General features: G+C 42.6%; 28 protein-coding genes, 1 tRNA gene and 3 pseudogenes. 20 read left to right on the top strand and 12 right to left on the bottom strand.

Annotated elements, in window-relative coordinates; genetic code table 11:
* Nucleotides 1–30: 30 nt before the first annotated feature.
* The 3 genes and pseudogenes from PUQ00_RS19450 to PUQ00_RS19440 all read right to left on the bottom strand — a co-directional run.
* Nucleotides 31–201, bottom strand: coding sequence for a hypothetical protein (locus tag PUQ00_RS19450; protein WP_300419626.1), 171 nt, complete (start codon nt 199–201; stop codon nt 31–33).
* A gap of 764 nt (nt 202–965) precedes the next feature.
* Nucleotides 966–2,492, bottom strand: a complete 1,527-nt coding sequence (gene bchB / locus PUQ00_RS19445) for a ferredoxin:protochlorophyllide reductase (ATP-dependent) subunit B (protein ID WP_300419624.1) — start codon at nt 2,490–2,492, stop codon at nt 966–968.
* Nucleotides 2,493–3,209: 717 nt separating this feature from the next.
* Nucleotides 3,210–3,413: pseudogene (locus PUQ00_RS19440) on the bottom strand (IS4 family transposase); the annotation flags it as partial.
* Between the two features lie 537 nt (nt 3,414–3,950).
* Here PUQ00_RS19440 and PUQ00_RS19435 point away from each other — a divergent pair.
* From PUQ00_RS19435 to PUQ00_RS19425, 3 genes are all read left to right on the top strand, one after another.
* On the top strand, nt 3,951–5,558 hold the full coding sequence (locus PUQ00_RS19435; RefSeq protein ID WP_300419622.1) for a GUN4 domain-containing protein: 1,608 nt from the start codon (nt 3,951–3,953) through the stop codon (nt 5,556–5,558).
* Nucleotides 5,559–6,012: 454 nt separating this feature from the next.
* A complete protein-coding gene (locus PUQ00_RS19430) occupies nt 6,013–6,177 on the top strand; it encodes a hypothetical protein (protein WP_300419621.1) in 165 nt (54 codons plus the stop codon).
* Nucleotides 6,152–6,334 (top strand): hypothetical protein, encoded by a 183-nt coding sequence (locus PUQ00_RS19425; protein ID WP_300419618.1) that lies wholly within the window; start codon nt 6,152–6,154, stop codon nt 6,332–6,334. The genes PUQ00_RS19430 and PUQ00_RS19425 overlap by 26 nt, the downstream gene beginning before the upstream one ends.
* Nucleotides 6,335–6,613: 279 nt before the next feature.
* Here PUQ00_RS19425 and PUQ00_RS19420 read toward each other — a convergent pair whose 3' ends face one another.
* The 5 genes from PUQ00_RS19420 to PUQ00_RS19400 form a co-directional block, all read right to left on the bottom strand.
* The gene (locus PUQ00_RS19420; RefSeq protein ID WP_300419616.1) at nt 6,614–7,828 is read right to left on the bottom strand and encodes an ATP phosphoribosyltransferase regulatory subunit; all 1,215 of its coding nucleotides are present in this window, start codon (nt 7,826–7,828) and stop codon (nt 6,614–6,616) included.
* On the bottom strand, nt 7,828–8,793 hold the full coding sequence (locus tag PUQ00_RS19415) for a J domain-containing protein (protein ID WP_300419613.1): 966 nt from the start codon (nt 8,791–8,793) through the stop codon (nt 7,828–7,830). The genes PUQ00_RS19420 and PUQ00_RS19415 overlap by 1 nt, the downstream gene beginning before the upstream one ends.
* A 169-nt stretch (nt 8,794–8,962) precedes the next feature.
* Nucleotides 8,963–9,775, bottom strand: a complete 813-nt coding sequence (locus PUQ00_RS19410; protein WP_300419611.1) for an inositol monophosphatase family protein — start codon at nt 9,773–9,775, stop codon at nt 8,963–8,965.
* A gap of 74 nt (nt 9,776–9,849) precedes the next feature.
* Complete coding sequence (locus PUQ00_RS19405; protein ID WP_300419608.1) at nt 9,850–10,395, bottom strand: thermonuclease family protein; 546 nt, start codon at nt 10,393–10,395, stop codon at nt 9,850–9,852.
* A gap of 76 nt (nt 10,396–10,471) precedes the next feature.
* Nucleotides 10,472–10,840, bottom strand: coding sequence for a 2Fe-2S iron-sulfur cluster-binding protein (locus PUQ00_RS19400; RefSeq protein WP_298918949.1), 369 nt, complete (start codon nt 10,838–10,840; stop codon nt 10,472–10,474).
* Between the two features lie 106 nt (nt 10,841–10,946).
* Here PUQ00_RS19400 and PUQ00_RS19395 point away from each other — a divergent pair.
* The 4 genes from PUQ00_RS19395 (at nt 10,947) to PUQ00_RS19380 (ending at nt 14,401) form a co-directional block, all read left to right on the top strand.
* A tRNA-Ser gene (locus PUQ00_RS19395) sits at nt 10,947–11,031 on the top strand.
* 327 nt (nt 11,032–11,358) lie between these two features.
* Complete coding sequence (locus tag PUQ00_RS19390; RefSeq protein WP_300419605.1) at nt 11,359–12,039, top strand: HEAT repeat domain-containing protein; 681 nt, start codon at nt 11,359–11,361, stop codon at nt 12,037–12,039.
* Between the two features lie 74 nt (nt 12,040–12,113).
* The gene (locus tag PUQ00_RS19385) at nt 12,114–12,680 is read left to right on the top strand and encodes a phycobiliprotein lyase (RefSeq protein WP_300419602.1); all 567 of its coding nucleotides are present in this window, start codon (nt 12,114–12,116) and stop codon (nt 12,678–12,680) included.
* Nucleotides 12,681–13,210: 530 nt separating this feature from the next.
* Nucleotides 13,211–14,401, top strand: a complete 1,191-nt coding sequence (locus tag PUQ00_RS19380; protein ID WP_300419636.1) for a family 10 glycosylhydrolase — start codon at nt 13,211–13,213, stop codon at nt 14,399–14,401.
* Nucleotides 14,402–14,625: 224 nt separating this feature from the next.
* Here the strand turns inward: PUQ00_RS19380 and PUQ00_RS19375 are convergent, their stop codons facing one another.
* A complete protein-coding gene (locus tag PUQ00_RS19375) occupies nt 14,626–16,146 on the bottom strand; it encodes a site-2 protease family protein (protein WP_300419634.1) in 1,521 nt (506 codons plus the stop codon).
* A gap of 193 nt (nt 16,147–16,339) precedes the next feature.
* On the opposite strand from PUQ00_RS19375, the gene PUQ00_RS19370 reads away from it, so the two are divergent.
* From PUQ00_RS19370 to PUQ00_RS19345, 6 genes and pseudogenes are all read left to right on the top strand, one after another.
* Complete coding sequence (locus PUQ00_RS19370) at nt 16,340–17,041, top strand: MBL fold metallo-hydrolase (RefSeq protein ID WP_300419599.1); 702 nt, start codon at nt 16,340–16,342, stop codon at nt 17,039–17,041.
* Nucleotides 17,042–17,426: 385 nt separating this feature from the next.
* On the top strand, nt 17,427–23,342 hold the full coding sequence (locus PUQ00_RS19365; RefSeq protein ID WP_300419597.1) for an AAA family ATPase: 5,916 nt from the start codon (nt 17,427–17,429) through the stop codon (nt 23,340–23,342).
* Nucleotides 23,343–23,416: 74 nt separating this feature from the next.
* Nucleotides 23,417–26,563 carry a serine/threonine-protein kinase PknK gene (locus tag PUQ00_RS19360; protein ID WP_300419594.1) on the top strand — a complete coding sequence of 1,049 codons (3,147 nt, stop codon included), beginning with the start codon at nt 23,417–23,419 and terminating at the stop codon, nt 26,561–26,563.
* Nucleotides 26,515–28,308, top strand: coding sequence for an ATP-binding protein (locus PUQ00_RS19355; RefSeq protein WP_300419592.1), 1,794 nt, complete (start codon nt 26,515–26,517; stop codon nt 28,306–28,308). The genes PUQ00_RS19360 and PUQ00_RS19355 overlap by 49 nt, the downstream gene beginning before the upstream one ends.
* A 57-nt stretch (nt 28,309–28,365) precedes the next feature.
* Nucleotides 28,366–28,638: pseudogene (locus tag PUQ00_RS19350) on the top strand (Uma2 family endonuclease); the annotation flags it as partial.
* A gap of 121 nt (nt 28,639–28,759) precedes the next feature.
* Nucleotides 28,760–29,209 (top strand): annotated as a pseudogene (locus tag PUQ00_RS19345) (Uma2 family endonuclease); the annotation flags it as partial.
* Between the two features lie 47 nt (nt 29,210–29,256).
* Here the strand turns inward: PUQ00_RS19345 and aroQ are convergent.
* Together aroQ and ctpA are read right to left on the bottom strand one after the other, a co-directional pair.
* Nucleotides 29,257–29,898 carry a gamma subclass chorismate mutase AroQ gene (gene aroQ / locus PUQ00_RS19340; protein ID WP_300419631.1) on the bottom strand — a complete coding sequence of 214 codons (642 nt, stop codon included), beginning with the start codon at nt 29,896–29,898 and terminating at the stop codon, nt 29,257–29,259.
* A 249-nt stretch (nt 29,899–30,147) separates the two neighbouring features.
* A complete protein-coding gene (ctpA, locus tag PUQ00_RS19335; protein ID WP_300419589.1) occupies nt 30,148–31,392 on the bottom strand; it encodes a carboxyl-terminal processing protease CtpA in 1,245 nt (414 codons plus the stop codon).
* Nucleotides 31,393–32,009: 617 nt separating this feature from the next.
* Between ctpA and petB the strand changes: the two genes are divergently transcribed.
* The 5 genes from petB (at nt 32,010) to PUQ00_RS19310 (ending at nt 36,700) form a co-directional block, all read left to right on the top strand.
* Nucleotides 32,010–32,657: a cytochrome b6 gene (gene petB / locus PUQ00_RS19330; protein ID WP_300419586.1), complete on the top strand. Its 648-nt coding sequence runs from the start codon at nt 32,010–32,012 to the stop codon at nt 32,655–32,657.
* Nucleotides 32,658–32,912: 255 nt separating this feature from the next.
* On the top strand, nt 32,913–33,395 hold the full coding sequence (petD, locus tag PUQ00_RS19325) for a cytochrome b6-f complex subunit IV (RefSeq protein ID WP_300419583.1): 483 nt from the start codon (nt 32,913–32,915) through the stop codon (nt 33,393–33,395).
* 563 nt (nt 33,396–33,958) lie between these two features.
* On the top strand, nt 33,959–34,402 hold the full coding sequence (locus PUQ00_RS19320) for an anti-sigma regulatory factor (protein ID WP_300419629.1): 444 nt from the start codon (nt 33,959–33,961) through the stop codon (nt 34,400–34,402).
* A gap of 665 nt (nt 34,403–35,067) precedes the next feature.
* A complete protein-coding gene (locus PUQ00_RS19315) occupies nt 35,068–36,270 on the top strand; it encodes a glycosyltransferase (protein ID WP_300419581.1) in 1,203 nt (400 codons plus the stop codon).
* Between the two features lie 58 nt (nt 36,271–36,328).
* Complete coding sequence (locus PUQ00_RS19310) at nt 36,329–36,700, top strand: hypothetical protein (protein ID WP_300419578.1); 372 nt, start codon at nt 36,329–36,331, stop codon at nt 36,698–36,700.
* A gap of 134 nt (nt 36,701–36,834) precedes the next feature.
* On the opposite strand, the gene PUQ00_RS19305 is transcribed toward PUQ00_RS19310, so the two are convergent.
* Nucleotides 36,835–37,266, bottom strand: a complete 432-nt coding sequence (locus PUQ00_RS19305; protein WP_300419575.1) for a hypothetical protein — start codon at nt 37,264–37,266, stop codon at nt 36,835–36,837.
* Between the two features lie 390 nt (nt 37,267–37,656).
* Here PUQ00_RS19305 and PUQ00_RS19300 point away from each other — a divergent pair, with 390 nt between their 5' ends.
* Both PUQ00_RS19300 and PUQ00_RS19295 read left to right on the top strand, forming a co-directional pair.
* Nucleotides 37,657–37,992 (top strand): hypothetical protein, encoded by a 336-nt coding sequence (locus PUQ00_RS19300; protein ID WP_300419573.1) that lies wholly within the window; start codon nt 37,657–37,659, stop codon nt 37,990–37,992.
* Between the two features lie 187 nt (nt 37,993–38,179).
* Nucleotides 38,180–40,321, top strand: coding sequence for a pentapeptide repeat-containing protein (locus PUQ00_RS19295; RefSeq protein WP_300419570.1), 2,142 nt, complete (start codon nt 38,180–38,182; stop codon nt 40,319–40,321).
* Nucleotides 40,322–40,553: the final 232 nt, after the last annotated feature.

Here is a 40,553-nt window from a genome sequence, read left to right as displayed (position 1 = left end):
AAACCTCTCCGTATTCTCTCTTAGTCTTGTTCAGAAATCAAATAGGAGTCCTATATGTTGCAGTCCTGCTTCCGCATTTCCCTTTTCTAAAAATATGATTTTGCCATCAGTTTGCTTGGCAATCCGCACAATTTTCTCAGGACTGTGGTTAACGCCAGCATCAAGGAGCGCCGCAAGTAATGCCGCTGTATCTTGATTCATATTTAATTTGGTTATTTTAAATAATAATTTATATAATTAATTTAATAATATTTCAGATTCAAGCTGCTTGTCAAGCCTTTTAGTTAATAAAAATGAGGGTAAAGATCCTCAACAAATCTTTACCCCTTAATCTTCTTAATCAACCTTCAAATCTACGCTTCAACCGACTCCTTCGCGACGCACAATACCTCAGCATTGATTTCTTTGAAACCGCGCTCGCGGGCAAATTTATTGATGATCCAATAGATTTATATTCTGTTCGTTCTTTACAGTTTGGGGACGTTGTAACAGCACGTTTTCCTCAACAAAACCCTTTAAATGTAGATTTTCCTCATTATTGTTCAGACCTGGTATTTTTTTCTATCCTGCTTAAAAGGTCAATAATTGCTATTAAAGCTGCTGTCAGAATATATATAATAATACAGGGAATAATCACATAAATTAAAGGTAAGAGAATAAATATATTAGTTCCACCAAAAAAACTTAAAGCTCGACCAAATATTGAAAATATTACAATAAAAAAAATGACTACAATAAAAAAGCCGAAAAACTGAAGTATCTTTAGTGTAGTAACTAATCTGGTGTACAGTCTCTTTTCGCTCAATATGCTGGATAATTGATTGTTGCTCATAAATACACCATTTTTAATAAATTAGTTTGTGGAAGAAAATTTATTTCATAAGAAGCAGAAGAGTGTTCTTTCAAAGAAACACTCTTCTATGGAATTCTAGCTATCAGTTTTTTAGCTGATAACTAAATTCTCATTAAGCCCCGACAGCTTCCTTCGCGGCGTACAATACTTCAGCATTGATTTCCTTGAAACCGCGATCGCGGGCAAATTTCTCAGTATTACGCTTCACTTTCCCGCGAACAAATCCCGGAATTTTATTCAATTCCGCTTGACCATCTTTTGTCCAATTCAAATCAGAATCAGCAGAAATTCCCCTAGTAATAACTTCTTTGGTATCGTGACCACCGAAGATTTCTAACAGGTGATCTTCCATTCCCAAAGTGAAGGAATTGTAGATCAAATCTGTAATCTGATTCGTGCCTTCGTAACCCATAAATGGTTTGTAACCAATGGGAAAGTTTTGGACGTGGATGGGTGCAGCAATTACACCGCAGGGAATATCCAAACGTTTACCAACATGGCGTTCCATTTGCGTACCGAAAATAGCAGAGGGTTCGACACGAGCGATCGCATCCCCAATTGCACCATGATCTTCAGAAATTAGCACTTCATCGCAATACTCGCTAACCTGTTCACGGAACCAGTCTGCATCATATTTACAGTAGGTTCCAGCCCAAACAACATGAATCCCCATTTCTCGCGTCAGAATTTTGGTAATGGCGGCGGCGTGGGTGTTGTCACCAAAGACCACAGCTTTTTTACCAGTCAGGTTTTGACAGTCAATCGAACGGGAGAACCAAGCAGCCTGAGAGACATGCAGGGTTTGCTCATTGATGAAGTTTTCGTAGTCAACTTCTGCACCTTGAGCGTTAATTACCTGCTGAATCTTGCGAATACAACGGGCAGTTTCCACTACACCCATTGGAGTAATGTCTATATAAGGTGTGCCAAATTGTTCTTCCAGGTAACGGGCTGTGGTCAAACCAAGTTCACGGTAAGGCACCAGGTTAAACCAGGCTTTGGGCATTTTCTTCAAGTCGTTCACGGAAGCACCTTCGGGAATTAAGGTATTTACCTCAATTCCCAAGTCAGCCATCAACCGTTTCAGTTCGGTGCAGTCGTGATTATTGTGGAAACCAAGGGTGGTAGTACCGATAATGTTAACCGAGGGCTTTGCTGTTTTGCCCTCTGGCAATTCGCCCCGCTTCCGGGCTTTTTCAATGTAGTATTGGACGATTTGATCCAAAGTGCGATCGGCGGCTTGCAGTTCGTTGTAGCGGTAGTGGTTCACATCCGCCAGCATTACATCTCCTTTCGCTTCCAACTGCGATCGCTCAACAAAATTGTGCAGGTCTTCTTGCAAAATGCTGGAGGTACAGGTGGGAGTTAACACAATTAAATCTGGGTGTTCCTCGGCATCCTTGCGGATGATGTTATCTACCACCTTCTCTTGAGAACCGCGTGCCAAAACGTTGCGATCGACGACACTAGTTGTCACCGGAGTGAAATCCCTCTCCCGCGATAGCATGGAGCGCATGACATTAAAGTAGTCATCGCCAATGGGAGCGTGCATGATCGCATGAACATTTTTAAAAGAACTAGCGATTCGCAGAGTGCCGATGTGGGCTGGGCCTGCATACATCCAGTAAGCTAATTTCATGCTTGTGTTCTCCCTTTTAAACTCAAATAACTAAGTAAGTGGGCGTAAAAAATATAAGATAGACTTTACCACTACCCCCTTCGGTGCGTAGTTTACCGCCTTTTGCATCGCCCAGCGTGCCATTGGCAGAGAAGGGGAGTAGGATTAAAGCCTCTCCCCTGCAACGGAAGAGGAATGGAAGTGAGATTTTATATTTAATTCAGCCCATCTACTTATAAGTCCTTGATTATTAAATCGCTTCTGATTTTCTCAAACCTACTGGCTAAGAAAAAATAAGGTTTGTTGCGGGTTATAGGGGAGGCGATATGGCTGAAACCTATTTACTGCTTGAGATGCAGCTATCTATTTAAACAACATTCTTATTTTTTTGGAAAAAAATCTTTATGTTCCGGTAAATTTGTTTATTAAAACAGAATTCAGAAGTCAGGAGTCAGGAGTCAGAATTAGGTAGTTAGGACTTATGCATTGACAGACATAACCAAATGTGCATTACCTTCTCATTACAAGGCTCTGCCTATTGGTGACAACTTAAAGCGATGTCTACGACGGGCTACGCCTACGCCAAAATGTCAAGTGGGGTGTGGAGATAAGTCCAAAGTGTCTCGCTGTAGAGATTTGGGTCATTACTTGTTCAAATATCGAGGAAAAGAAACTCTAAAAATCGCTTAGACAATGCTTGTTGCGATACGCAAGCCGATGCAGCACAATCAACTTGTCTTCTCGATTTAATAACCGATGTAACTCACGCACCGATGGTACTTGTCGCCACAGTAGTGTTAATACTGCTGCCACCATTAGAGGTAAACCCAGAATCCGCTCGCGTAGTCCCAACTGCTGATAATACGATAGTTGATTGTATACCAGTGGTGTTAATAGCTCCTCCATCCGCGCGGCGATTACTTCGTTTTCTGGCGCTGGCATATTTCTATCCCGCTTGTGATCTGGGTTTCCGACTCTTGGATTTCCCATCGTTGTTTCTCTTGATGCACCTATTGACAAGCTTACCTTTTTCTTAAGTTGTCACCATATAGTCAGAGACTGGGAACGAGGCAAACGAGGTAATCTCTGAAGGACTTATCTAGACAGGCTTTCACGTTAACTTGACACCAATGGCGAGACGCCCATCCCACAAGAAATAGTTGAGTATTTTTTTAATTGGAAGTCCCTAAGTACAGCATTTCATTAATTTGTAACGAATTAAATTTGGCAATACTTTGCAATGTTAATGTGTCGCTGGCATTGTTAATGCGTCCCTCTGCAATGCCAATGCATTCCGATACTATGTTAATACGTTCCCCCGCAATGCCAATGCATCCCCCTGCATTAAAAACGCTACGCTTTTTTGCAAAACTCTACTAAGCAAGCCGTCTTAGCTATTGCCGTTAGGTTCTAGGGAAATTCAGGCAAAAATACTATAATTTGTTACAAGTGTAATTTATCCTACTCCTGAAACGCAAAATGCCAGAGGTATCGCTACAGCTTTTCTTCTCCTACTCTCACAAAGACGAAGCTTTACGGGATGAACTAGCTAATCACCTGAGTACTTTGATACGGCAGGGTGTGATTTCAAGCTGGCACGATCGCAAGATACTACCAGGAGAGGAGTGGGATCACCAGATTAATGACAATTTAAACACAGCCGATATTATTCTGTTGCTCGTCAGTTCCGACTTTATCTGTTCAAATTATTGCTGGGAGGTTGAAGTCACCACAGCAATAAAACGTCACAATACAGGAAAAGCTCTTGTCATCCCAGTTATTCTGCGAAGGGTTGATTGGAGTGATACACCGTTTGCTAAACTGCAATTTTTGCCCAAGAATGCCGAACCTGTTACCTCTTGGACTAATCGAGACGAGGCATTTACAAATGTCGCTCAGGGAATTAGGGCTGCTGCTCAACAACTCAAGGTAGAACGTCAACAAAAACTAGCACTGGCAAGAAAGGAAGCTGCTATAGCTGAGTATCACCAGAAGGTTGAGGAATTCGCAGCTGATGGCGAGATTTCTTTTGTGGAATCCGAAATATTGAAGGATTTACAGGAAAGACTAGGATTAACTGATGAAGAAGCTCGTACAGTTCGAGATAAAGTATTAGAACCTTATGGGAAATATAAGGAAAATCTGGATAAATACAAGCAAATTTTTACAAAGTTAGTAGATGAACAAGGATATCCGTTAGGGGAAAAAGCTAAAGCGGATTTGAAGAAATTGCAGCAACACTTAAAGCTTAAAGATGAGGATATAGTCCTAATAGATAATGAAGCTGAAGTCCAAAAGCAACAAGCAGAAATACTCCACCAACAACAAAGAGAACAAGCAGAAGCCGAAAAGTTGCGACAACAGCAAGCAAACAGACTGCAACAACAGCAAGAACAAGCAGAAGCCGAGAAGTTGCGACAACAGCAAGCACAGAGACTCAAACTACAAAGAGAACAAGAAGAAGCTGAGAGACTGGGACAAGAACAGCAATCTACAGGTAATGACCTACTCTCTGAAAAGGGTGTAGACTATACGCGATTACGCGATTTACTCAGAGATAGTGAGTGGAAAGAAGCCGATCAAGAAACTCTGGCAGTTATGCTCAAAGCCACTGGTAGAGAAAAAGAAGGTTGGTTAGATATCGATTCCAGCAAAAACTTTCCCTGCACTGACTTACGCACTATTGACCAACTGTGGGTAAAATACAGTAATGGGCGTTTTGGGTTTAGCGTGCAAAAGCGCATTTGGGAAAGCGTCGGAAAAGACTATGAAAAGTTTGGCGATCGCGTTGGCTGGGTGAAGTGGAGAACAGTCGTAGTTGACAAGTGGTTTGGATTAAAACAACAAACCGAAAAACAAATCGAATGGCTAAGATACTACTCAGACTTGACGTTCGACACAAGTGCCTCCGAAGGACACCTTCCTGCCGCTGGTGTTAATTTTCTCGACGTTGAAAGTGTCGACGTAAGAGCTAAACACCCAGCGAGCTATCACCCAGTGTTTAACGAAGACAATGTACGTCGGTACTACAAACAGGGTGGGCTGCTGTGGGGAAGGGAGTATCTTTTCTCACGTCGAGACTTGTAAAATGTAACATATAAGGTTTACAGAAAGTTGTGAAAATTCACAAACAAGTCATTTCGCACAAAGTATTGCGGTTTTCACGTTTCTGTTACCTAGCACTGTCGTAGAAGTCAAAAGTCAGCAGTTTTGAGACATTATTCGTTGTTGTGCTTGTAGCATAGTGCTGGCAATCTGCGGGTTATAACAATTAGCAAAGATAAGTAGATAAATAAAAATATTTACAGTCATTGCGAGCAGAGCGAAGCAATAGCAAGGGCTGGGATTGCTTCGCTTCGCTCGCAATGACATTGTGTAATTAATTATGTTTACTTAACTTGGCTGATAGGTTATCGGAGTTAGAGATTGTGGTAATTCAAATTATTTACAAAACTTTATTAATAGATGCCCAAGAGCTAACATTTGGCACTTATCCACTCAAGCAGGTGAAATGGAACCGATGCCAGAGCAGAAAACGGTGATGTACAGAATTTGTCAACAATTAACAAAAATGTACACGCCTATATATTTAGTAACTACCGACACTAGAACAGGCAACTTAATCATTATTGCTGGTGAAGGGATAGAAGCATCAATTAGCCCAGAAGGAAAAGTGAGTTATGAGTCAACCGAAACCGAATTTTGAACAAATGACTATGAAAGACCTAAGAGAGTACATCTTGGGTCATAGAGACGACGAAGATGCTATTCATACAATGGCGATACGTCTTCGCAATCAGGGGAAAACAGGTACAGTTGAAGAGTTTTTAGAACACATCAAACAGCAAACTCAGGAAAGGTAAAAGGGAGTGGGGAGTAAAAATTTTAGATTTTAGATTTTGGATTTTAGATTGAAATTTAATCCAAAAGACGCTCGCGGACTCGCTAACGCTGCGCTATCGTCAATCCCTTCTCCCAAGGGGAGACGCTACGCGAACGGGTTCAGCAGTCGCTCATGGGGGAAACCCCCAAGACCCTTACGGGTTCGCCAGTCGCTTCAAGTCGGGAAACCCGCCCAACGCGCTGGCTCACCGCGCTGCTTCACCAAAATCCAAAATTGAATTGTCCAATCCCCAACTCACTTAACGCAATGATTCAATGGTTGGTGAGCCATCAGCTTTGATCCAAGCAATTTGGGCTATACTACGATCGCGTGCATATTGGCGAATAGCGTCTGCATCCCTTCCCCCCAAATCAATTTCTACCCGCACCAAATCAGTAGAATCTCTCAGTTTTTGCGCGTAAGCAAAGGCGGCGGCATTAGCATTAGCCGTCTCTGGTGCAACCAACCAGTCACTCGCGGGAGTTACCTGTGGTAATTGCTGAGTAGACAACAGAACTTGGTATAAATCTTCGATATTGAGTCCAAAACCAATTCCGGGGATATTTTCTCCTTGAGGATGATATAGCCCCAAAAGCTGGTCGTAGCGACCACCGCGCCCTAAAACTCTGGCTTGGGATTCGGTATCTGTGACAACTTCAAATACAATACCAGTGTAGTAATCTATAGTCTGAATGAGGCTGAGGTCAAGGATTAACGGAAGTTTTTTCTCTGATTCTAGTAATTCTACTAAGGATTTGAGGTTATTCACTGCCTCTCGTTGTTCTTCATCTAAATCCAAACTACTGACTTTTTGCAACACATCTGCACTTGGGCCACGCAGATCCAGGATGATTCTGGCGCGATCGCGAAGTTTATCACTTAGGGGTAAATTATCTATAGTAATGCGGTCAAGATGAGCGATCGCACTGCGAACTTGATCTTGTAAATTATCAGGAAAGGCACTCAAGAGCGATCGGGTAATTCCCGCCTCACCTAAAATTAAATGCCATCCCTGCAAACCCAGTGCTGCCAAACAATCTGCAACTAACAGCACTACTTCGGCATTCGCCAGCAATCCGCCAGCACCTAACAACTCTACCCCAGCTTGATAAAACTCCTGCTGGCGATTATGCCTGCTTTCCCAAGTACGACGAAACACATTGGCATTGTAGTACAACCGTTGCGGATAACGCAGGCCTGCCATTCGAGTCACAACAGTACGAGCAATAGATGCTGTTAATTCTGGACGTAGCCCTAATTCATCATCTTCGCCATTTTGTTGTAGTTGAATCACCATCTGACGCTGGATTGCTTCCCCTGCCATCAGGGTATCCATGCGCTCTAAAGTCGAGGTGATAATCCTGTGATATCCCCAACGGCGAAATACTTGCTGTAACCTATCTTCAATCCAGCGTTTTTTCTCCACATCCAAGGGCAATAAATCCCTGGCTCCCGCTGCTGGTTGATACACCATTATTTTTTCTTCCCACCAAACAAACCACCGAACAAACCGCCACTACCAGATTTATCTGGTTGCTTATCTTTATTATTGGGGGATGAAGTCACCTTATGATCACTATGTTGTTGTCCTAAAGCTTTATCTATTTTAGGTTTCCATTGCAACGCCGTTTCGTCATTGGGATCTAATTTTAGAGCATTGTCGAAGTGGATTTTTGCCATTTTTAGCTGATTTTGCTTCAAATACACCATTGCAATTAAGCTATGACAGCGACTATTTTTAGGTTCTAGCTTTAGGGCATCTTGCAACTCTACTTTGGCTTGAGCAAATTGGTTTTTGTCAATCAAAGATTGAGCGCGACGAACATACTGTTCTACAATCGAGTCTTCTTTTGGTGGCGCTGGTGCTGATGCTAGTGGTGTATTTTTTGCTGTATTTGTTGGCTGAGGCGTATCTGAGTTAACTTTGGGTTGAGCATGTGGCGGCGGCGCTGTGGATGATTTGCCCGCACTCCGCATTAAATACACTAAATTCAACTCACTAACTTGGGCAATGACTTGCACCGCTTGTTCTAAAGAATCATATTGGGTTTGGGCTAGTTTAGCGATCGCACTTTTATAGAAATGATCGAGATTAGGTGCATCAGCTAACTGTTTAGCCAAGTCGGTGTTTAGAGTTACCGAAGTAGACTCTTGTACTAGGCGCTTGCCAATTTGCGACAAAATTATAATATATTCCGTGCGAGTGCGATCGCCAGACAGTTTTTCGTAAGCTGGGTTAACCAGCTTTGATAACAATTCGTTCCCTAGCTGTTTTTGAGCCGCACTTTCAGTAAGATTACTGTCTGGATGCAGACGGCGGGTGATTTTGAGATAACGTTTGCGAATCTCTTTGACATCCGCATCAACTGGAACGCACAATATTGCGTGATGATCTATGAAATCATATTTAAATAGTCCACGATCTATTTTGAAAGACATACAGAGCTCTTGCACCAAGGGAGCAGTAAGATTCTTTCTAGTTTACTTCGGTTGATCAGTGATTAGTCATTAGTCATTGGGCATTGGGCATTGGGCATTGGGCATTGGGCATTGGGCATTGATCAATACTTCATCTCCCCCACTCCCTACTCCCCACTCCCCACTCCCCTCACACCCACGCTGACAGTGGCGGAACTTGTGAAAGTTCGTTACTGAGAGAGTCGTGAATATAACTATTTGTAGCGAGAATTCTACCTGATTCAATTTTGACAGAATTGCCATCATAGGCAGTAACTTTGCCCCCAGCTTCTTGTACCAAAATTATCCCGGCGGCAATATCCCAAGGAGAAAGTCCCCGTTCCCAGTAACCATCGACACGTCCACAGGCAACATATGCCAAATCTAACGATGCAGAACCGCTACGTCTGACTCCTTGGGTAAGATGGGTGAGGTGATTAAATTCTGCGTAGTTGTTATCAGAGGTTTCGCGGCGATCGTAGGCAAATCCTGTCACTAATAGGCTTTTACTCAATTCAGATGTTACCGAAACCTTGATGGGACTACGGTTACGCGTTGCTCCCAAGCCAGCAGCAGCACGGAATAGCTCGTTGTGAAATGGGTCATAAATTACACCAACTTGCGGAACGCCATTAATTAACAGCCCGATGGAAACGGCAAAAAATGGGTATTGATGAGCATAGTTAGTTGTGCCATCTAGAGGATCTATTGCCCAGAGGTATTCATTCTCTTGATTACCTAATTTCCCTGATTCTTCAGCCAGGATAGAATGCTGAGGAAAGTGGCGGCGCAAAATTTCTAAAATCAACTCTTCTGCGGCTTTATCAGCAACGGTGACTAAATCACCAGGGCGTCCTTTTTCAATAATTGTGTCTTCTAACTTACCCAAGTAACCTTGCAAAATCGTCCCAGCAGCTAAGGCCGCTTCTGTAGCAACATCTAGAAAAATTTGTAGATTTGTCATTTGTCATTTGTCATTTGTCATTTGTCATTGGGCATTGGTTATTCTATCTTCCCCACTCTTCCCCTCAGCACTAATTAAAGATTTTGGCGGCGAAACTCCGCGGGAGTCAGACGCATGGGTTTTTCTGGGTTCCAGATTCCTTGCTGCATTAGTCTAGCCCATTGTTGGGCACGTTCTAAACGCTGGTCATATTTGTGGTTAGGCGATCGCCCAACAAACATTGCATTCCCTTGTTTCACCAATTCTTCATTCAACAACACCTTATTTTTCCACACATAAGCTAGAGTTCGTCCGATTTTGTCTTTTGCTTCTAAATCAAACTCCAGCGTTACCGATTGTTCTCCACCACCAATTAGATCCTCTAACTGTTCTTTTCCTGCTTCCCCCCAAGGCCTTTGTCGCAAATCTGGTGCATCAATACCAACTAACCGCACTTGGGAAATCAAATTTGGTTGTTCAGCCATGCCTAACACTTCCAAGCTTTGCCCACTAACTACCCGCGCTACTTTCACCTCAGCTTCATTGTTTGGCAGTTGGTTTTTAGTTTGACAACTCACTAAGAGCAATAAGCAAGCCAAAATAGCTATTTTTCGCACCCAGTTAACAAGACGCACAGGCATGAGAACTTCAGTGATTTTGAATTGTTTATAAGAGAAATACCAAAAAATCCTGAGAAATAGCAACATAGTTGCATATTTATTCCTCATCTAATGGTAAACCCGCTTTAACTCTCCCTCTAGCAAAATAGCGTCCAAACTGGAGTTCGTAGACTTCATCTTCGTCTTGTGTCTCTACCTCCAAGTCAGAACGCGGGTAACTCACACACAACAAGGCATAACCTTGCCGACGTAAATTTGGCGACAATCCGATCGCCTCTGGTTGGTAAATTTCTCCCGACAACACCCTTACAGCACAAGTGGTGCAAGCCCCGTTGCGGCAGGAAAAGGGCAGTTCCACCCCTTGTTTTTCGGCAGTGTGCAGGATATAGCGGTCTTCTGGAACTTGTAGGGTGTATGTTTTGCCAGTGGCGCGATCGCGAACTCTAATTGTGTATGTACGGGACATCTTGATTTGCGTTTTGGGATTGGGACTTTCAGATTCAATCTAAAATATCTTTCTTTATCTTTGCATTTTCTGCGATTTTATAGTATGATCGTAACTTGTGGCACCTGGAGAGGTGGCCGAGTGGTTGAAGGCGCACGCCTGGAAAGTGTGTTTAGGGCAACTTAACGAGGGTTCGAATCCCTCCCTCTCCGTTCTCAAACTTAGTTTAAATATATAGTTTGAACAAGACTTCTATAAATAGTCCGGTTTAAAAAATAGCAGAATATTGCCAAATATATTCTTAATATTGCTTTAAAGGCATGTTAGCCTAATCCTGCTCTTAAGCAAGTTACGCCCAGCATAGTGTAAAATCTGACTGCTGAGTTGAATACACAATCTCGCCGGAAGTAACATTTGTTTATTTTTAAATCATAGTCGAGGCATTTTGTCAAGTCGCCAAACTCCTACTTCACTATGGCGACAGCCTGATGAACCGATAGGGTAAATTAAGATTAAGTAAAGAAAACGCTTTGAACTAAATGGCAGCTCTAAGCTTACAAGAAATTTCTACTCAGTTAGAAAGTCCGAATTTACGCGATCGCATGGTAGCCCTTGCCAATCTGCGTCATGTTTCTGCTGAGGATGCAGTCCCTTTGATTAAAAAGGTACTAGATGACGAATCTTTGCAACTGCGATCGATGGCAATATTTGCCCTTGGAATCAAGCCGACGCCAGAATGTTATTCAATTTTGGTCAGAATTCTCGAAAATGACCCCGATTATGGTATACGCGCTGATGCCGCCGGTGCATTAGGATATTTGGGTGATGCCAGAGCCTTTGAAGTGCTTTCACGGGCATTTTATGAAGATACTGATTGGCTAGTACGCTTTAGTGCAGCTGTTTCTCTAGGTAACATTAAAGACCCCCGTGCGCGTCAAATTCTTCTTCGGGCATTGGATAGCGAAGAAGTAGTGTTGCAACAAGCTGCAATCTCTGCACTGGGAGAAATTCAAGACATTGAATCTGTCGATAAAATCCTCCGCTTCGCTCAATCCGATGATTGGTTAGTAAGGCAGCGTTTGGCTGAAGCTTTGGGAAATCTTCCTACTCCTAAGAGTGTCTCAGCTTTGAAATATTTGGAAAAAGACAATCATTTCAACGTTGCTGAAGCAGCTAGGATTGGTCTGAAGAAGCTTGAGGAAATAGGCAATCAAGCTTAATATTAAAGTTTCCTGCGACCTTTAATAATAATTAAGTGGGAATTTTAGCATTTTGATGCAGGGTAATTTCATTCATGAATATTGAAGAGTTTTTTCAGTTAAGTGCTGGTAAATGGTTTTCTCATCGTACTAGTCAACATTTGGCTTTTAACCAATCTGAAAATAGCAAATCAGACATCATCATTGAGACGTTGGCAGTAGATCATCCAGAAGTGATCAAACTGTGTCAACAGTACAATATTAATCTTAGTTCTGCCACCTGTGCTACTAAAATTACCTGGAACGGCACAATGGAAAAGGATCAAGCAAAACATAGTGGTTCAACTGTGTTAGTTTCGGTACCTGATGCAGATAATCCCGCCCAAGGCAAGTTACTGCGAGAAATAGTTGATGCCGATAAAACTCCTGTTCCCGGACGCTATAAAATAGATAGTGATGATGCTTTGACTCTAATTACAGAGGATGAAACCATGAATTCTGAGGAGCGCCTGTGGTTTGCTAGCCCCAATTTGCGAATGCGGGTAAATCTCCTCAAAAGTTTTGGTGGACTTAGTATCACTTCCTTCACTTCTGAGATTCGCATGGGTGGCTTTCCACCAGCCGCAAAGGCTTCGGAGGCAGCTAATTCAGTATCGAATTAGTTTTAATACAATATATTCCCCCTGTTTCTAGGGGGAATAAAGTTTAATATTTTTTATCAAGGATTAAGTTAGAGTACGCCCTAATTAGTCAGTCGCTTTGGGTAATTAAAAATTATAAATTTAAAATTAATAATCCCATAAATAAATTTAATTGCTCTATATCCATTTTTTGAATTTTGAATTAGAGCGTTCGCGCAGCGTCTCGTAGAAGGTTTTAAGCTAAAAATCTTTTAATTTGCCATCCTCAAAAAAATGAATCTCTTGTGGGGTGGGCATCTTGCCCGCCCTAGTTGTGCAAATTGAATGCGCGACAGCTTACAAGGCTTTTTACACTCATTGAGATGCTCCCCAAGTTTTGCTATTGATAGCGAAGCTCAGTAGCAAATTAGGAAAAATTGGTTTGGTCGATTAGGCTAATTGAGTCCGTCGCCAGATAATTTTTTAGAGCTTATATCGAGAAAATATAGATGTGAAATGGTGGCAATCTATATATATATAGATTAAGATTGCCAGACAATGATCATGTTATTATGTCGCGCCAAAATAAAAAGACAAATGGATGTGGATGTTCAAATATTCCTATCTCTATAATCATAGCTATCTTAGGAGGTGGTTATTGGTGGTTCAGCCAAAAGGGAAATTTAGATATCAGCAATCTTTTATCTAAGATTCAACAAATAACTATTCCTATTTTGAATTCTACTCCCAGTGTTTCTTCAACTGCCATTCCAACTACTTCTTCAACTTCTACCCCCTCTTTATCAACCACTTCAAATCTGGCTCGTAATAATAAGCAAGCTTCAGTTCAAACAATAACACCTCAAACTCCTTGGGAGAAAAAAGTAATTAGAGGAATTTATTTAAGTCGCTACCAAGTCACCAATAATGCTGATGAGCAAACGATTCGCCAAAGAGTTCGTTACTATCGCTCTCAAGGAATTAATACGATTATTCACGGTGTTTGGGGTAATGGTTGTACGATGTACAATAGCGATGTTATGCAGCAAACGCTAGGGTATAAAAGTTGTCCAAACCAGTTTCAAGATCGATGGTTAGATTGGTTGATTGATGAAGCACATAAACAGGGAATGCAAGTTCACGCTTATTTCGAGAAAGGTATTAAAATAGACAAAAACAGTCCGATTTATGATTTAGCAATTTCTCGTAAATGGATTGTTCCCGGAGTAGATAAAACCTATGTTGGAATTGATCATTATGTCCTTGATGTGGAGATTCCTGAGGTTGCTAGTTTATTTAGAAATATCTTAGTAGAGTTCGTCCAAAAATATTCGAAGATTGATGCAGTTCAATGGGATGATTATCTAGGTTATTATGCTGAATTACCTGGAAAAATTGATCGCACGGCTAAATTAACTAATTTTGTACAGCAAATGATAACTGCAATGAAACAAGCTAACTCTTCAGTTATTTTTGATATCTGTCATCATAACCCTTACTGGGCTAAACGATATTTCGCAGCTGATTGGCAAAAATGGAACGTCGATCGAGTATTTATTCAAGCTTATAATAAGGCAAATTTCAAAGAAGAATTAAATTATGCTAAAAATTATGCTGGAATTGCGGTTACTGATCAACAATTACACCGCTTAAAAGAATTAATAGATAACGACACAATTAAGAGTGTTTTAATTTTTCCTCTCTCTGGAAAACCAGAAGAAACAGCTTCTAGCTTAAAAAGGTTGACGCAAAACAACAACTAAGATGTGGCGGTAGCTATACTTTTAAACCCTAGCCAGTGCTGAAAATGCCATAAACTGGCGCACGTTTTTGCTTTGAAACCATCGCAGGTTTCAAAATTGCTCCTAAAAGAAGGCTATTGTTTAAAACTATTTATAATTTCAAGAAAAAATCCCAACCAATGGTTAATTTCATAGTTGGAAAAAAAGAAAATTTAGAGACTTTGCTATCTCTATGCTGATCCTGTTTAAATTTGCAAAAAGTTAGCGATCGCCTGCGGTAGTGGCAAAACAATTACAATCAACAAAGCGATTGCCAGTAATCCCCAAATATCACGTCCATTATCCAATTCCGTAACATCATTCAGCGCCGGTTCATCAACCAATGGCATAAATAATAAGATAATCGCCCACACCAAAAATTCTTCCCGAACTAAAGAAAGTAATAATAACAACAGCCGAGAAATTTGACCAATTATCATTGCAATTCGTTGTCCAAACATCGCATGGACAATGTGACCTCCATCTAGTTGTCCCACAGGCATTAAATTTAACGCCGTGACAACTAGTCCCAGAAAACCAGCTACTGCAAGTGGATGTAAGTCAAGGGCTGATTTTGCTGTTAACTGACTCCCCAAGGCCAACTTCGAGAGTAGCGCCAGTAAAATTGAAGACTTGGGATTAAGGGCATCAAGATTTAAAAGTCGAGTTTTTTCATTCAGAGAAACCACGTCAGAATGAGCCAAGCCCCATATTAGTAATGGCAAGGTAACAACAAAACCTGCAATTGGCCCAGCGATACTAATATCAAATAAAGCTTTGCGGTTAGGAATAGGACTACGCATCTGAATAAATGCGCCAAAAGTTCCCAAGAAGAAAGGCACGGGAATAAAGTAAGGCAACGTCGAGCGAATATTGTAAAATTTAGCTGTCAAATAATGTCCAAGTTCATGAATGCCCAAAATAGTCATCAGTCCTAAAGCATAGGGCAATCCTTTCAATAGGACATCTGGGTTAGATAGAACCTTGAACAAAGAGCCAATTTTCCAGATAGGTGGAAGAGAAACACCAGCATTTTCCATTCCCACCAAGGTAGTAGTTACCAAAGTAGCTGCTAGCAGCAGAAGTGCTAATCCTGGTCGAGTTAACCGTTCTTGGTCGCGTCGTGGTGTATTTCTCTCTTTAGCAGCTTGAGTGTTGGGAACCAGCACAAAGAAAGGTTTGTCATTTAAACCTTCTTGAAAAATTAGCAGGAAGCGATCGCCAAATTGTGCTTCAATATTAGTCTTAATCTGCTGGTAGGCGTTACTGGCTTTAGTTCGCAACTGACCACGACAAATCACGGCTTGTGGTCTATATTCAATATTTTGAACGTAGTATACAGACCAAGGAAAACAATTTCGCAGTTGGGTTTCTTCCGTTAGCTCAATGGGACGCAGTATTGGTTCTGGGGTAGGCTGGATAGTCGGCTGTGATTGTGAAACTTGAGCTTGGGCTTCGGTTTGTGTATCTCTTGGCGCTTGACGCCCCCATTGAAATAACGTCCAGTACAACAGTGTGCAGACAAATAACGACCAAATAATCAGCGCTGGCGGCGGAGGTTGTTTCGCCCCGTACATCAGCGTCCATCCACTCAACAGAAATGCTGGTGTCATTAAAACCAGCCACAACAACCATACTGGCGTCCGAGTGATCTGAGCGACGCTGTGCTGCACCATTAGATAAGTAGCTAGCCCTAGTAGGAGGATAAACAGAAACCAAAATGCCATATTATCTTCAGTAATTTGGACAAAACGCCCCACCAGTAGCTTCAGCACCATAGCATTAACTACAAGGCAGACCTCAAACCCCAATTTTATTCACAACGGTTAACAGTGTTGCTTAACGCTCAAGTTTCAATTCTTCAGAATTTCTACACTTTAACCAGATTGTTCACAACTTCTCAGTTTAGGTTCTTTGATCATGTGCCCTTTACCACAAGTGCCAAGTCATACAACTAAGCCACCACGGGCTGTGTTTCCTGACGAAGTTCCTAGCGGAGGTTCTCTGCAATCGGACTTCGCCCAAAAGAGCATTTTTGCCTTTCCACCCAATCGGGACACATTAGGGGGAACCTCTTATTTTATTGTAAGAAACGAAGGCAATATCCTCATAGATTGCCCTGCCCTAGACCAAATAAATCAAGATTTTTTAGGATCGCATGGAGGCGTGCGTTGGTTATTTCTCACCCATCGAGGCGCTATTGGCAAAACTGCTGAAATTCAGCAAATTTTTGGTTGCGAGGTGCTGATTCAAGAGCAAGAAGCTTATTTATTACCAGGCTTAACCGTAACTACCTTTAGGCAGGAATTTACTCTCGATGCCGCAATACAAGTGATTTGGACACCAGGTCATTCTCCCGGCTCATCTTGCCTTTACTACAGTGAACTTGGAGGTATATTGTTTTCTGGTCGCCATTTAGTGCCTAACCAGCAGGGTCAAGCAGTACTATTACGGACAGCGAAAACCTTTCACTGGCCCAGACAAATTAACAGTCTTCGCTTTTTATTAGAACGTTTTACACCAGAAAATCTTCAGTATATTTGTCCTGGAGCTAATACAGGCTTTCTCAGAGGTAAACGATTTTTACACAGTACCAACCTTTTTACCGATTACCTTCCCTAAAATGCTCACTTGATGCTCAAATAAGTTACTTTCACCATTCCAGTCTGACAAAAGTAGGTATTTTGTATTTGGTCATTTTTTGACTAAGCAGTTACACATTTAACTTGCATAATTAGGGCGGACAAGATGCCCACCCCACAAGAGTTATATAAATTTTAGATATGTAAACTAGATGTGGTTTAGCTTATTTCAGCCAATGCTTAAATCTGGAAGCGACCAAACCATGTTAAACACTTGAGAATTTTATCAACTATTTACGAGATTCCAAAAAACCTACCTTTGAAAGCTGCCATCAATCCCTAATGCAAGTTTTGTAACGTTTGTTAATCAAGATATTGTCCTGGGAATTCTAACCTTAGTACACAGGAATTCTCAAAAAAAGTTTATGAGCGCAAAAGTTGATGGAACTTTAACGATCGCTGGCTACCAAATCATCGAGCAACTTTATTCAGGTTCTCGCACACTCGTGTATCGGGCAGTTCGAGAAGGCGATCGCCTAGCAGTTGTGATCAAGCTCTTAAAACGAGAATACCCTACCTTCAGTGAATTAATCCAGTTTCGCAACCAATATGCGATCGCTAAAAATCTAGATATTCCCCGGATCATCAAGCCCTACAGCTTAGAAGCCTATCGCAACGGCTATGCCTTAGTCATGGAAGACTTTGGTGGTGTTTCCTTGCGGGATTTTACCCAAGGACGACCATTGACTTTAGAGCAATTCCTTGCCATTGCCCTACAACTGCTAGACACGCTACACCCGTTACATCAACAGCGCGTCATTCACAAAGACATTAAGCCAGCCAACATCTTGATTCACCCGGACACGAAACAAATTAAGCTGATTGACTTCAGTATTGCCTCACTTTTACCACGAGAAACTCAGGAGATCCAGAGCCTCAACGGACTGGAGGGAACCCTAGCGTATCTTTCCCCAGAGCAAACCGGACGGATGAACCGGGGCATTGACTACCGCAGCGATTTCTATTCATTAGGTGTGACTTTCTTTGAACTATTGAGCGGAGAACTGCCCTTTGAGTCCCATGAGCCGATGGAGTTGGTGCATTGCCACATTGCCAAGCTTCCACCCTTTGTCTGCGATTTCAACCCCGATTTGCCTTTGATGCTGGGCGAGATTGTCCGCAAACTGATGGCGAAGAATGCCGAAGACCGCTATCAGAGTGCGCTGGGACTTAAACATGACCTTGTTAGCTGCCTAGAACAGTGGCGAGAAACAGGCAAGCATACCTGGTTTGAATTGGGACAGCGTGATATCAGCGATCGCTTTATTATCCCCGAAAAACTCTACGGGCGGGAATCGGAAGTGCGGACGTTACTGGATGCATTTGGTCATGTTGCCAATGGTGGCTGTGAACTGATGCTGGTAGCAGGTTTCTCTGGCATTGGCAAAACCGCAGTCGTGAATGAAGTGCATAAGCCGATTGTGCGGTGGAACGGTTACTTCATCAAAGGGAAATACGACCAGTTTAACCGCAACATCCCTCTGTCTGCTTTTGTGCAAGCCTTTCGTGATTTGATGGGACAGTTGCTTAGTGAAAGTGATACTCAACTCGAACAATGGCAGAGCCAGATTTTAGCGGCAGTTGGAGAGAACGGGCAAGTTTTGATCGAGGTGATTCCTGAACTGGAGCAGATGATCGGCAAACAGCCTGCAATGGCTGAATTATCGGGCAGTGCGGCACAGAACCGTTTCAATCTGCTGTTCCAGAAGTTCATTCAGGTGTTTACTACAGTAGAGCATCCTTTGGTGATGTTTCTCGATGACTTGCAGTGGGCAGATTTGGCATCGCTCAATTTGCTGAAGCTGTTGATGGTAAGCAATCGGGGTTATCTATTCATTATTGGCGCATACCGCGATAACGAGGTGTTTGCGGCTCATCCACTCATGTTAACGCTAGATGAAATTCAAAAGGCATCCTCCCACGTCAACACTCTGACCCTAGCTCCCTTGAGTCAAGCAGATGTGAATCATTTGATCGCCGACTCGCTCAGTTGTACAACGGAACGGGCACTGCCGTTGACAGAGTTGGTTGATCAAAAAGCCAAAGGCAATCCCTTTTTCACGACTCAGTTTCTGAAAGCACTGTATGAAGATGGGCTGATTACCTTTGATTGGGAGGCAGGTTTTTGGCAGTGTGATGTAGGGCAAGTGCGATTGCTTGCCCTCACCGATGATGTGGTGGAATTTATGGCACAACAGCTTCAGAAATTGCCATCCAACACTCAAGATATTTTGAAACTGGCAGCCTGTATTGGCAACCAGTTTGATTTGGCGACGTTGGCGATCGTCTATGAAAAGTCACAGACAGAAACCGCTACGGATTTGTGGAAAGTATTACAAGAAGGATTTGTGATTCCCACCAATGAAATCTACAAATTTTATCAAGCTGAAGCATCAACCGCCACAGTTCAAAGATCACAAAAAGTTGACAGATGTGGTTACAAGTTCTTGCACGATCGCGTTCAACAAGCTGCCTACTCTTTGATTCCTGACGACCAAAAGCAGGCAACCCATCTCAAAATTGGGCAACTGTTGTTGCAGAAAACTTTGCTCAACGATCAGGGTGAAAAACTGTTCGATATCGTCAATCATCTCAATGTCGGGCAATCTCTAATTACCCAACCATTCCAACGGAATGAACTCGCCCAGTTGAATCTTGCTGCCGGACGCAAAGCGAGATCAGCAACGGCTTACAGTGCCGCGATCGCCTATTTGATCACCGGCATTAACCTGCTCCCAGGCGATCGCTGGCAACATCAATACAACCTCTCTCTCGCCCTCTATGAAGGTGCAACAGAGGCAGCCTACCTCAGCACCAATTTTGAACAGATGGAGCAGTTAGCAGAAACCATCCTGACTCATGCCCATTCCTGGCTCGATCGGGTCACTACCTATGAGGCTAAGATCCAGGCTTGCATCGCCCAAAATCAACATCTAGAAGCTTTGCGGTTAGCACGAGAAATACTAAAACAACTGGGGGTGCATTTGCCAGAACAACCTACCCAGGTAGACATCGAGCAGGCGCTTCAGCACACCCAAACACTCCTCAGCAACAGATCGATTGAATCCTTGTTGGAGTTACCCGAAATGACCGCGCTGGAGCAAAAAGCGGCAATGACTATTATATCAAACATCATCTCTGCTGCTTATCAAGTTAGTCCAAACCTGTTACCCTTGCTCACCTTTGTTCAAATCGATTTATCCGTGCAATACGGGAATGCAACGGAGTCAACCTATGGTTATGGCCAGTACGGGTTGATGCTGGTTGCCATGTTAAAAGATATTGATGCGGGCTATCGCTTTGGGCAATTAGGGATGAACCTGTTACAGCGTATCAATGCCCTCAAGCTTGCTGCTAAAACCATTTTTGGATTCAACACCTTCCTCAGACATTGGCAAGAACCCGCGAAAGACACGCTGGCAGGGTTTCTGCAAGCTTATGCCAGTGGACTAGAAACCGGTGATCTACAGTATGCTGCCCTCAGTCTCATGGGCTACAGCTACACCGCTTATTTGAGTGGGCAGGAACTTTCTGCCCTCAAACAGACGATGGATGAACACCGCAAGGTGATCCAGCAATTTCGTCAGGATGGCTATCTTCAGATTCAAAGTATTTACTATCAAGCAATTCTTAATTTGCTGGAACCGACGGCTCAACCAGATCGGTTGTGTAGCAAACACTATGATGAGGATGAGATGATTCAGCTTCATCTCAAAGCCAATCAATTGCTGGCGCTGTGTCAACTTTATTTCAATAAACTGCTCCTTTCCTATTTGTTCCATCGGTATGAACAAGCGCTCTCAAATGCCCGTCTGACAGAACAGTATTTGGGTGCAGCCGTAGGACTCATCCATGTTCCGCTCTTCTCCTTCTACGATGCGCTAGTGCAATTAGCGATTTATCCAACTGCCAGTCAGACAGAGCAAGCAGCCATTCTAAATCAGGTTTCTGCCCATCAGGAGAAACTTCAGGAGTGGGCATCTCATGCACCCAGCAATCAGGCTCACCGCTGTGCGCTAGTTGCCGCAGAACGGTGTCGAGTTCTAGGCGAAAAAGCCAAGGCGATCGAACTTTACGATCGCGCCATTGTTCTTGCTGAAGAAAACGATTACATCCAAGAAGAAGCACTTGCCAACGAACTCTCTGCTAAATTTTACCTCGACTGGGGCAAAGAGCGCATAGCTGGGGAATATATGATCCAAGCTTACTACGGTTATGCTCGTTGGGGCGCTAAAGCCAAAGTCGCCGACTTGGAACGACGCTATCCCCAACTCCTCGCCCCCATCTTAGAGCAAACCCGTTCTCCCCTCTCAACTAACGAAACTCTCTTCACATTGGGGAGTGTCACCTCCACCAGTTCCGCCACTTCTAGTAGTAGTAGCGTCTCTGTTGCTTTAGATTTAGCTGCCATTCTCAAAGCTTCTCAAACCCTTTCAGGCGAAATCGAACTCGAAAAACTGCTTTCAGCATTGCTGCATATCGTCATTGAAAATGCGGGAGCCGATAAGTGTGTGTTCATGCTTTGGCAGTCAGGGCGTTTACTAATTCAGGCGCTAGGACAGCTTTCCCTTGGTGTCACATCTGTACAGAACAAGGGAATTACCCACGTCGATTTTTACTCAATGTTGCTCAACCCCCAGCCAATTGAAGACTCTGTTGATGTGCCAGTTGGCTTAATTAATACCCTTAAACGCAGTTTAAAATCTACGGTAATTACTGATGCCACAGTGCATCCGCAATTAATCAATGACCCGTATATTCAGCAACAGCACCCCAAAAGTATTTTGTGCAGCCCGATTTTGCATCAGGGTAAGTTGCTTGGTATATTGTATCTGGAAAATAATGTGGCAACCGGAGCATTTACGAGCGATCGCGTCGAACTGCTCAACTTACTTTGTACTCAAGCTGCAATTTCTTTAGAAAACGCCCGACTATATACCAGAGAACAGGAAAAATCACAAGTCTTGCAAGCTTCACTAGCACAATTAAAACAGGCTGAAGCATCTCTAGCCAAAGAACGAGAGTTTTTTAATGCGATCATTCACAATATTACCGATGGGATTGTTGTTTGTGATGCTAGTGGCAAGTTGACCTTATTCAATAACGCAACTCGTGAGTTTCATGGTTTACCAGTAGAATCATTACCAGCAGAAGAATGGGCAGAACACTTCTCACTCTATCAACCTGATGGTCAAACACCTCTGTCAATCATAGAAATCCCTCTGTTTCGGGCCTTACAAGGGGAAATAGTCGAAAATGCTGAAATGATAATTGCGCCGAAGCATGGTTCTAGGAGAATTTTGTTAGCAAGCGGACAAGCAATCTTCGATTCTTCGGGCAACAAACTCGGTGCAGTCGTTGTCATGCGAGATATTAGCGAGCGCAAAAAAGCTGAACTTGCCTTGCAGCAAAAATCACTTGACTTAGAAAACGCGTTGAACAATCTGCAAAACGCCCAATTACAAATTGTCCAAAATGAAAAAATGTCAGCACTAGGTAACTTAGTTACTGGTGTGGCTCACGAAATGAATAATCCCCTTGGTTTTATTGCTGCCAGTCTAAAACTTGCTCAACCCACTGTTGCTGATCTTGTTGAACACTTAAAACTCTATCAATCAAGCCTGCCCAATGCCAGTGATGAAATCAAAAACCATGCTGAAGAAATCGACCTAGATTATAGCTTATCAGACTTGCCTAAGATGATTGATTCCATGTCTATGGCGTGCGATCGTCTAAAAAATATCAGCACCAGTTTACGAACTTTCTCCCGTGCCGACAAAGATTGTAAAGTGTCGTTTAATATTCACCAAGGCATTGATAGCACAATTTTAATTTTGAAACATCGTCTCAAGGCGAATGAACAACGTCCAGCTATTGAAGTGATAACTCAGTACAGCACTTTCCCTCAAGTTGAGTGTTTTCCTGGACAATTAAATCAAGTATTTATGAATATCTTAGCAAATGCTATTGATGCATTGGATGACTCAAATACAAATCGGAGTTTTGAAGAAAATCAGCTTGATTCTCACCGCATAATAATTAAAACATCATTAGAAAATGCCGGGGTAAAAATCACGATCGCTGACAATGCTAAGGGGATGACTGAAGAGGTAAAACAAAAGATATTTAACCATTTATTTACTACGAAATCTGTCGGTAAAGGGACGGGGTTGGGGTTAGCGATCGCTCGTCAAATAGTTGAAGAAACCCACTGCGGAAAATTGAGTTTTAACTCAGTTCTGGGTAAGGGTACAGAATTTATCATTGAAATTCCGGTATGATTTTTCGCTCTTGTTGTTAAACAGCTTCAGATATCCGGGAATACTAAATCTGGAAGTCTTAAGGATTTAGCAATATGGTTAGCACTTTTGTTAGTATTCCCGGATATCGCATCAGTGAAGAACTCTACAATGGTTCCAGAACCCTAGTTTATCGAGGGTATCGAGAGACTGACTTATTACCAGTAGTGATTAAACTGCTGAAAAATCCTTATCCCAGCTTCTCTGAACTCTTGTCGTTTCGCAATCAGTACACCATTGCCAAAAATCTCAACTCACCACTAATCGTCCAAACCTATAGCCTAGAAGCCTACCAAAATGGCTATGCGCTGGTGATGGAAGACTTTGGGGGGATTTCTCTCAAAAATTATTTCACCTCTGACCAGACGCGATATATCGCGTCTCTACAACAGTTTTTAGGAATTGCGATCGCACTGTGCAATACCTTAGATATACTCTACCGGGAGCGGATTATTCATAAAGATATTAAACCCGCTAATATTTTAATTAATCCTGAAACCAAACAAGTTAAATTAATTGACTTTAGTATTGCATCTTTACTACCACGAGAAACGCAAACACTAATTAATCCTAATGTGTTAGAAGGAACACTTGCTTATATTTCCCCAGAACAAACAGGAAGAATGAATCGCGGGATTGACTACCGAACTGATTTTTATTCTTTAGGGGTGACATTCTACGAGTTACTTACAGGAAAGTTACCTTTTGCGTCAAACGATCCAATGGAGTTGGTATATTCTCATATTGCAAAACAACCACCACTTTTAGGGAAAAGGGAAGAAATTCCGCAGGTGATTTCAGATATTGTGATCAAATTGATGGCAAAAAATGCCGAATCCAGATATCAGAGTGCGTTAGGAGTGAAGTTTGATTTAGAAAATTGTTTACATCAGCTACAAGTTTCTGGTGAAATTCACAACTTTGAAATTGCGCTTAGGAATGTGTGCGATCGCTTTCTTATTCCTGATAAACTCTATGGAAGGGAAACTGAAGTCGCTACACTCCTCCAAGCATTTGAGCGAGTCAGCAAAGGTGTAACAGAAATGATGCTGGTAGCTGGCTTTTCCGGAATTGGTAAAACTACGGTTGTCAACGAAGTTCATAAACCAATTGTGCGGCAACGTGGTTATTTTATCAAAGGAAAATATGACCAATTTCAACGGAATATTCCTTTTTCGGCATTTGTGCAAGCATTCCGGGATCTAATGGAGCAATTGTTAACAGAAAGCGATACTCAAATTCAGCAATGGAAAAACAAAATATTAGCAGCAGTTGGCGAAAATGGACAAGTAATTATTGAAGTCATCCCGGAATTATCAATAATTCTTGGTGAACAACCACCCGCCATAGAATTATCAGGAACATCTGCACAAAATAGATTTAATTTATTATTCCAAAAATTTACCCAAGTCTTTAGCAGCTTAGAACATCCATTAGTGATGTTTTTAGATGATTTGCAATGGGCAGATTCAGCATCGCTGAAGTTAATGCAGCTATTGATTGCTGATACAGATCATCTTTTGTTAATTGGCGCGTATCGTGATAACGAAGTCAACCCAGGACATCCATTGATGTTGACTTTGAGCGATATTCAAAAAACACTCTTCACAATTAATACGATTACTTTAGCACCACTGAGTCAAGTCACAGTGAATCAATTAGTTGCTGACACCCTGAAATGTCCAGAAAGTTTCGCATCGCCTCTTTCTGAATTAGTTTATCAAAAAACTCAAGGGAATCCGTTTTTCGCTATACAGTTTCTCAAAGCATTGCATCAAGAACATCTGATTCAATTTGATTTTGAATTAGCCTGTTGGCAATGTGACATTGTACAGGTGACAAGTCTTGCTGTTACAGATGACGTTGTTGCTTTTATGGCATTTCAATTACGAAGACTACCTGAATCAACTCAACACATATTGCAGTTAGCTGCTTGTATTGGTAATCAGTTTGATTTAGTAACTTTGGCAATGGTTTCAGAGCAATCTCAAATGGAGACGGCTGCTGATTTGTGGAAAGCATTACAAGAAAGATTGATTTTACCGAAGGATGATGTTTATAAGTTTTATATCGGACAAGATAGTCTTGCACGTGCACCGGAAAATCAAGAGACTGTTACATACAAATTTTTACACGATCGCGTCCAACAAGCCGCCTACTCCCTGATTCCCGACGACCAAAAACAGACGACTCATTACCAAATAGGGCAACTACTACTCCAACAGATTTCCCCAGCAGCTAGAGTTGACCATATTTTTGAAATAGTCAATCAATTAAATTATGGAACTGCTTTAATTAACCAACCCAAAGAACGATCAGAATTAGCCCTACTCAATCTGATTGCCTGTCGCAAAGCCAAAAGTGCCACCGCCTATCAAGTAGGGCGTGAATATGCCAGTACTGGATTATCAATACTTGGAGAAAAAGCTTGGCAGCAGCAATATGAAATGACTCTATCATTCCATGACGAGGCAGCTGAATTGGCTTCGCTATGCGGTGACTTTGAGGCGATGGAACAGTTGATTGAGACGGTGATCAGCCAGGCACACTCTTTACTGGAAAAGGTCAATGTTTACTGCATTAGAATTTTAGCCAAGACCTCTCAGGCTAAATTGACCGAAGCCATTGCGCTCGGCATCCAGCTTCTGCAACAGTTGGGTGTAACGATGACCGAATCACCCACACTAACCGATATTCAACAGTCAATCCAAGAAATTAGCGACCTGATTGGGGACAGGGAAATTGCAGATTTTATTCACCTTCCGGTGATGAGTGATGCGAACAAACTTGCAATTATCCAGGCTGCCAGCAGCATCATTTCACCAGCTTACCTCTCTGGCTCTGTCTTGTTCCCATTACTGACTTCCTTATCAGTCAAATTATCCCTGCGGTATGGAAACGTTTCTGCTTCAGCTTATAACTATGCTTGCTATAGCATGATTATCTGTAATATCTTGCAAGATGTGGATTTAGCAGTACAGTTTAGTCAGTTGGGATTGAATGTCGTCTCAAAATTCGATGCTAAAGCGGCTAAACCTGAAGTATTACTGATGCAGGCAGTGTTTATCCTCCACCGCAAAGCTCACATTAAAGAAACGTTACCACTGTTCAAACTATCTCAGGCGAAATCGAACTTGAAAAACTGGTTTCATCGTTGCTTTCTATCGCCATCGAAAATGCGGGGGCTAATAAATGCGTGTTAATGCTCGTGCGAGACGATTCGCAATCCGACACCAAAGGTGAACGCCTGCTGATCAAAGGGTCAATTACTGAGGGTTCGGAGCCAGTTGTGTTGCAGCGCCTTCCGATTGAGGACAGCCGGGACATTCCCCTGAAACTGATTTATAAAGTGAAGCACAACAGGCAGACTGCTGTGCTGCTTGATGCAACGGCTGATCCGACCTTAGCTAATGACCCGTATATCATTCATCAGCAGCCCAAGAGTATCTTGTGCAGCCCGATTTTACATCAAGGTAAGTTGCTGGGTGTGTTGTACTTAGAAAACAATCTTGTTACTGGAGCATTTACCTATGATCGTGTGGAACTGCTGAATTTACTCTGCGCTCAAGCGGCAATTTCTTTGGAAAATGCCCAACTTTATGAGCGATCGCTAGAGTATTCTCAACAGCTAGAGCAGTCACTGAATGAGTTAAACGCCGCACAGTCTCGCTTCCATCACCTGGTAGACAACGTTCCTGGTGTAGTTTATCAATACCGCATGAGTACTGATGGGGTAATATCGATGAACTACATCAGTACCGACTGTTACAGCTTGCTCGAAATTACCCCTGAGCAAGCTATGTCCAATTTGGAGTTTCTCGAAAATAGTGTGCATCCAGACGACATCGCAAGTTATCGAAAGTCCACAACTGATGCCATTCAAACCCGATCTTCCTGGCACTGGTCAGGGCGAATTGTCACCCCATCAGGAATTATTAAGTGGATTCACGCAGAATCACGAATCGAACACCTTGCCGATGGCTCAGTAGTTTGGGATGGATTATTCTTGGATATGAGCGAACAGCAAGCTGCACTTCACGAACGCAAACTGGCTGAACTTGCCTTGCAACAAAAATCACTTGATTTGCAACAAGCGTTAACTGATCTGCAAAATGCCCAATTACAAATTGTCCAAAGTGAAAAAATGTCAGCACTGGGCAACTTAGTTGCTGGTGTGGCTCACGAAATGAATAATCCCCTTGGTTTTATTGCTGCCAGTCTGAAACAAGCTAAACCCACTGTTGCTGATATTGTTGAACATCTCGCACTATATCAATCAAGTTTACCCAATAAAAGTGAAGAAATCATTGACCACGCCGAAGAAATCGACTTGGACTATAGCTTATCAGACTTGCCCAAAATGATTGATTCCATGTCTATGGCGTGTGACAGGCTCAAAAATACCAGCACTAGTCTCCGCACTTTCTCCCGTACTGATAGAGATTACAAAGTACCATTTAACATTCACGAAGGCATTGATAGCACAATTTTAATTTTGAAACATCGTCTGAAGGCGAATGAACAACGTCCTGCTATTGAAGTTACCACAAATTATGGTAATTTACCTCAATTCGAATGTTTTCCTGGTCAATTAAATCAGGTATTTATGAATATTATCGCCAATGCTATTGATGCATTAGATGAATCTAATCACGAACGCAGTTTTGAGGAAATTAAAGACAATCCTAACTGGATTACAATTACAACCTCAGTCGAAAATAATCTAGTTAAAATTGCCATTGCTGATAATGGTAAGGGGATGAGTGAATCAGTAAAACAAAAGATATTTGACCATTTATTTACTACTAAAGCTGTCGGTAAAGGTACAGGATTAGGACTGGCGATCGCCCGGCAAATTATTGTCGAAAAACATGGTGGTCAAATCATCGTCGAATCTGAAGTTGGCAAAGGCACAAAATTTGCGATTCAGCTACCGTTGTCAGCATAAGCCAGAAAATCACAGTTATATATTGTACGATAAAAATAAATTGTCGCTGCCCTAATTATGCCTCGTTCCTCGCTTTGGCGTTTGACAGTTCCCCCATTGGAAAACGGCGATTGGCTGACCTGCTTTGAATTTGAGCGGCGCTACAGCGCCATGCCAAAGCTAAAAAAAGCCGAATTGATTGAAGGAACTGTCTACATGGCTTCACCGCTGCGTTTTGAACCACACGCCGAAGCTCATGCCAAAGTAATAACCTGGCTAGGAGTTTATCAGGCAATCACCCCAGGAGTGCGTGTTGGTGATAACGCAACAGTTCGCCTTGACTTGGACAATAGACTTATCCGGAAATGAGAACTTTATTTGGCTGAAACCTAGCTCTGGAGAGGGTTTTAGAGGTTCCTGTTTTATATAAGCTAAAAAGCCAGCTATGTAAGGGTTTCAGCTATTTTGAGGTTTATTTGTGGATAAGTCTAATGAACCCCAACGCGACGCGGTGTTATTGATTGATACCCAGGCGGGTGGGCGCTCGCACCTGAGCCAGGATGGTTATGTGGAGGGAGCGCCAGAACTGGTTGCAGAAATTGCCGCTAGTAGTGCCACGATCGATCTGGGTGACAAAAAACGTGCTTATCGGCGGAATGGAATACAGGAGTACTTTGTGTGGCAGGTGTTTGAGCAGCGCATCGATTGGTTTTACCTAGAAGCAGGAGAGTACATAAATCTGCACCCCGATGCGGCAGGTGTGATTCAAAGTCAAGTCTTTCCAGGATTGTGGTTAGATCAATCTGCCTTGCTGGCGGGGGATATGCAACAGGTGTTAACCGTATTGCAGGCAGGAGTGAATTCTATCGAACATCAAGCCTTTGTGCAGCAGTTAGCCCAGGCAGTACAATCGGATGGATAATTTGGCACATCTTCATACATAATTGGCATTAGCTGTCGCTAACCCGATCAACGGAAGTTACCCACTTTGCAAGAAGCGCTTTGAAATTGCAGCAGGGGTGAAATTGCTAGGGTCTGCACTCGCTGATCAATACCATCTCCCTGAATAATTACCTGAGAACGTGACTGAATTAATTGCCGTATCTGCGGACAACCTAGAACAGGAGTCAGTTCTTTTAAAGCAAAGACAAATTCTGTGTTTAATTTATCTAACGATGGTCGCAATGTCTGGTTTAAGTCTGGCACGTTAGGAAAAGATTTAATGCCTTGCTTTTGCCAGTTTTGAAAATCAACTGTTTGGATGAGTTTTCCTGCTTCTATTTGTCCTTGAAAAAATGCTGCAACTGTATCAGGTTCTAGACTATGGGTTGTCGCTTGTTGCCTAACCTTTAATAGTAACTCTTGTTCCCGCTTTAGATCCTCAATAGGACGTTTGTGATTCCATTTCCACCGGGCTACATTATGTGCAATTAGCAATCGTTGCTGGATCAATTTTAGTAATTTATCTACAGGTACTTGTTGATCTGCGATCGCAATAGCTTGAGGATTTGCTGATTGTACTGACCCAGACTTCTGAGCAGCGAAATATAATTTTAAGTTGGCAGCAACTACTGTACTACTGAAAAAAAGCCCAAAGAAAGTTATGATCACAAACAATAGTGGATGCTTTCTGAAAAAACTTAAATTCATGTCAATAAGTTTATACACCCTGCTACTTAGCAAGAATTTTCAGTAATTCGATAGGAATACAGTATTTTCAATCTCAGACAAAATATCTCATAGTTACTGAAAAAAAGCAAGTTCAGCACAAAAGCTGTTGCGTGTGCTGGAAAACTCTGCTTTTGAGGGTGATTCCCAGTCAGAGACTGGGAACAAGGCAAACTCCTAACTCCTAACTCTTTACGCCTTTCCCGCCATCACTGAGTTTTTAACCAAAAGTTCCAATGCTGCTTGATATTGCAGATCCGCTTCGGTGCCAATCTGTTCACGGTTAATTGGCTCTTGGGAAATCACTTTATCCGGCTTAATACCTAGTTTATTAATATCCCGGTGTTGAGGAGTTTCATACTTAGCAATTGTGACTGCCAAGCCCGAACCATCTGATAATTCAAATAAGGATTGAATTAAGCCCTTTCCAAAGGTGGTTTCGCCTACCAGTTGGGCACGACCATTATCTTGGAGTGCCCCAGCGAGAATCTCACTGGCACTAGCTGTTCCTTGATTTACCAAAATCACCAGAGGATTGTTCGTCAGGGCTGGCCCAAAGGCTTCAAAACTACCCTGAATGCCTTGTCGGTTAACAGTGTAGACGACAGTGCCAGAGTCTAACCACAGACGGGCGATTTCAATTCCTGATTGCAATAGTCCCCCAGGATTATTTCGTAAATCCAGAATGTAGGCAGCAGCGCCTTTTTTTTCTAGACTAGAAATAGCGTGTGCCAATTCCGTTGAGGCGTTGGCATTAAATTGAGTCAGGCGAAGGTAGCCAATTGGTTTACCCTCAGTGGAAACACGTAATTCTGAGACCACAGGGTTAAGAGCAATGCGATCGCGTGTCAATCTAATTTCCGTTTCTGTCTTTCCGTCTCGTTCGATCACCAGAGTTACAAGGCTGCCACTCGGCCCGCGCATTCTGGTCGCAGCTTCATCAAGGGTGAGATTTTCTGTGGAAACGCCTTCAATTTTGAGAATGCGATCGCGTGGTCTAATTCCGGCTTTATCTGCTGGTGAACCAGCGATGGGAGCCACTACTTCCAACTTTCCAGTCTCAGGATTCAAGGCAATTTGCAATCCAACCCCAGTCAGTTCTCCAGAAGTATTAACCTGTAAGCTACGGTAATGTTCCGGATCTAAAAAGCGGGTAAAAGGATCATCGAGGCTCTTAAGCATCGTCCCAATTGCCGTATAACTGGCATTTGAGTCGGTGAGAGGCTTCTCCAGAACCTTTTGCCGGACTGCCGCCCAGTTTTGATGATTAAACGTCTCATCTAGATAAGTGCGATTAACAATTCGCCAAACTTCCGAAACCAGCTTTTGTTCCGTCGTCAAAGCTACCGCTGGCTGGGTCAGCGTACCCAACACCAACCAAAACGCCATTAACAATGAAAATCCAACCCGAAAGACTTGTTTATTCATGAACCCCATTATCAATTCCACATCAACCCAAATTGCCTAGATAATGCCCACTTGCCCTGTTGTTGATGAAATCTATCTCTCGATTATGTTACTTTTTTTATAGAAGTGGTGCATTTTTCTCATCAAGTTGTTCAGTCAACTGAGGCATCGTATCCACTCACCAAAGGATAAAATCTACTTTGTGTCCACCATTTTATGTGTAGGGACGTCAAGAGATCGCAATATATTCCGTCTTTACGGGGCGTGATGCGTAAAGCCCGCCGTTTCTAACCGGGGGATATAAGCAAACAGGCTGAATTTATTCAGCCTTTGTGCAGTCGGGACAACGAAAACACTTGGTTAGGCGATGTCAGACAGGCTATGCCTGCAATTGCTGTTTGAGCCTAGAATCCCCCAAATTTAGCGTCCCTTGCGCGTGCCGTTAGGCAAGCTGATTCTGGGGAGTATGTCAAAAAGTGTAAAGTTTCTGAAGTCTCTTAGCACGCCCAAAGCTGACAAGTAAAAAAACTCCCCCTTACTAAAATCCCAAAATTGCTAATTGGGAGAGAAGTCTGAGCCAAGGCTTCTGCCGATTCAGAACTTCGGAATTTATCAACCGCAACCGACTTTTAGGAACTTGAGATTGTATGGCCAACGTTTACGACTGGTTTGAGGAACGCCTAGAAATTCAGGCACTCGCTGAAGACGTCACTAGCAAGTACGTCCCTCCCCACGTCAATATCTTTTACTGCCTGGGTGGAATTACCCTGGTTTGCTTTCTCATCCAGTTTGCCACTGGATTTGCCATGACGTTCTACTACAGGCCAACAGTAACTGAAGCTTTCTCTTCAGTGCAGTACATCATGACTGAAGTAAACTTCGGTTGGCTAATTCGCTCCATCCATCGCTGGTCTGCCAGCATGATGGTGTTGATGATGATTTTGCACACCTTCCGGGTTTACCTGACTGGTGGTTTCAAAAAGCCTCGTGAATTAACCTGGATAAGTGGTGTCATCCTGGCTGTGATTACCGTTTCCTTCGGAGTCACTGGCTACTCCCTACCTTGGGATCAAGTTGGCTATTGGGCTGTGAAAATCGTTAGCGGCGTACCAGAAGCAATTCCGGTGGTTGGCGTTCTGATCTCCGACCTGCTACGCGGCGGTTCTAGTGTTGGTCAAGCAACACTAACTCGTTACTATAGCGCCCACACCTTTGTTCTGCCTTGGTTGATTGCAGTCTTCATGCTGTTTCACTTCTTGATGATCCGCAAGCAAGGCATTTCCGGTCCTTTGTAATCTTAGCTATTAGCGAAAGGCAATATTTGTCAGTTCCCAGATGAAGTTGTTTATTTTAAACTTATGAAACACAAAAAATTAATTGTACATAAGTTCCAAAAAATAAACACTTGTATCTGAAGCCTAAAGCTATAAAGACCCTCCAGGCGGCTGACCGTAGATAGACAAATGCTGTTTGCCGCCTGCTGGTTGCATAGTAGCTGATAGCTTTCACAAATGCTTTAATTTAACTTAAGCAGGAGAGCATATTTCAAAATGTCAACACAAAAAAAACCTGACCTGAACGATCCTCAGTTAAGAGCCAAACTTGCTAAAGGCATGGGTCACAACTACTATGGTGAACCCGCTTGGCCTAATGACCTACTTTACGTATTTCCAATCGTAATCATGGGTTCCTTCGCTGCGATTGTGGCTCTAGCTGTGCTAGATCCCGCCATGAACGGTGAACCAGCAAATCCTTTCGCCACACCATTGGAAATTTTGCCGGAGTGGTACTTATATCCAGTCTTCCAGATTTTGCGATCGCTTCCTAATAAGCTTTTAGGAGTGTTAGCAATGGGTTCAGTACCAGTCGGACTGATTCTCATTCCCTTTATTGAGAACGTCAATAAATTCCAAAACCCTTTCCGCCGTCCAGTTGCAACTACAGTATTCCTTTTTGGTACCCTTGTCACCCTGTGGCTGGGTATTGGTGCTGCTTTGCCATTGGATAAATCTTTGACCTTGGGACTATTCTAAATTAGTCACCAGAAAGTACTTTGACGCCTGTGAATTTCAAGAGCATATGCAGATGTGCTTTTGAAAAAAATCACCAGGCGTCAATTTTCACAGGAAAGAATTCAGGAGGAGCGAGTGCGGTCTTCTCCCTACAGCCCTTCTCAAGACAGGAGACCTACGCGTAGCTTGCTTGTCTAGTAGGGGTATGGGCATCTTACGGTAGGCATCAGCCTCTCACGGATCAAAAAAGACCGCACTTGGCGCAAAATCCCCCATTGATAGCATTCTGAATTCTGAATTCTGAATTCTGATTCAATAGTTCAGATTGGATCTTAGATTTTAAGTTTTGGATTGAAAAGCTATTCCAAAATCTTAAATCATCAAAAGTCAACAAATACAAACATTTTTTACTTACTCAACGTAAGTTGCTAGTTACAACCCTCGAAATGCCAAAATCGTTCATGTTTTGTATTTTGGTACACAAAATATGTCAATTTAGATTTTTCTATGTCAGAGAAATTTTGCGAATAGTGCAAAATTTAATAACTAGTAACTTGGGTTTATTTATATTCAAGTCACAGTTAATTCTTAGCATAGTGCAGCAGGATCATCTGACGGTTAAGAGCGAACTCAGTCTGCTAAACCAGGTGCAAGAATGGTTTGAGCAATTTTGTCTGCAACATTTGTCTCAACTTGGCTGGTCAAAAACCCAACTAGATCGTCTGAATTTAGCATTAGCAGAAGGCTTTACCAACGCTGTTCGTCATGCTCATCACGCTTTACCCCCGGAAACAACCATTGAGATTAACGTTTATCTCTGGATTGACCGACTAGAGATTAGAATTTGGGATTATGGAAAACCTTTCAATCCTGATGCGATCGCAGAACCAGCCCCAGGTACTCTACAAGTAGGCGGGTATGGATGGTTTCTCCTGCGGCGGCTGGCTGACCGTGTTGTATACGAACGTGGTGCCGATGGTAGAAATTGCCTGCTCATCGTCAAATACTCTGTAGAAACACAAAAATAAAAGTTAAACAGTCAAAGGTAAAGGAAGGTTAGAATACTTCTGACGCCAATTTTAGGTTTTGAGCGCAGGCAAAGCCCAGGGAAAGAGTACCAGCACCGTGCGAGGCACTGTCTTCTCTACCAGAGGCTGGACTTAGCTTGCTTATACTTCGGAGTACGAAAAACAAAACTTCTTTTATGGTCGCCGCTACGCGTAGCTTGCTTCACCGTAAGGGTACAGATATTTTGCCCAAAGTTGAGCTCCTCACTTGAAAGCAGAAGGAGTCTGTAATCAAATATATAGTTATTTGATTGATAAGAGTGTACTCTTTTTTCAATATGATTTGGATTAGAGTAATATATTTTTTACGTAAGATTGCTTATTTATTATGATTTTTTTGTAAAGCCTCAAAGAATATTTTTGTATAAAAAGAATTAATGAATACAGTAAAGAGAACATTCGAGTTATACCAGCTCCCTTGTTAAAATTTGTTAGCAATGTTGAGAGTGTTATTTTTTGTTGTCCAAAAAGTGCCATTTAGTGCTTAATTAGTGCTTAAAGAGATAGAGGAAATACGGGACATATGACCAAGACACCCTAATTACAGGAATACTTTTTTGGTAAAAGCAGATTTACAACGGTTACAAAACGGTGCGATCGCGCCCTGACTGCGAGTATAATTTAATATGCTTATCACTACAGTGACAGAAAACCTCAAGTTAGGTAATAAAGTTAACAAAAAAACTAACCATGTCTTCGTGTTTTTAGAGATTTTTGCCCACGAAGGTGGTATTCAATCATATATAAAAGATATTTTTCGCGCCTATCTGGGATTGAGCCAACCCTACAAGGCAGAAGTCTTTTTGCTGCGAGATAGTCCTGATAGCTCAAATCCGTTTGAAGACGAGAACTTAAAATTTAATTACTTTAAAAATCAGTCTCCCCAAATAGGAAGACTACAAATGGCAGCAGCTTTACTTAAGTGTCTGTTGCAAAGGCGTCCGCAGCAAGTTTTCTGCGGTCATATTAAGTTAGCAGTATTAATCCAAACTCTTTGCCAGCCCTTGGGGATTCCTTACACCGTGCTAACTTACGGAAAAGAAGTCTGGGAACCGCTCAAAAATCAACAACGTCGCGCCCTGACATCAGCAGATAAAATTTGGACAATTAGTCGCTATAGCCGCGATCGCGCTTGTGTTGCTAATGGTCTAAACCCCAAAATGGTACAAATGATGCCTTGTGCAATTGATGGGGATAAATTTACTCCTGGTTCCAAGCAGCCAGAATTAGTCCAGAAGTATGGCTTAAGTGGTGCAAAAGTGTTAATGACCGTAGCGCGGTTATGGTCAGGGGATATTTACAAGGGTGTAGATGTCACGATTCGGGCATTATCACAAATCGCTCAGGTTTTCCCAGAAGTGAAATATTTGGTAATTGGTCGCGGTGATGACCAACCGCGATTAGCGCAGCTAGCAAAAAATTTAGGTGTGAGCGATCGCGTCGTCTTTGCTGGTTTCGTTGCCACAGAAGAATTAATAGAACATTACCGCCTTGCTGATGCCTATATTATGCCTTCGCAAGAAGGCTTTGGCATTGTTTATCTGGAGGCGATGGCTTGTGGAGTGCCTGTATTATCCGGTGACGATGATGGCTCTGCCGACCCCTTGCAGGATGGTAAACTGGGATGGCGAGTACCACATCGCAGTTTTGATGCTGTAGCAGCCGCTTGTATAGAAATGCTTCAAGGGGATGACCAGCGATGTGACGGAGAGTGGCTGCGAGAACAAGCGATCGCTCTATTTGGCATAGATGCCTTCCAACAGCACTTGCAAAAAATACTTCTATCCTCAGTAATCAAGTCCAAAGGACAAATTACCAATGACAAATGACAAATGACCAATGACTAAAATCGCTATCCTAGAAGGAGAGCAGGACGAATTTTAAAAAATGAGCTTTAAGTCATTTCAATTGAATCTTTTAAATCTCCGCCCTTGGCTCACCCTGCTGGCAGTTATTTGGTTACTGGCATCACTGGGCTTGGGTTGGTTGGTTAATTCGTTGCTAATTATTTTCGCGTTGTTGTTGTTGGCACCCGTTGTGGCTTTTTTTGGCTTTCGTTGGTGGCTGCGACGCAACTTGGTTGCTGATCAGTGTCCCGTCTGTAGATATGAATTTACAGGTTTAAATAACAGTCAGTTGCAGTGTCCTAACTGTGGGGAATCACTGTTAGTACAAAATAGTCATTTTCAGCGATTTACACCAGAAGGCACAATTGATGTCACTGCTGTCGAAGTTCCAGCCCAATCACTGGAAGATTAGTCATTGGTCATTAGTTATTAGCAAAGGACAAATGACTAATAGACATCTCCGAAAAAGAATGTAGAGACGCGAAATTTCACGTCTCTACAAGGGTTATAGATAACGCATATTTAATTTCACCAGATGTCTAATGACTATTTATTTTTTTGCGAGATTGAGAGGGTGTAGCTATACTCTCGTTGGGATAATTCGCCCACATGCAGCGAGTATTTTCCTGCCTGCCAGTAACCAGACAGTTCTGGCTTGTCTCCAGAATAGCTATCTGGCATTACACAAAAGCGCCCCCCAGGCCCGTCGATCAACAGCGTTGGCTTCCCTTGTCCCTCTACCGTTAATCGTAAATAAGGTAGTGACTCTGTAACCTGGATAACTTGACTAGGTTCAGTGGTAATATTGCCACAATTACTTTTGATAGTTCCTCCAGACTTTCCCTTCAAAATCAATGGATCTGGTTGGAAATTCCGATTAATTTGGGTTGTTGGTGGCTGTGCCAAATTAGCCTCAGTGAAAACCAAACTCATCGCCAAAGCTGTGGGAACAATTGCAAGTAGCCTAAGCGTCTTCATTTTAATTAATGCTCCAGGATTTTTTAGAGCAATATTGTTATGCAGTAGTGATTTAATTGACGACAGCAATCCATCTTGGTTCCAAAAGCTGCCGTATAACCTAATACCATCGAGTTCAGGATTGTTTGTGAAGATTTCATGTGTTTAGAAACCATCAATCGTAGAAATTATCGATGTTTGGTTGCACTTTTACACCAAAATATTTCACCGTATATTCTGCATTTCAAACCGTAACATGCCAGTAATATAAAAATCATCATCATAAATTTTATCTGCCCAAAAAGTTCTTGCACATACAGAGATTAGCTAAAATCACTAAGACAACCACCAAAAATAGAATTTGGTTGATCTGTTGTTGAATAAGTGACTTAGCCGAGGTAGAAAAGATTAATGAATCCTCAACCAGAAAAAGACTTACAGCGTCGCCTCGATCAGCTACAAGCAGAGATTAATTCCCCACCTGGGGTGGTTCCCCAACCACAAGAACAAACGTCTCAGTCTATTTTTGCCAACTTGAACTTGCAACTGGAGCGATTTCAAATTTGGTTCAAGAGCTTATCTGGGGCTAAAAAGCTAGTAGTTTCGGCTGTGACGGTGCTATTGGGCTTGGCGATGCTGCAAGCAGTGTTTAAACTAGTTGCATCTGCAATTACTCTGGCACTTTTGGCAGTCTTAGTGTATGTTGGATACAAATTTTTTGTGTCTAGTAGCTTTCAACGTAAGTAATAAGTTGATATGCACTTACTTGCCACTTTGCCCGGAGTTGTGAGAGTCAGGAGCCAGAATACACACGGCTCCTGACTCTCATAACCCTTAAATTCTATTTCAACATGCTTTTCTTTTTGCCGATTAGCTTAGTCTATTTTAATTGTGCCGATCGCGGCGTAGAAATAATATCGAAGGGAATTATGCGATGACGACACCAATTGTCAGGAGAAGTACTAATCAATCTGGTCAGTCAAAAGAACCGGAAAAAGCCAAGTCGTTGTTGCTAGCAAGTAGGCGTTTTGCAGCTTGGGCGGCTGAAATCACACTAGTGGTTACTAGTGGGTTGATTCCCTTTGGCATTGGTGTCTATGCCAATTCTAGAAGCGATTTGAACCGAGTACCGCTTAACCCGGTGCTGGTAGTAACACAAAGAGCGATCGCCAGACCCCTGGCTCTGCCTGTGAGCTATGGCATCCCTAACGTCGCATGGCCCACTAATATTTTATGGACAATCGCCTTATTAGCGCCTGTAACTCTCTCGTGGTGGCAATTGTATTTACTGGCTAAGACTGGTAGCACAATTCCTAAACGTTGGTTAAAACTGCGGGTTGTTAACGAGGAAGGGACAGCGCCCGGATTGGCAGCAGTTGTGATTAGAGAAGGAGTTGGGCGTTGGACTGTACCCATTTCCATCGCCTATCTGCTGTGGCGCTACAGCTTTGCTTTTCCGAATTTAGGATTATTCACATTTTTGTCTTTGTTAATGATTGTGGGTGAAGGGATTGGCTTACCGTCGCGCCAGGGACGTCGCGCACTCCATGATCAACTTGCAGGCACTTATACAATAGATGGACTCTTAGCTAGCAACAAACAAGTTCAGTCTGCTGACGGTAATCATGAAGCAGAAGAATGGCAGGAGGCAAATGAAGAATTAGTAGTATCTCAAACCAACCAATCGCCAAATCTGTGGCGGCGGATACAGCAAAATCCTAATCTTACCTTGTTTGGGGTAGGGCTTACGAGCATGACTGCTGTGTTGGCAACTTTAATCGGCACTCAAGTTTATATCCAAATTCAACAATCCCAGCGAACAACTAAGCAAATCAACAGCCAACAGTTTCTCGAACTCGTCAAACAAGCCAGTCCCAACTCTGGGGCGACTAATGAGCAACGCCAAAGTGCAATTCTGGCTATGGGTAGTCTTGATGACCCACAGTCGATTAAATTTCTAGCGGATTTATTAGTTAACGAAACCAACCCTAGCCTCCTGGATACGGTTCAACAAGCTTTAACAACTGTCGGGCCCAAAGCCATCCCCGAATTAAAAAATAAGAATCAGTTTTTGGTGGGTGAACTGGAGTCTGTGGGTAGTACTACAACCCAAGAGCGGGAATTACGGCAAGGGCGGCTACAAAGAAATCAGACGACGATCAACAAGATTCTCTCTGTTTACAGTGGTAAAATCGACGGCGTTGACCTTAGTCGCAGCCAATTAGGTCAAAGCGGTACTCCAGGAAGTTCCTTCTTCAGCTTGGTATTAGACAACGTTGATTTATCAGGAGTTAAGTTAAAATCTGCAAATCTTAACCAAGCTAGTTTGAAAGGTAGCCGCTTTCGGGGTGTGGGTGAAGATGGACGCTGGGATACATACGACGATGCGATCGCTGATTTAAGCCAAGCTCAGTTGCAGCAAGCTAATCTTACTGATGCTAATCTCAGTCGCGTCTTGATGAACCGTACCGATTTGAGCCGCGCCACTCTCAACAGAGCCAACTTATCCAACGCGCGTTTATTTGACGCTAAACTCAACAGCACTCAACTAGTAGGAGCCGATCTGCGGAACGCAGTCTTGGAAAGAGCCAGCCTGACTGGAGCAGATTTAGGCGATGCCAACTTGAACGAAGCCAATCTGTACGCCGCGCGTTTAGGTCGCGTTAGTGCTATAGGAACGCAATTATCCTTTGCCAACTTAACTAACACTGATTGGCAAGGAGCAGATTTATCAGGAGCCTATTTGGATCGTGCTAATCTCAGCAATGCTAACCTGGGCGCCACTCGTCTAGCTGGTGCTGTTTTGCGTTCTGCCCAGATGGAAAACGTTAATTTGCAAAATGCCGACCTAAGTCAGGCAGATTTACGAGGGGCAAATGTCGCCGGAGCAGATTTTAAGGGGGCAATTCTCGCCCCTAGCAAACAAGATCCAGCAGATCAATTTGTCCAAACCCCAGATTTAGGCTCAGTATCTGCCGTAGTCCAAGGGGTTGATTTTTCTCAAGCCAAAAATTTAGATGCCAAGCAATTAGCGTACATTTGTACTCAAGGAGGCATTCATCCGCGTTGCCCGTAGAATGAGAGAGGGGCGGGGAGCAAGAATTTTAGATTTTAGATTTTAGATTTTGGATTAAAGAATTGAAATTTAATCCAAAAGACGTTCGATAGCGTTCGCGTAGCGTCTGACTCGCTCTTTGTGGCGCTATCGTCAATCCAAAATCCAAAATTGAATTGCCCTGTTTGGCCAATGCCCAATGACTAATGACTAATGACTAATGACTAATGACTAATGACTAATGACTAATGAC

The sequence above is a fragment of the Nostoc sp. S13 genome (assembly GCF_029379315.1).
Taxonomy (GTDB): domain Bacteria; phylum Cyanobacteriota; class Cyanobacteriia; order Cyanobacteriales; family Nostocaceae; genus Nostoc.
The sequence above is the reverse complement of the archived record's forward strand: the minus strand, read 5'-3'. Positions and strand labels throughout refer to the sequence as shown.

Coding starts and splice junctions, on each gene's coding strand:
- PUQ00_RS19315 (WP_300419581.1), top strand. CDS start 35,068: ATGCTTATCACTACAGTGACAGAAAACCTCAAGTTAGGTAATAAAGTT.
- PUQ00_RS19370 (WP_300419599.1), top strand. CDS start 16,340: ATGTGCCCTTTACCACAAGTGCCAAGTCATACAACTAAGCCACCACGG.
- PUQ00_RS19360 (WP_300419594.1), top strand. CDS start 23,417: ATGGTTAGCACTTTTGTTAGTATTCCCGGATATCGCATCAGTGAAGAA.
- PUQ00_RS19415 (WP_300419613.1), bottom strand. CDS start 8,793: ATGTCTTTCAAAATAGATCGTGGACTATTTAAATATGATTTCATAGAT.
- PUQ00_RS19435 (WP_300419622.1), top strand. CDS start 3,951: ATGCCAGAGGTATCGCTACAGCTTTTCTTCTCCTACTCTCACAAAGAC.
- PUQ00_RS19410 (WP_300419611.1), bottom strand. CDS start 9,775: ATGACAAATCTACAAATTTTTCTAGATGTTGCTACAGAAGCGGCCTTA.
- petD (WP_300419583.1), top strand. CDS start 32,913: ATGTCAACACAAAAAAAACCTGACCTGAACGATCCTCAGTTAAGAGCC.
- PUQ00_RS19430 (WP_300419621.1), top strand. CDS start 6,013: ATGTACAGAATTTGTCAACAATTAACAAAAATGTACACGCCTATATAT.
- petB (WP_300419586.1), top strand. CDS start 32,010: ATGGCCAACGTTTACGACTGGTTTGAGGAACGCCTAGAAATTCAGGCA.
- PUQ00_RS19300 (WP_300419573.1), top strand. CDS start 37,657: ATGAATCCTCAACCAGAAAAAGACTTACAGCGTCGCCTCGATCAGCTA.
- PUQ00_RS19390 (WP_300419605.1), top strand. CDS start 11,359: ATGGCAGCTCTAAGCTTACAAGAAATTTCTACTCAGTTAGAAAGTCCG.
- PUQ00_RS19405 (WP_300419608.1), bottom strand. CDS start 10,395: ATGCCTGTGCGTCTTGTTAACTGGGTGCGAAAAATAGCTATTTTGGCT.
- PUQ00_RS19385 (WP_300419602.1), top strand. CDS start 12,114: ATGAATATTGAAGAGTTTTTTCAGTTAAGTGCTGGTAAATGGTTTTCT.
- PUQ00_RS19365 (WP_300419597.1), top strand. CDS start 17,427: ATGAGCGCAAAAGTTGATGGAACTTTAACGATCGCTGGCTACCAAATC.
- bchB (WP_300419624.1), bottom strand. CDS start 2,492: ATGAAATTAGCTTACTGGATGTATGCAGGCCCAGCCCACATCGGCACT.
- ctpA (WP_300419589.1), bottom strand. CDS start 31,392: ATGGGGTTCATGAATAAACAAGTCTTTCGGGTTGGATTTTCATTGTTA.
- PUQ00_RS19420 (WP_300419616.1), bottom strand. CDS start 7,828: ATGGTGTATCAACCAGCAGCGGGAGCCAGGGATTTATTGCCCTTGGAT.
- PUQ00_RS19295 (WP_300419570.1), top strand. CDS start 38,180: ATGACGACACCAATTGTCAGGAGAAGTACTAATCAATCTGGTCAGTCA.
- PUQ00_RS19310 (WP_300419578.1), top strand. CDS start 36,329: ATGAGCTTTAAGTCATTTCAATTGAATCTTTTAAATCTCCGCCCTTGG.
- PUQ00_RS19400 (WP_298918949.1), bottom strand. CDS start 10,840: ATGTCCCGTACATACACAATTAGAGTTCGCGATCGCGCCACTGGCAAA.
- PUQ00_RS19380 (WP_300419636.1), top strand. CDS start 13,211: ATGTCGCGCCAAAATAAAAAGACAAATGGATGTGGATGTTCAAATATT.
- PUQ00_RS19450 (WP_300419626.1), bottom strand. CDS start 201: ATGAATCAAGATACAGCGGCATTACTTGCGGCGCTCCTTGATGCTGGC.
- PUQ00_RS19425 (WP_300419618.1), top strand. CDS start 6,152: ATGAGTCAACCGAAACCGAATTTTGAACAAATGACTATGAAAGACCTA.
- PUQ00_RS19305 (WP_300419575.1), bottom strand. CDS start 37,266: ATGAAGACGCTTAGGCTACTTGCAATTGTTCCCACAGCTTTGGCGATG.
- PUQ00_RS19375 (WP_300419634.1), bottom strand. CDS start 16,146: ATGGCATTTTGGTTTCTGTTTATCCTCCTACTAGGGCTAGCTACTTAT.